General features: G+C 68.9%; 64 protein-coding genes, 2 tRNA genes and 1 pseudogene (1 of these 67 cut by a window edge). 59 read left to right on the forward strand and 8 right to left on the reverse strand.

Going from position 1 to position 54,901, the window contains the following annotated elements:
- The first annotated feature begins 152 nt into the window (after positions 1-152).
- The 19 genes from VMV28_00055 (at position 153) to VMV28_00145 (ending at position 18,594) form a co-directional block, all read left to right on the forward strand.
- A complete protein-coding gene (locus VMV28_00055; protein ID HUZ79008.1) occupies positions 153-314 on the forward strand; it encodes a hypothetical protein in 162 nt (53 codons plus the stop codon).
- Between the two features lie 235 nt (positions 315-549).
- Positions 550-1,302 (forward strand): 2-amino-3,7-dideoxy-D-threo-hept-6-ulosonate synthase, encoded by a 753-nt coding sequence (locus VMV28_00060; protein ID HUZ79009.1) that lies wholly within the window; start codon positions 550-552, stop codon positions 1,300-1,302.
- Positions 1,303-1,307: 5 nt separating this feature from the next.
- Positions 1,308-2,339 (forward strand): 3-dehydroquinate synthase II, encoded by a 1,032-nt coding sequence (locus VMV28_00065; protein HUZ79010.1) that lies wholly within the window; start codon positions 1,308-1,310, stop codon positions 2,337-2,339.
- Positions 2,336-3,850: a type I 3-dehydroquinate dehydratase gene (locus VMV28_00070; protein HUZ79011.1), complete on the forward strand. Its 1,515-nt coding sequence runs from the start codon at positions 2,336-2,338 to the stop codon at positions 3,848-3,850. Before VMV28_00065 ends, VMV28_00070 begins: the two co-directional genes overlap by 4 nt.
- Complete coding sequence (locus tag VMV28_00075) at positions 3,838-4,719, forward strand: shikimate kinase (protein HUZ79012.1); 882 nt, start codon at positions 3,838-3,840, stop codon at positions 4,717-4,719. The genes VMV28_00070 and VMV28_00075 overlap by 13 nt, the downstream gene beginning before the upstream one ends.
- Entirely contained in the window at positions 4,716-5,993 is a 1,278-nt protein-coding gene (gene aroA / locus VMV28_00080; protein HUZ79013.1) for a 3-phosphoshikimate 1-carboxyvinyltransferase, read from the forward strand. Before VMV28_00075 ends, aroA begins: the two co-directional genes overlap by 4 nt.
- Positions 5,990-7,075 (forward strand): chorismate synthase, encoded by a 1,086-nt coding sequence (gene aroC / locus VMV28_00085; protein HUZ79014.1) that lies wholly within the window; start codon positions 5,990-5,992, stop codon positions 7,073-7,075. Before aroA ends, aroC begins: the two co-directional genes overlap by 4 nt.
- On the forward strand, positions 7,072-8,157 hold the full coding sequence (asd, locus tag VMV28_00090) for an aspartate-semialdehyde dehydrogenase (protein ID HUZ79015.1): 1,086 nt from the start codon (positions 7,072-7,074) through the stop codon (positions 8,155-8,157). Before aroC ends, asd begins: the two co-directional genes overlap by 4 nt.
- Positions 8,154-9,476 (forward strand): aspartate kinase, encoded by a 1,323-nt coding sequence (locus VMV28_00095; GenBank protein ID HUZ79016.1) that lies wholly within the window; start codon positions 8,154-8,156, stop codon positions 9,474-9,476. The genes asd and VMV28_00095 overlap by 4 nt, the downstream gene beginning before the upstream one ends.
- A complete protein-coding gene (locus VMV28_00100) occupies positions 9,473-10,675 on the forward strand; it encodes a chorismate-binding protein (GenBank protein HUZ79017.1) in 1,203 nt (400 codons plus the stop codon). Before VMV28_00095 ends, VMV28_00100 begins: the two co-directional genes overlap by 4 nt.
- Positions 10,672-11,253, forward strand: a complete 582-nt coding sequence (locus VMV28_00105) for an aminodeoxychorismate/anthranilate synthase component II (protein HUZ79018.1) — start codon at positions 10,672-10,674, stop codon at positions 11,251-11,253. The genes VMV28_00100 and VMV28_00105 overlap by 4 nt, the downstream gene beginning before the upstream one ends.
- A complete protein-coding gene (gene trpD / locus VMV28_00110) occupies positions 11,250-12,296 on the forward strand; it encodes an anthranilate phosphoribosyltransferase (protein ID HUZ79019.1) in 1,047 nt (348 codons plus the stop codon). The genes VMV28_00105 and trpD overlap by 4 nt, the downstream gene beginning before the upstream one ends.
- Positions 12,297-12,298: 2 nt before the next feature.
- On the forward strand, positions 12,299-13,105 hold the full coding sequence (locus VMV28_00115) for a hypothetical protein (protein HUZ79020.1): 807 nt from the start codon (positions 12,299-12,301) through the stop codon (positions 13,103-13,105).
- Complete coding sequence (locus VMV28_00120) at positions 13,102-13,749, forward strand: phosphoribosylanthranilate isomerase (GenBank protein ID HUZ79021.1); 648 nt, start codon at positions 13,102-13,104, stop codon at positions 13,747-13,749. The genes VMV28_00115 and VMV28_00120 overlap by 4 nt, the downstream gene beginning before the upstream one ends.
- Positions 13,742-14,905 (forward strand): tryptophan synthase subunit beta, encoded by a 1,164-nt coding sequence (gene trpB / locus VMV28_00125; protein HUZ79022.1) that lies wholly within the window; start codon positions 13,742-13,744, stop codon positions 14,903-14,905. The genes VMV28_00120 and trpB overlap by 8 nt, the downstream gene beginning before the upstream one ends.
- A complete protein-coding gene (gene trpA, locus VMV28_00130) occupies positions 14,889-15,686 on the forward strand; it encodes a tryptophan synthase subunit alpha (protein ID HUZ79023.1) in 798 nt (265 codons plus the stop codon). The genes trpB and trpA overlap by 17 nt, the downstream gene beginning before the upstream one ends.
- Positions 15,687-15,734: 48 nt before the next feature.
- Positions 15,735-16,934, forward strand: a complete 1,200-nt coding sequence (locus tag VMV28_00135; protein HUZ79024.1) for a M20 family metallopeptidase — start codon at positions 15,735-15,737, stop codon at positions 16,932-16,934.
- Positions 16,931-18,211, forward strand: a complete 1,281-nt coding sequence (locus VMV28_00140; GenBank protein ID HUZ79025.1) for a cysteine desulfurase — start codon at positions 16,931-16,933, stop codon at positions 18,209-18,211. The genes VMV28_00135 and VMV28_00140 overlap by 4 nt, the downstream gene beginning before the upstream one ends.
- Entirely contained in the window at positions 18,208-18,594 is a 387-nt protein-coding gene (locus tag VMV28_00145; GenBank protein ID HUZ79026.1) for a VOC family protein, read from the forward strand. Before VMV28_00140 ends, VMV28_00145 begins: the two co-directional genes overlap by 4 nt.
- 11 nt (positions 18,595-18,605) lie before the next feature.
- Here the strand turns inward: VMV28_00145 and VMV28_00150 are convergent, their stop codons facing one another.
- Both VMV28_00150 and VMV28_00155 read right to left on the reverse strand, forming a co-directional pair.
- Positions 18,606-18,965, reverse strand: a complete 360-nt coding sequence (locus VMV28_00150) for a hypothetical protein (protein ID HUZ79027.1) — start codon at positions 18,963-18,965, stop codon at positions 18,606-18,608.
- A gap of 134 nt (positions 18,966-19,099) precedes the next feature.
- Positions 19,100-20,323 carry an amidase gene (locus VMV28_00155; GenBank protein ID HUZ79028.1) on the reverse strand — a complete coding sequence of 408 codons (1,224 nt, stop codon included), beginning with the start codon at positions 20,321-20,323 and terminating at the stop codon, positions 19,100-19,102.
- Between the two features lie 248 nt (positions 20,324-20,571).
- Between VMV28_00155 and VMV28_00160 the strand changes: the two genes are divergently transcribed.
- From VMV28_00160 to VMV28_00195, 8 genes are all read left to right on the forward strand, one after another.
- Positions 20,572-23,178, forward strand: coding sequence for an MMPL family transporter (locus VMV28_00160; protein ID HUZ79029.1), 2,607 nt, complete (start codon positions 20,572-20,574; stop codon positions 23,176-23,178).
- Positions 23,179-23,242: 64 nt separating this feature from the next.
- Positions 23,243-23,345 (forward strand) — tRNA-Ala (locus VMV28_00165).
- 96 nt (positions 23,346-23,441) lie between these two features.
- The gene (locus VMV28_00170; GenBank protein ID HUZ79030.1) at positions 23,442-24,119 is read left to right on the forward strand and encodes a transcriptional regulator; all 678 of its coding nucleotides are present in this window, start codon (positions 23,442-23,444) and stop codon (positions 24,117-24,119) included.
- A gap of 19 nt (positions 24,120-24,138) precedes the next feature.
- On the forward strand, positions 24,139-25,191 hold the full coding sequence (locus tag VMV28_00175) for a hydroxymethylglutaryl-CoA synthase (protein HUZ79031.1): 1,053 nt from the start codon (positions 24,139-24,141) through the stop codon (positions 25,189-25,191).
- A 2-nt stretch (positions 25,192-25,193) separates the two neighbouring features.
- Positions 25,194-26,363: a thiolase domain-containing protein gene (locus tag VMV28_00180; protein ID HUZ79032.1), complete on the forward strand. Its 1,170-nt coding sequence runs from the start codon at positions 25,194-25,196 to the stop codon at positions 26,361-26,363.
- Between the two features lie 9 nt (positions 26,364-26,372).
- Positions 26,373-26,864: a Zn-ribbon domain-containing OB-fold protein gene (locus tag VMV28_00185; protein HUZ79033.1), complete on the forward strand. Its 492-nt coding sequence runs from the start codon at positions 26,373-26,375 to the stop codon at positions 26,862-26,864.
- Positions 26,861-27,619 (forward strand): hypothetical protein, encoded by a 759-nt coding sequence (locus VMV28_00190; GenBank protein ID HUZ79034.1) that lies wholly within the window; start codon positions 26,861-26,863, stop codon positions 27,617-27,619. Before VMV28_00185 ends, VMV28_00190 begins: the two co-directional genes overlap by 4 nt.
- A 19-nt stretch (positions 27,620-27,638) precedes the next feature.
- Positions 27,639-28,859, forward strand: coding sequence for a glycosyltransferase (locus VMV28_00195; GenBank protein ID HUZ79035.1), 1,221 nt, complete (start codon positions 27,639-27,641; stop codon positions 28,857-28,859).
- A 25-nt stretch (positions 28,860-28,884) separates the two neighbouring features.
- On the opposite strand, the gene VMV28_00200 is transcribed toward VMV28_00195, so the two are convergent.
- Positions 28,885-28,992 (reverse strand) — tRNA-Arg (locus tag VMV28_00200).
- 26 nt (positions 28,993-29,018) lie between these two features.
- The gene (locus tag VMV28_00205; protein HUZ79036.1) at positions 29,019-29,591 is read right to left on the reverse strand and encodes a DUF99 family protein; all 573 of its coding nucleotides are present in this window, start codon (positions 29,589-29,591) and stop codon (positions 29,019-29,021) included.
- 48 nt (positions 29,592-29,639) lie between these two features.
- On the opposite strand from VMV28_00205, the gene VMV28_00210 reads away from it, so the two are divergent.
- Complete coding sequence (locus tag VMV28_00210; GenBank protein HUZ79037.1) at positions 29,640-30,554, forward strand: carboxypeptidase regulatory-like domain-containing protein; 915 nt, start codon at positions 29,640-29,642, stop codon at positions 30,552-30,554.
- Here the strand turns inward: VMV28_00210 and VMV28_00215 are convergent.
- Together VMV28_00215 and ilvA are read right to left on the reverse strand one after the other, a co-directional pair.
- The gene (locus VMV28_00215) at positions 30,551-31,033 is read right to left on the reverse strand and encodes a DUF2203 domain-containing protein (GenBank protein ID HUZ79038.1); all 483 of its coding nucleotides are present in this window, start codon (positions 31,031-31,033) and stop codon (positions 30,551-30,553) included. The two genes, VMV28_00210 and VMV28_00215, sit on opposite strands and share 4 nt — an antisense overlap.
- Before the next feature lie 115 nt (positions 31,034-31,148).
- Positions 31,149-32,399, reverse strand: coding sequence for a threonine ammonia-lyase (gene ilvA, locus VMV28_00220; protein ID HUZ79039.1), 1,251 nt, complete (start codon positions 32,397-32,399; stop codon positions 31,149-31,151).
- Positions 32,400-32,574: 175 nt separating this feature from the next.
- Here ilvA and VMV28_00225 point away from each other — a divergent pair, with 175 nt between their 5' ends.
- The 29 genes and pseudogenes from VMV28_00225 to VMV28_00365 all read left to right on the forward strand — a co-directional run bounded on the left by VMV28_00225 (position 32,575) and on the right by VMV28_00365 (position 52,687).
- Entirely contained in the window at positions 32,575-32,952 is a 378-nt protein-coding gene (locus tag VMV28_00225) for a DUF1801 domain-containing protein (GenBank protein HUZ79040.1), read from the forward strand.
- A 163-nt stretch (positions 32,953-33,115) separates the two neighbouring features.
- Positions 33,116-34,120, forward strand: a complete 1,005-nt coding sequence (locus VMV28_00230; GenBank protein ID HUZ79041.1) for a 50S ribosomal protein L3 — start codon at positions 33,116-33,118, stop codon at positions 34,118-34,120.
- A complete protein-coding gene (gene rpl4p / locus VMV28_00235) occupies positions 34,117-34,956 on the forward strand; it encodes a 50S ribosomal protein L4 (protein ID HUZ79042.1) in 840 nt (279 codons plus the stop codon). Before VMV28_00230 ends, rpl4p begins: the two co-directional genes overlap by 4 nt.
- Positions 34,953-35,216, forward strand: coding sequence for a 50S ribosomal protein L23 (locus VMV28_00240; GenBank protein HUZ79043.1), 264 nt, complete (start codon positions 34,953-34,955; stop codon positions 35,214-35,216). The genes rpl4p and VMV28_00240 overlap by 4 nt, the downstream gene beginning before the upstream one ends.
- Complete coding sequence (locus VMV28_00245; protein HUZ79044.1) at positions 35,216-35,950, forward strand: 50S ribosomal protein L2; 735 nt, start codon at positions 35,216-35,218, stop codon at positions 35,948-35,950. Before VMV28_00240 ends, VMV28_00245 begins: the two co-directional genes overlap by 1 nt.
- 6 nt (positions 35,951-35,956) lie before the next feature.
- A complete protein-coding gene (locus tag VMV28_00250) occupies positions 35,957-36,382 on the forward strand; it encodes a 30S ribosomal protein S19 (GenBank protein ID HUZ79045.1) in 426 nt (141 codons plus the stop codon).
- 16 nt (positions 36,383-36,398) lie between these two features.
- Positions 36,399-36,854, forward strand: a complete 456-nt coding sequence (locus VMV28_00255; protein HUZ79046.1) for a 50S ribosomal protein L22 — start codon at positions 36,399-36,401, stop codon at positions 36,852-36,854.
- Between the two features lies 1 nt (position 36,855).
- Positions 36,856-37,566, forward strand: coding sequence for a 30S ribosomal protein S3 (locus VMV28_00260; protein HUZ79047.1), 711 nt, complete (start codon positions 36,856-36,858; stop codon positions 37,564-37,566).
- Entirely contained in the window at positions 37,563-37,796 is a 234-nt protein-coding gene (gene rpmC, locus VMV28_00265; GenBank protein HUZ79048.1) for a 50S ribosomal protein L29, read from the forward strand. The genes VMV28_00260 and rpmC overlap by 4 nt, the downstream gene beginning before the upstream one ends.
- A gap of 6 nt (positions 37,797-37,802) precedes the next feature.
- Positions 37,803-38,126 (forward strand): ribonuclease P protein subunit, encoded by a 324-nt coding sequence (locus VMV28_00270; protein ID HUZ79049.1) that lies wholly within the window; start codon positions 37,803-37,805, stop codon positions 38,124-38,126.
- On the forward strand, positions 38,123-38,548 hold the full coding sequence (locus VMV28_00275) for a 30S ribosomal protein S17 (protein HUZ79050.1): 426 nt from the start codon (positions 38,123-38,125) through the stop codon (positions 38,546-38,548). The genes VMV28_00270 and VMV28_00275 overlap by 4 nt, the downstream gene beginning before the upstream one ends.
- On the forward strand, positions 38,545-38,943 hold the full coding sequence (locus VMV28_00280; protein HUZ79051.1) for a 50S ribosomal protein L14: 399 nt from the start codon (positions 38,545-38,547) through the stop codon (positions 38,941-38,943). The genes VMV28_00275 and VMV28_00280 overlap by 4 nt, the downstream gene beginning before the upstream one ends.
- Positions 38,944-38,952: 9 nt before the next feature.
- The gene (gene rplX, locus VMV28_00285; GenBank protein HUZ79052.1) at positions 38,953-39,783 is read left to right on the forward strand and encodes a 50S ribosomal protein L24; all 831 of its coding nucleotides are present in this window, start codon (positions 38,953-38,955) and stop codon (positions 39,781-39,783) included.
- Positions 39,780-40,496 carry a 30S ribosomal protein S4e gene (locus VMV28_00290; protein ID HUZ79053.1) on the forward strand — a complete coding sequence of 239 codons (717 nt, stop codon included), beginning with the start codon at positions 39,780-39,782 and terminating at the stop codon, positions 40,494-40,496. Before rplX ends, VMV28_00290 begins: the two co-directional genes overlap by 4 nt.
- Positions 40,493-41,038, forward strand: coding sequence for a 50S ribosomal protein L5 (locus VMV28_00295; protein ID HUZ79054.1), 546 nt, complete (start codon positions 40,493-40,495; stop codon positions 41,036-41,038). The genes VMV28_00290 and VMV28_00295 overlap by 4 nt, the downstream gene beginning before the upstream one ends.
- A 5-nt stretch (positions 41,039-41,043) precedes the next feature.
- A complete protein-coding gene (locus VMV28_00300) occupies positions 41,044-41,193 on the forward strand; it encodes a 30S ribosomal protein S14 (protein HUZ79055.1) in 150 nt (49 codons plus the stop codon).
- 11 nt (positions 41,194-41,204) lie between these two features.
- Positions 41,205-41,594: a 30S ribosomal protein S8 gene (locus VMV28_00305; GenBank protein HUZ79056.1), complete on the forward strand. Its 390-nt coding sequence runs from the start codon at positions 41,205-41,207 to the stop codon at positions 41,592-41,594.
- Positions 41,584-42,141: a 50S ribosomal protein L6 gene (gene rplF / locus VMV28_00310; GenBank protein HUZ79057.1), complete on the forward strand. Its 558-nt coding sequence runs from the start codon at positions 41,584-41,586 to the stop codon at positions 42,139-42,141. The genes VMV28_00305 and rplF overlap by 11 nt, the downstream gene beginning before the upstream one ends.
- Complete coding sequence (locus VMV28_00315; GenBank protein ID HUZ79058.1) at positions 42,141-42,725, forward strand: 50S ribosomal protein L32e; 585 nt, start codon at positions 42,141-42,143, stop codon at positions 42,723-42,725. The genes rplF and VMV28_00315 overlap by 1 nt, the downstream gene beginning before the upstream one ends.
- Positions 42,726-42,729: 4 nt before the next feature.
- The gene (locus VMV28_00320; protein HUZ79059.1) at positions 42,730-43,194 is read left to right on the forward strand and encodes a 50S ribosomal protein L19e; all 465 of its coding nucleotides are present in this window, start codon (positions 42,730-42,732) and stop codon (positions 43,192-43,194) included.
- Complete coding sequence (locus tag VMV28_00325; GenBank protein ID HUZ79060.1) at positions 43,191-43,718, forward strand: 50S ribosomal protein L18; 528 nt, start codon at positions 43,191-43,193, stop codon at positions 43,716-43,718. Before VMV28_00320 ends, VMV28_00325 begins: the two co-directional genes overlap by 4 nt.
- Before the next feature lie 92 nt (positions 43,719-43,810).
- Positions 43,811-44,407 (forward strand): annotated as a pseudogene (locus tag VMV28_00330) (30S ribosomal protein S5).
- A 203-nt stretch (positions 44,408-44,610) separates the two neighbouring features.
- On the forward strand, positions 44,611-45,075 hold the full coding sequence (locus tag VMV28_00335; protein ID HUZ79061.1) for a 50S ribosomal protein L30: 465 nt from the start codon (positions 44,611-44,613) through the stop codon (positions 45,073-45,075).
- A 5-nt stretch (positions 45,076-45,080) separates the two neighbouring features.
- Complete coding sequence (locus VMV28_00340; GenBank protein HUZ79062.1) at positions 45,081-45,506, forward strand: uL15 family ribosomal protein; 426 nt, start codon at positions 45,081-45,083, stop codon at positions 45,504-45,506.
- A 51-nt stretch (positions 45,507-45,557) separates the two neighbouring features.
- Positions 45,558-47,324: a preprotein translocase subunit SecY gene (gene secY / locus VMV28_00345; protein ID HUZ79063.1), complete on the forward strand. Its 1,767-nt coding sequence runs from the start codon at positions 45,558-45,560 to the stop codon at positions 47,322-47,324.
- Positions 47,324-48,112 carry an EMC3/TMCO1 family protein gene (locus tag VMV28_00350; protein HUZ79064.1) on the forward strand — a complete coding sequence of 263 codons (789 nt, stop codon included), beginning with the start codon at positions 47,324-47,326 and terminating at the stop codon, positions 48,110-48,112. The genes secY and VMV28_00350 overlap by 1 nt, the downstream gene beginning before the upstream one ends.
- A 16-nt stretch (positions 48,113-48,128) precedes the next feature.
- Positions 48,129-48,671, forward strand: coding sequence for a cytidylate kinase family protein (locus tag VMV28_00355; GenBank protein HUZ79065.1), 543 nt, complete (start codon positions 48,129-48,131; stop codon positions 48,669-48,671).
- The gene (locus VMV28_00360; protein HUZ79066.1) at positions 48,668-49,645 is read left to right on the forward strand and encodes an RNA-guided pseudouridylation complex pseudouridine synthase subunit Cbf5; all 978 of its coding nucleotides are present in this window, start codon (positions 48,668-48,670) and stop codon (positions 49,643-49,645) included. The genes VMV28_00355 and VMV28_00360 overlap by 4 nt, the downstream gene beginning before the upstream one ends.
- A 21-nt stretch (positions 49,646-49,666) precedes the next feature.
- A complete protein-coding gene (locus VMV28_00365) occupies positions 49,667-52,687 on the forward strand; it encodes an MMPL family transporter (protein ID HUZ79067.1) in 3,021 nt (1,006 codons plus the stop codon).
- Here VMV28_00365 and VMV28_00370 read toward each other — a convergent pair.
- Positions 52,684-53,118, reverse strand: coding sequence for a peroxiredoxin (locus VMV28_00370; protein ID HUZ79068.1), 435 nt, complete (start codon positions 53,116-53,118; stop codon positions 52,684-52,686). The two genes, VMV28_00365 and VMV28_00370, sit on opposite strands and share 4 nt — an antisense overlap.
- Positions 53,119-53,172: 54 nt before the next feature.
- On the reverse strand, positions 53,173-53,508 hold the full coding sequence (locus VMV28_00375; protein HUZ79069.1) for an Lrp/AsnC ligand binding domain-containing protein: 336 nt from the start codon (positions 53,506-53,508) through the stop codon (positions 53,173-53,175).
- Between the two features lie 16 nt (positions 53,509-53,524).
- Here VMV28_00375 and VMV28_00380 point away from each other — a divergent pair, with 16 nt between their 5' ends.
- Together VMV28_00380 and VMV28_00385 are read left to right on the forward strand one after the other, a co-directional pair.
- Positions 53,525-54,751, forward strand: a complete 1,227-nt coding sequence (locus VMV28_00380; protein ID HUZ79070.1) for a class I tRNA ligase family protein — start codon at positions 53,525-53,527, stop codon at positions 54,749-54,751.
- Positions 54,748-54,901 carry the start of a VOC family protein gene (locus VMV28_00385; GenBank protein HUZ79071.1) on the forward strand. It continues 242 nt past the right edge of the window, so only the first 154 of its 396 coding nucleotides appear in the window; it begins with the start codon at positions 54,748-54,750; the stop codon falls past the right edge of the window. Before VMV28_00380 ends, VMV28_00385 begins: the two co-directional genes overlap by 4 nt.

A 54,901-nucleotide genomic window follows, 5' to 3' on the forward strand; every position in this document is an offset into this window, starting at 1 on the left:
GGGCGAGGGAGCTCGGGGTGGGGGAGGAGGTAGAGGGAGGTGCTGGCGGTAACGCAGGGCCTGGGCGCGGGCTCGGGCCCACTGGAGCTGGTCGGGAGTCGGGGCGAGGAGGGGGGTCGGAACTAATTTCCGTACTCCAGAAGCTTCAACGGTTGGTTGCCTTGTGCGTCTCGAACGCACTCGGGATCGGCTCGCTGTTCGGGTACGGTGCGCGCATCGCTCCAGCCACGCACGGGAACCGCTGGGCGTGGGCCGTTGCTCCTGCCGCCGTCGGGATCGGCCTGTTGACCCTTTCCTACCTCACGCACGGGTGAGGGCGTCTCGGCGAAAGCGGCCTCGCGCAATGCTAAATACCGGGGTCCCCGTGGGGGGACTTGATGACCGGCCGGCGGAGCGGCGGAGAGCAAGCCGAGGTCCCGACGGGGACGGTCAGTACCTGGCTCTGGTGACCGGGGAGCGCCCGGACGGCGCGTCCCACTTTTGTTGAACCCGAGAGTGGTTCGGCCTCCGGAGCTTCCCTCACCACATGAAACGTAGGAGGAGGAAAAAATGTACGGAAAAACGATCCGGCTGCGCAGGATATTCCCGAACGAACGTCGGCGCTTGTTCTCGGTTCCGCTCGACCATTCGGTCTCGATGGGGCCCATCGATGGGCTGGAGGACGCCCCGACGCTCGTGCGGGAGCTCCAGGACTCGGGTGTCGACATGGTCGTCGTCACCAAGGGAGCCGTAGGACCGCTCGTCCCGGTGCTCGCGCCCACCACCCTTCTCGGCATCCACGTCTCGGCGTCGACGAGCCTCGCGCCGAACTCGAACCTCAAGGTGCTTGTCGGGACCGCCGAAGAGGCGGTAGCGCTCGGGGCGGACCTCCTCTCGATCCAGGTCAATTTCGGGATCGCGGAGGAAGGTGAGATGTTGCGTTCCCTCGGGATCGCCGCCGATCAATGCCGCACGATCGGGCTGCCGTTGATGTGCATGACCTACGTCAAGAAGCCGAACGGAGGCACGCCGGAGGAGATCCGGCACGCCTGCCGTGCCGCGGCCGACACCGGCGCCGATATCGTCAAGACGGGGTACCCAGGCTCGCTCGAAGAGTACCGGCGCCTCGTCCGTACGACCCCGGTCCCGCTGCTCCTCGGGGGAGGGGCCCGACTCGACGAGGACTCGGAGTTCTTGCGCCTCGTCCACGAGACCGTGAGCGCCGGCGCCGCGGGGATCTGCATCGGACGTAACCTCTTCCAGCGGAAGCCGGTCTCCGCGATCGCGCGACCGATCGCCGACATCCTTCACGGTGCGGCCTAGATCCCATGACGATGGACCGGCTCGTCCTCTGCCCGACGGCGACCGAGGTCGCGGAGATCCGCGCATTCCTCGCGCGGGCCGAGCGACGCGGATTCCATCGCTTCCTCGTTCCGGCGACGAGCGTCGCGGAGGAGTCGACCGCCGGTCGGCAACTGTACTCGCGAGTCGGTGATCGGATCGTTGGGCCCGCCCCCAGCCGGGAGGAGATCCCCGTCGTCTCGGTCTCGGCCCCCGCGGATATGGACACCGTGATCGACCGCCTGCGTCTCGGGCACCGTGTCGCGGTGCGCTGGAGCCAGGAGCGCGTCATTCCTCTAGAGAACCTCGTGGCCGCTCGTTCCCGACCGGGCACCTTGTGGGTCGTGACCCAGAGGACCGAAGAGATTCCCGGATTCCTAGGTGCGCTCGAACATGGGGCGGACACCATCGTCATCGAGCTTGGCTCGCCCGATGCCATCGATGCGCTCGAGGCGGTGCTCGAGAGCCAGGCGATCCCGCTGACTCTCGAGCGCGTCCCCATCCGTAGGATCGTTCCCGTGGGAGGAGGCGATCGTGTGATCGTCGATACGACCTCGCTCCTCCGGCCCGAGGAAGGGCTCTTGGTGGGGAGCGCAGCCGCCTTCCTACTCCACGTCGCCAGCGAGGCGATCGGGTCCCGTTACACCCGCCCGCGGCCCTTCCGTGTCAACGCCGGCGCGGCCCATTCCTACACTTTGCTCGCCAACGGCGAGACCCGGTACCTCAGCGAGCTCGTCGCAGGGGATGCGGTGCTCGTCGCAAGCTCGGACGGCTCGTCGCGCTCGGCCCGCGTCGGCCGCATCAAGATCGAGCGCCGCCCGCTCGTGCTCATCGAGGTCGAGCGCGGCGGCCGCCTGTTCACGGTCTTCCTCCAAGAGGCAGAGACCGTCCGACTGACCACGCCCGATGGACGGATCGCAACGACCGACCTTCACGCGGGAAACGAGGTATTGGGGGTCTCGCTCGTCGCGGGCCGTCATCTCGGCATGGCCGTCGCGGAAACGATCGAGGAACGATGACAGAGCACCTTCCGCTCGTGATCGTGACGATCCCCTCCCGCACGCCGGTGGCGACGCGAGCGGAGGTGGCCGAGCTCCTCCCGCAGGGCGCGGATGCGGTGGAAATCCGCTTCGATCGCTGGGCCCGCGAGGACCTTCCCCGCGCGGCCGAGCTGTTCCCGAGCCCTCTCCCGATGCTCGCCACGTACCGCTCCACCGCGGAGGGAGGCGCAGGGCTCGATGATCTTCGCGATCGGACGGACATCCTGACCGCGCTCGCCGATCTGCCGTTCACCTACCTCGATCTCGAGCTACGACGCGACCGCGCCTTGATCGCGAGCGTTGGGACCCGGGCGCACTGCCCGACCCTGATCCTCTCCTGCCATCTCCGGGCGAATGACACCGCGGAGAAGATCTCCGAGCTCCTCTCGGGCCACCAGCCTCGCGGTGCGATCGCCAAAGTAGTGCTGCCCTGCGGCGTCGGCCGATTCTACCGAGAGGTGCGTCCACTGCTCCACCCCGGAGGGAGCCCGCACCCGGAGATCGTCCTTACGACCGGCGCTTCGGGATCTCTCGTGCGAGCCCTCGCCCCTCGCTTCGGGCTCGCCGCTGTGTTCGCGGCGCCTCCGGCTCGGGGGCTCAGGGCCAGGGGAGAGGCCGCGGTGGAACCGTCCCAACTCCCCGTGGACCGACTTCGACGGTTCTACGATGCCGGCGAGTTCGGCCGGCTCTTCGCAGTGACCGGTCACCCGATCGACCACTCGCTGTCGCCCGATGTCCACACCTTGTGGATGGCGGAGGAAGGGAAACCCGGCCTCTATCTCGCGCTCGACATCGAATCGGAGGAGGAGCTTGCGCGTGTGCTCCGTCCGCTGGGCGAGGACGGGCTTCGGGGGATGAACGTCACCCATCCGTGGAAGGACGCTGCGCTGCGTCTCGCCGACCGATGCGGGCGTGCCGCCGAGCAGGCCGGCTGCGCGAACGCTCTCGTTCGCACCGGTCGGGTCTGGCGTGCGGAGAACTTCGATGTGAGCGCCATGCTCCGTCGCCTCAGGGAACTTCGGGAATCCGGCGCCTGGACCGACGACCGTCTCCTCGTGCTCGGGACGGGAGGTGCGGCCCGTGCCACCCTCGTCGCCGCCTCCGAGCTCCATGCCAGCGCCGAGATTCTCGGGCGATCGGCCGGCCATGTCGCCCGCATCGCACGGGAGTTCGGGACGGAGGTATCCCGACCGTCGTCGGCTCCTGCGTCGCTCATCGTCCATGCGACGCCTGCCGGCCGCTCGGACGTTCCTGCGCTCGACATCCCCTGGGCGGGGCGATGCGGACCGGGCACGTACGTCCTCGATTTTGTCTACCGGCCGGATCGGCCCTTCCTGAGGGACATGACGATCCAGGGCGGAGGTACGTACGAGGACGGCGGCCGGCTCCTCGTCTATCAGGCGGCCGAGAGCTTCGGAGCCTTCTGGGACGCGCGCCCCTCGCTCGCGCTCGAGCAGAAGGCCCTTCAGGAGGTTCTGTGCGCGGCGTAGCGGCGGCGTCGGGAGCGATCACGTTCGTCAACGCCCTGGCCGCCGGCATCGGCGCCGCCGCGGCCGTCACGCTGGACGTCAAGGTGGAGGTCGACCTCGATCTCGAGCCGCGCCACGGACCCGGCGCCACCACGATCGCGCCCCCCAGCGACACTCCGCTCGTGCGCGCCGCCGTCGAGGCCGGGCTGGAGCGGTTCGCGCCCGGTGGCGCCCCGTCGGTCCAGGTCCGAATCCGCTCTTCGATCCCGTCCGCGTGCGGGTTGAAGAGTTCCTCCGCCGTGAGCGGTGCGGTCCTCGCGGCCGTGGCTCGAGCCGTCGGCGTGGCCGCCGATGCCACGACCCTCGCACGGATATCGGCGGACCTCTCTCAGAGGATCGGCCTGAGCGCGACGGGAGCGTTCGATGACGCGTTCGCGGCGCTCGCCGGAGGCGCGGTCATCACGGACAACGCGGCGCGCGCCGTGCTCTGGTCCGGGGAGGCTCCCGCGGGGCTCGCCGTTCTCCTCTGGATACCTTCCGCGCACCATCGCCCGTCCACCGAATGGCACGATAGGTTCCGTGCGCGTGCTGCGGAGGCTCGGCCGGCGATCGACGCGGCGCTCGGGGGAGATCTGTTGGGAGCGATGGAACGCAACACCGAGCTCGTCGAATCTATCCTCGGCTACGACTACGGCGAACTTCGTCGGCAACTCGCCGAGCGCGGCGCCACGGCAAGCGGAGTGAGCGGACTTGGTCCCGCCCTTGCAGTCCTGGCACCTCCCGAGCGCGCGGATGCGGTGCGGAGCACCCTCGCTTCCCGGGGTGGGGAGGTACGTGCGGTCGACTTCCGACCACGCGCCCGCATCGAGCCGATCGAGGAGGCCTCATGATCCGCACGGTGAATCCCGGCGTTGCGCGAGGGCGGCTCACCCCGCCGCCCTCCAAGAGCTACACTCACCGTGCCTTGGTCGCGGCCCACCTCTCCGGTCGCCGGGCCACCGTCCTTCGGCCGCTGGATTCGAACGACACGCGCGCCACCGCCCGTGGCCTCGCTGCGCTCGGCTCGCGCGTGCGATTCGCCGCGGACCGGTGGCAGATCCAGCCCGCGCCGGTGGCGACCGACCGCCTTCGGACGATCGATTGCGGCGAGTCGGGAACGACGCTGAGGTTCCTGACGGCACTCGCGGCACTCTCCGACCGACCGATCCGGATCACGGGACGAGGACGCCTCCCCGCTCGACCGATGTTGGATCTGTACGACGCATTGCGCACGCTCGGAGCACGAATCTCTCCCGAACACGAGGACCGGGCCCTTCCGTGCACGATCCGCGGACCGATCTCCGCGGGCCGCATCGACGTGCGGTCCGACGAGACCTCGCAGTATCTCTCCGCCCTATTGATGGCCCTGCCGCGCGTCGAGGGTCGATCGGAGATCCGACTGCAAGGGCCTTTGGTCTCACGAACGTACGTCCAGGCGACCTGCGCGGTCCTGAATGCCTATGGGGTCCGGATCGTTGTGCGGCCGCGAGCCTACCGCGTCGACGGGCCGCAGACGTTCCGGGCCACTCCCTTCACCGTACCCAGCGACGCCTCGTCGGCCGCGTACTTTTGGGCGGCCGCTGCCCTCACAGGCGGGGATGTGACCGTGACGGGGCTCGACCGGCGATGGCCGCAGGCCGATCTTGCGCTGCTCGATATCCTGCGCCGGATGGGCGCGTCCGTTCGCTGCGGTCGATTCGCGACCGAAGTGACCGGCTCGGTCCGTCGAGGGATCTCGGTCGATCTAACGAACTCGCCGGACCTGTACCCGCTCGTGGGAGTCCTCGCCGCAGGAGTCCCGGGCCGCCGGAGCCGTCTTCGAGGGGCGGCGCACGTGCGGCTGAAGGAGTCCGATCGGTTCGCCGAGACCGCGCGCATCGTGCGCGCGATGGGTGCACGCGTCGAGACCGCGGGAGGAGAGCTGAGCATCCTAGGCACCGGCGTTCCCCGGTCGCTCTCGCTCCGGGATCTCGACGATCATCGCCTCGTCATGAGCGCGGCGGTGGGCGCTCTCGCCGCGCGTTCGCCATCCCACCTGGGGGACGGGCGGGCGGTTCGAAAATCGTTCCCCGGATTCTGGGATGCCCTGTCCCGCGTGGTGCACGAGCGAGGGACCGCATCATGATGGAGTTCGGCGAGCGCTATCGGGTCGCGCTGTTCGGGACCAGCCATGGCCCCGAGGTCGGGGTCGAGATCCACGGGATCCCGCCCGGACACGATATCGACGTGGGAGCGATCCAGCGTGAGCTCGACCGTCGCAGGCCGGTCGGCCGACGCCTCGCCACGAAGCGCCAGGAAGAGGATCGGATGGTCATCGACCGAGGCGTGGTGGACGGCCGGACCGACGGGGGATCGTTTCGGGCCCACGTCGCGAACGAGGACGTCCAGCGCGCGGCGTACGACCGGATGCGGGATCTGCCTCGCCCCGGTCATGCGGACTACCCGGCGCGGGTCCGGTACGGGCCCGAGGCGGACCTCTCCGGCGGGGGCATCTTCTCCGGCCGCATGACGGTCGGGCTCGTGATCGCCGGAGCGCTGGCCCGGCAGCTTCTCGCCCCAATCGGCGTGGATCTGGTCGGATTCACGCGGAGCATCGGCGCGGTCGACGCCTTGATCGATCCGTCCCTGACGCTTGGGGAGACCCGTGGACGGGCGAGCGCCAACGAGGTGGCCTGCCCCGATCCCACCGCAGCCCTGCGGATGGAGGAGGAGATCGCCACCGCCCGACGATCCGGGGACAGCGTCGGGGGCGTCGTCGAGGTGCACATCCATGGTGTGCCGGTCGGCCTCGGCGAGCCATTCTTCGACTCGATCGAGGGTGAGATCGCGCACGCGGTCTTCGCCATCCCCGCGGTCAAAGCGATCGAGTTCGGTGCGGGGTTCCGGGCGGCGCGCATGCGGGGGAGCGAGCACAACGACCCGTTCTGCTACGAGGACGGCCGGATCCGAACGACCTCGAACCACGCCGGCGGGATCCTGGGAGGCCTCGCCGACGGGATGCCGATTGTCTACCGCGTGGCCGTCAAGCCGACGTCCTCCATCGCACGACCGCAGCAGACCGTCAACCTCGCCACCCACGCGCCCGCCGAGCTCGTCGTCACCGGGCGCCACGATCCCTGCATCGTTCCGCGTGCCGTCGTCGTGGTCGAGAACGTGGGTGCGATGGTCCTCGCCGATCTCGCCTATCGCGGAGGGTTCCTGTCGTGAGCGAAGACTCCCGGCAGATCCCGAGCGCCATCCTGGGCGCGAGCGGGTACATCGGCCAGCATTTCGCCCGCCTGCTCGGCGATCACCCGTTCTTCGCTCCCCCGATCCTCGTGGGGTCGGACCGCTCCGCGGGCCGGCCGCTCGAGGAGCTCTGGCAGCTCCCCGAAGATGTCCCCGGCGCGCTCGCCCGGCAACGGCTGCACCCCTTCACCCCTCGCGAGCTGCGCGCGCGCGGAGTGCGGGTGGTGTTCGGGGCCCTTCCCTCCGGCACCGCCGGGGTACTGGAATCCGAGTGCCGCCGGCGCGGCCTCCACGTCTTCAGCAATTCCTCCGACCACCGCATGGACCCCGATGTTCCCCTCCTCGTCCCGGAGGTGAATGCGGCTCATCTTCGGATGCTCACCGCGCGACGGCGCCCCGGCGGGATCCTCGTGACGAACCCGAACTGTACGGCGGCCGGCCTGGTGCTCGGACTCGCCCCGATCTGGAAGCTTCTCGCTCCCCGCGAGGTCCACCTCGCGAGCTACCAAGCTCTGTCGGGGGCCGGGTTCCCGGGCGTCGCCTCGCTGTCGATCACCGACAACGTCGTGCCGTTCATCCGAGAGGAGGAGGAGAAGGTCGCCGAGGAGACCCGGCGCATGCTGGGGACCGCTCGCAACGGTCGGATCCATCCGCGGGCCGAACCGGTGCTCGCCCAGTGCGCCCGCGTGGGGGTTCGGGACGGTCACCTCGAAGCGATCACCGTCATCGCCCGTCGGCGTCCGAGCCGTGCCGAGATCCTGGATGCGTGGCGCCGCTTCGACCCGCTCGCGGGTGCACCTCTTCCCACGCTCCCCCACCCGCCGATCGTGCTGCGGAGCGAGCCCGACCGGCCCCAGCCCGTTCGCGACCGCTGGGCCGGGAACCCTCATCGCGCTCGAGGGATGGCGGTCTCCATCGGCCGGGTGCGCTGGGAAGCGCCGTACCTCCGGTTCTACTTGCTCGTCCACAATGCGGTCCGCGGAGGAGCGGGCGGTTCGGTCTCGAATGCGGAGCTCGCGCACTCCTACGGACTCCTTGCCCCCTCCGGGAGGTCCCCGTGAGCGCACGCCCGCGCCGGCCGCTCGTCGTCAAGTTCGGAGGCGCATCGCTCGCCCGGCCCGACGTGGTCGTGACTCGGATCCGGGTGCTTCGGGAGTCCCGCACGCCGGTCGTCCTCATCGTCTCGGCCCGGGAGGGTGTGACCGACGAGCTTCGGGGCCTGATCGAGCGGCCGCGCGCGACCCGGGCCCATCGGGAAGCTCTCGTCCGCATCGAAGAGCAACATCCCGACCCCTCGGCGATCGGCCGCGCGCACCTGGCCCGCCTGCGCCGCCTCGTCCATCGGATCGAGCGGCGCGGCCGGTGCGACCCGCCGACCGCGGATCTCATCCTGAGCATCGGGGAGCGCTTGGCGGTCGATTGGCTCTCTGGCGAGCTGCGGAACGCCGGCCTTCCGGCCGTCGGCATCGAGGCCGACCGCCTCGGGCTCGTTACGGACGATCGGCACGGATCCGCGAACATCCTCATCGACCGCTCGGCCGCGAATGTTCGCGCCGGGCTCGGAGCCCACCTGCGGAGCGGCCGGATCCCGGTGGTCACGGGATTCTTCGGCCGGAGCCTCCACGGGCGCGTCGTCACCCTCGGTCGTGGCGGTTCCGACTATTCGGCGACCGCGATCGGGGCGATCCTCGGTGCGAGCCGCGTCGAGCTCATCAAACGCGGCGTTTCGGTACTGACGGCCGACCCGCGACTCGTGCCCCGGGCCCGCACGATCCGACGCCTCTCCTACGAAGAGGCCGAGGAGCTCGCTCAGTTCGGCGCGAAGGTCCTCCATCCGTTGACGGTGGAGCCGGCGCGCACGGCGAACCTGGAGATCGCGGTCCGCTCGCTCGACGACCCGCATGAGGTGACCATCATCGGCCCTCCCCGGGGCCCGAACGGGATGCGGGCGCTCACCCTGCTCGAACCCCTCGGGCTGGTCCGGATTCGCGTGCCGGGAGGTCGCCAGCGACCGGGGGTCGTCGCGGAGGCATCCCACCGGCTCGCGGACGCGCGCGTGAACATCGTGACCCTCTTCACGTCCTCCTCGCTGCTGAGCGTCGTGGTGGAGCGCACGAAGGCCCGGGCAGCCGCCCGCGCGCTCGCGGGCCTCTCCCGAGGAGGGGGCGCCAGCATCGAAGGTCCGTTCCCCGTCGGCCTGCTCACGGCGATCGGAGATGGCGTGCTCGACGATCTCGGCCGCATCCCGCCGGCGATCCTCGCCGAGGGGGAGGGATTGAGCGCCACGCCCCGATCGCTCTCCTTCGCCGTGCCGATCCCAAAGGCTCGCGCCGCGCTCCGCGCGCTTCACCGCGCGCTCGTCGAGGAGGTGGGCCGATGAGCGATCCGTGGGAGGAGTTCGTCCACCGCTCCCGGGACGCCGCCTGCGCGGGCTACATCGAGCGCGGCGACGCGCCGGGGATTCCCGGGCGATGGGCAACGTCCTTCGTAGACCCACGAGCGCGCTTCGCGATCGGGCCGAGCGACACCACCGCCTCGCTGGAGGAGCGGACGGTGAGCGCGTTGCGCGGCCGTCGGGACCGGGCGTTGCTCGGCTACGTCGGATTCGACGCGGTCTCGGCGTTCGAGCCGCTGTTGAGGAAGTTCCCTCCGGGCGCGCCCTTCCCCCTCGGAGAGTTCGCGGTCATCGAGCGTCTGCGTCTCGAGCGCGTGCCACACCTGCCAGTGCGCCCGCCGGCCTCCCGAGAGATCCGTAGCCCCGGCCGACCGCTGCGGGAGACGCTCCCCCAGCGAGCGTTCGAACGGGCCGTCCGGCGCGCACGCGCTGCGGTCGGGGATGGCGAGGTATTCCAGGTCGTGGTCGCCACCCGGCGGAGCTGGCCCCGGCCGGCGAACCTGGTCGAACGCGCCGGCTGGCTGCGTGCGGTCGAGCGATTCGCCTACTTCTACTATCTAAAGTTCGACGATCGAGAGATCGTCGGTGCGAGCCCGGAGTCCGTCCTCGAGGTCCGGAGGGGCCGCGCCTACGTCAGCCCGATCGCGGGGACCCTTCCGCACGGACGGGCCCGACGGGGGCGTCGCGCGCTCCAGGAGGATCCCAAGGAGCTCGCGGAGCACCGGATGCTCGTCGATCTCGCCCGGAACGATCTCGGGCGCATCTCCCAGGCTGGGACCGTCCGCGTCCTCTCGAAGGAGCGCCGCGAGCGCTTCGCGCGCCTCGAGCATCTCATCAGCCGGGTGGGTGGCCGCCTGCGTGCCGGGGTCGGCCCTTGGGAGGCTCTCGCCGCCGCATTCCCGGCGGGAACCGTGAGCGGCGCGCCCAAGATCCGCGCGACCCAGGTCCTGCGCCAGCAGGAGCGAACGTGGAGGGGCCCGTATGGGGGAGCGGTCGGCCTCCTGCGCGGGAACGGCGATGCCGCGTGGGCGCTCTCCATCCGGACGGCGTTCGCGGCTGGACGAGCGCTGCACACGGCCGCGGGCGCCGGGATCGTCTGGCAGTCCCAACCTCGGCGTGAGTACCGCGAGGTGCTCGCGAAGCTGGCGCAGGTAGAGTCGACGCTGGTCGGAGGTGCGCGATGAAGGTCCTCCTCATCGACCACGAGGACTCCTTCGTCTACAACGTGGATCAGGCGCTCCGCACGGCGGGCGCCGACGTACGTACGATCCGCTACACGGCTCCCTGGTCGGAGGTCACCGAGTACGACCCTGACGGCTTCGTGTTCTCTCCGGGTCCGGGCCATCCCCGGGACCGGCGCGTGACGGGCCTCGCACGCCGGGTACTGACCGAGTTTAGCCGCGAGCGCCCCGTGCTCGGGGTCTGCCTCGGCCACCAGCTGATCGGCGAATACTTCGGGGGCCGAGTCGTCCACGCTTCCTCGCCCGTGCACGGAGCTACGGCGGCGGTCCGACATGGCGCCGACCCGCTCTTCCGGGGAGTGCCCTCTCCGTTCGACGCGGCCCGGTACCACTCGCTCGTACTCGACGCACGCCACGTCCCCCGCGTCTTGGAAGTGACCGCCTCCACCGCGCGCGGGACCGTCATGGCGGTGCGGCACCGACACCGCCCCGTCACGGGGGTCCAGTTCCATCCGGAGTCCTACCTCACGACGCGGGGGCCCACGATCCTCAGGAACTTCCTCGGGGAGGTCCACCGATGATCGGTTCGCTGCTGGAGAGGGCGGCTGACGGCCGGCCGCTGCGCCCCGTGGAGGTCCGCTCCGCGGTCGATCTCTTGGTTCGTGATTCGACCTCCGACGTCGAACGCGCGGCGCTCCTCGCCGCGCTCGCGACGCGCGGCGAGACGTCCGCCGAGATCGCGGCCTTCGCGCGCGAGCTCCAGCGCCGTTCGATCCCGTTCCCCGGCCCGCGCGCAAATCGGGCGATCGATCTCTGTGGATCGGGCGGAGCGCGACGCCCCGCGTTCAACGTGGGCACCGTATCTTCTTTCGTGGTCCGCGCGGCGGGCGTGCCCGTGGCGAAGCATGGAAACCGGAGCTTGCGCGGAGCCCGCCTCGGCTACGCCGGATCGAGCGATCTGATCGAGGCGCTCGGCCTTCCCTACCTCACGTCGCGGGCGTTCGCCCGGGAGAGCTACCGTCGCGAGGGGATCACGTTCCTGCACGCGCCGCTCTTCCATCCCGCGATCGACGCGGTGGGACCCGTGCGCCGCGCCCTCGGGATCCGCACCCTGTTCAACCAGCTCGGTCCGCTCACGAACCCGGCACGAGTCTCCTACCAGGTCGTCGGGACTCCCGATCGCGCCACGGCCCGGTCCGTGGCATCGATCCTTCCCCGGCTCGGCGTCCACGACGGGGCCACGATCGTTGCCTCGGACGCGACGGATGAGTTCTCCCCCACGAGGCCCTCCGAACTGTTCCTGTGGAGCGGTACCCGCCGGCATCGGCTCCGAGTGGACCCCCACCGCTACCTCGATCCGGACGACCGCCGGGGCTCGAACGGTCCGCTTCCGGCCCGGGAGTCGGCCGCCGAGACCGAGCGGATCCTCGCGGGAGGGGGCGGTGCCCGCCGGGGGAGCATCCTCCTCACGAGCGCCCTCGGGCTGTGGGTGCGGGGCGCCGCTCCGACGCTGCGAGCCGGCGTCGCCCGCGCTACCGACGCGCTCGATTCCGGCAACGCCGAAGCGCTGCTCGGCCGGCTCCGTGAGCTCGGCGCTTCGCGCATCTGGGCGGGGGAGGAGTAGCGATGGCCTTTCTGGACGACCTGCTTCCCGAGATCCGGCGCATGATCGCCTCCCCCGCGTACGCAATCGGCTTGCCGTCCTCTGCGCGACGATCTCCTCCGAGCCTCCGTGCATCGATCGACTCCGCGGCCCACGGTTGGGGGGTGCTGCTCGAGCACAAGCACCGGTCCCCAGGATCCCGCGAGCCGACGCTGCCGCGCACCGGGATCGATTCGTTCGTGCGCGTCGCCGAAGCCGGAGGGGCGGCCGGCCTCTCCTGCCTCGCGACGACCCCGGAGTTCGCGGGGGCGCCGGAGGAGGTCGCGGCCGTCGCCGCACGCAGCCGCCTCCCGGTACTGTTCAAGGACTTCGTGATCGACCCGATCCAGGTCGATGCCGCCCGGAGGGCGGGCGCCGCGGCGATCCTCCTCCTCGCCCGGCTCGAAACCGAACGCCGTCTCTCGCACTCGCTCGCCCAGCTCGCCGAGCGGGCCCACGAAGGCGGGCTCGAGGTTCTCCTCGAGTTCCACGGCCCCGACGAGCTCGAGGTGGCGGACCACGTGCCCGCCGACGTCTACGGCATCAACCTGCGGGACCTGGACACCCTGAGGTTCCGCCCCGAGATCGCGGCGCAGACGTTTGTCCATGCGCAGGGACTCCGACCGCTGATCGGGATGAGCGGCATCGAAGGCCCCGAGGACGCCGCGCGCCTCCGCACCTGGGGAGCGGATGGAATCCTCGTCGGTTCGGCGCTCGCTCGCGCGCGAGACCCCGAGGGGTTCGTGGCCGGCCTCTGCCGGGTGGGAAGCATGCGCCGAGGTGGATCGTGACGACCTTCGTGAAGTTCTGCGGATTGAGCGATGCCGCGACGATCGCGCTCGTGCCCGAAGGCGGGGCCGCGGGGTTCGTGATTGACGTGCCCGGCTCCCCGCGCGCGATCCCTCTGGAGCGGGCGGCGAAGCTCGCCGAGGTCGTGCCGAGCGACCGCGAGATCTGGGCGGTGACGGTCGATCCGAGCGTCGAACTGATCCTACGGATCTTCGAAGAGATGGGAACGGACCGGGTGCAAGTGCACGGTCGGATCCCCGACGGGCTCGATACGGTCCTTCGGCGTCACATCGTCCCGTCACTGGCGATTCCCCGGCCGGGGAGCGGCGATCCCACTCCCGAGCTTCCTGGGACCGATCTCGCCTCCCTCGTCCACTTGGACGCCGCGGGCGGCGCCCTGCCGGGAGGAGGCGGCGTAGTTCCGGACTGGGAGATCTGCGCCCGGATCATCGCGAGCGCCCCCGGCCGAAAGATCGTGCTCGGTGGGGGACTCACCCCCGAGAACGTGGAGAGCGCGCTCTCGACCGTAGCCCCGTGGGGAGTGGACGTCTCGAGTGGGATCGAATCCGCTCCCGGGAGGAAAGATCCGACGCGCATGCTCGCGTTCTTGGGGGCCGTGCGACGCTGGGAGGCCCATCATGCCTAGGCGGTTCGGCCCCTACGGGGGAGCCTTTGTCCCCGAGACCCTGGTCCCGGCGCTGTCCGAGCTCGAACACGAGTGGCGCGCCGCGCGGCGAGATCCGAGGTTCCGCGCCGAGCTTCGCCGCCTCTCCCGCACGCTCGCCGGCCGACCCACACCTCTGTACTTCGCCCGCCGGCTCACCGAGCGGGCCCGAGGCGCGGAGATCTGGCTCAAGCGGGAGGATCTCGTGCACGGCGGCGCGCACAAGTTCAACAACGCGCTCGGCCAGGGCCTGCTCGCGAAGCGGATGGGCAAGCCGCGCCTGATCGCCGAGACCGGTGCGGGGCAGCACGGGGTAGCGACCGCGATGATCGGAGCCGCGCTCGGGCTCGAGACCGAGGTGTACATGGGCGAGGTCGACATGGAGCGCCAACGGCCCAACGTCCTCCGGATGGAGCTGCTCGGCGCGAAGGTCCGGCCCGTAACGACGGGCCAGCGGACCCTCAAGGACGCGATCAACGCCGCGCTCCGGGACTGGATCTCGAGCGTTCGGACGACCCACTACCTACTGGGTTCCGCCGTAGGGCCGCATCCGTTCCCATCGATCGTCGCGGAGTTCCAGAGCGTGATCGGACGGGAGATCGCGGTGCAATCCCGCGCGGCGTTCGGCCGGCTCCCCGACCTCGCGGTCGCGTGCGTCGGCGGCGGATCCAACGCGATCGGCACGTTCCATCCGTTGCGACGCACGGACGTCGAGTTCCTGGGCGTAGAGGCCGGAGGATCTCGCCACCACGGGGCCGGCGCGGCGTCCCTCGCCCACGGACGGCCCGGGATCTTGCACGGGGCCTACTCCTACGTCCTGCAAGACCGGGAGGGACAGATCTCCGAGACGGAGAGCATCAGCGCCGGGCTCGACTACGCCGGCGTCGGCCCCGAGCACGCATGGCTGAAGGACAGCGGGCGGGCCCGGTACATCGCGGTCCACGACGACGAAGCCCTGCGCGCATTCCATTGGCTCGCCGAGGACGAAGGGATCCTGCCCGCCCTGGAACCCTCGCATGCCCTGTTCGCCGCGGTCGCGGAGGCGCGACGGCGTCCCGCCCGGCAGAAGATCGTCGTCACGCTCTCCGGCCGCGGCGACAAGGACCTGGAGGTGGTCGGGCGTGCCGCGAGTCGCTGACGCGCTCTCCCTCGCTCGTTCGCAGGGACGCGCGGCCCTGGTCCCGTACGTCATGGTCGACCGGGCCCGCACGCGTCGGCTCCGCTCGGTCGTCGAGGCCGCGCTCGAGGCGGGGGCTTCGACGCTCGAGCTGGGATTCCCGTTCTCCGATCCGATCGCGGATGGGCCGATCCTGCAGGCGACCGCGGACCGGGCCCTCTCGAATGGCACCGACTGGAGCGATCTCGTCGAGTCGCTCGAGATCGCGAGCGCGCTCCTCCCGACCGCGGTCATGAGCTACGCGAACCCATTTTGGCGGCACGGGCTCGACCACTCGCTCCCGAGCATCGCGCGCGCGGGTGCGTCGGGCCTCATCGTTCCGGACCTGTCGCTGGAAGAAGCGCCGCCCTGGATCGACGCGGCCGGCCGCCATTCGATCGATCTCGTCCTCCTGGCGGCGCCGGGGGTCTCGGAGAGGCGCACGGTCCGTCTCGCGCGAGCGACCCGCGGATTCCTGTACCTCGTGGCGCGCTACGGGACCACGGGGACGGCACGCTCGGCCGAGCGGATCGACCTGACCCCGATCGTTCGGACGGCCCACCGGGCCGCGCCGAGGACCCCGGTCCTGATCGGGTTCGGGATCAAGGATCCCGCGACGACCGCGCAGGCGCTCGCGTACGGGGCCGACGGGGTCATCGTCGCGAGCGCGCTCGAGGAGCGCTTCGTCCGATCCTTCGGAGCGGCGACGGTCCGGCGCGTGCTCGGGCCGATCGCACGTACGCTTCGCGCGCACGGCGCGTGAGCCCGCCGCCGCGGCCCCTCTTATATCGCACGCGCCGCTAGCGGCCCAATGGCTCCGGTCGCCGGCCGGTGGACGCGCTCCACCCGACGCGTGCTACCCCAGATGCGGGCGTGGCGGATCGCCTTTCACGAGGACCCCGAACTCTCCGACCAAGAGACCCACACGCGCGATCGGGTCGTCTCAGCGCTCCGGGCCTTGAGCCTCGATCCGATCACGTACGGCGACGGTTTCAACGGGGTCCTCGCGATGATCGTCGGGGATCGACCGGGTTCCGTGGTGGCCCTGCGGGCGGACATGGACGCCCTGCCGGTGAGCGAAGAGACCGGCCTTGCCTTCCGTTCGCGCAACCCCGGCCGGATGCATGCGTGCGGGCACGATGTTCACATGTCGGCGCTGCTCGGAGCCGCTGCCGTCCTCGCGAGGCACCGCTCGGAGCTCCGGGGTGCCGTGAAGCTGCTGTTCCAACCGGCCGAGGAGGAGGGAGAGAAGGGGGGCGCACTGCCGTTCCTCGAACGAGGCTGCTTCGAGCGGCCGAAGGTCGATTACGTCGTGGGCCAGCACGTCGACCCCGCCGTGCCGCTCGGGTCGATCGGCACCCGCGTAGGGCCGGCGATGGCCGCGGCCGACCGCTTCCGGATTCGGATCCGGGGCCATGGGGGCCACGCGGCCGCGCCGCACCTCGGGCCCGACGCCGTGCTCGTCGCCTCGGAGATCGTGGTCGGACTCCAGGCGCTCGTGAGCCGGGTACGCAGCCCGGTCGACCCGGTGGTCGTGAGCGTCGGGCAGATCCACGGCGGCACCCGGCACAACATTCTTCCGGACGAGGTCGTCCTCGACGGCACCGTGCGGACGTTTCGGCCCGCGACCCGCGAACGGATGGAGGTCGCGCTCCGCCGTCGCGTGCGCTCGATCGCCGCCAGCCTGGAGGCCAAGGTGCGGATCGAGTACTACCGAGGGTACCCGGCCCTGTGGAACCCCGCCGGGCCGACGCGGGTGATCACGGGGGCTCTGCGCTCGGAGTTCGGCGTCGGCCGCGTCATCGAGCTCGAGGAGCCGGTGATGGGCGCCGAGGACTTCGCCCGGTACCTAGAGCGTGTGCCCGGGACGTTCTTCCAGCTCGGCGTGGGGGTCGCGGGCCGTTCGGCGGGACTGCACAGCGCCCAGTTCGCTCCGCCCGAGGCCGCTCTCGTTTACGGCGCCGCCGCCCTCTTGGCCGCGACCGAGGCCCTGCAGAGGAACCCCCCGTGAACGTCGCACGCGCGCGCACCGACTTCCCCGCCCTGCGCCCACACCCGGGGCGATCTCGCGTTGCGTACCTCGACTCCGCGTGCATGTCGCTCGTACCCGATCCGGTCCTGCGCGCGATGGAGGAGTACTACTCCGACTACCCCGGCTGCGCCGGGCGCAGCCTGCACCGCTTTTCCGAGGAGGTCTCACGGCGCTACGACGCCGCGCGGGACGCCTTCGCCGAGTTCGTCGGCACGAGCGCGTCGGAACATGTCGTCTTCCTGCGGAACGCGACCGAGGCGATCAACCTGGTCGCGAGCGGCCTCGACTGGAAGAAGGGCGACCGGGTGCTCGTCTCCGATCAGGAGCACAACTCGAACCTCGTCGTCTGGCAGCGGCTCCAGCGCGAGCGCGGGATCCGGCTCGATATCCTCCCGCTGAGCGCGGACGGGTCGTGGGATGCGGAGGTGCTCGAGCGCGCCCTCTCCCGGAGGATCCGGCTCGTCAGCCTCTTCCACACCTCCAATCTCGACGGTCGCTCGCTTCCGATCCGCGAGATCGCGGAGCGCGCGCACGATCGGGGAGCTCAGACGCTGTTCGACGGCTGCCAGGCGGCCCCGCACCGCGCGGTGAACTTCGATCGCCTCGGCACGGACTTCTACGCCCTCTCGGCCCACAAGATGCTCGGACCCACCGGAACGGGAATCCTCGTGGGCACCCCGCAGGCGCTCTCGGGATTGCGTCCGCTCGTGATCGGGGGGGAGACGGTGCAGTGGACCACGCTCACGGACCACGAACTGCGTCCCCCTCCCTACCGGTTCGAGGCGGGGCTGCAGAACTACGCTGGCATCATCGGAGCCCACGCCGGACTTCGGTACCTCGAGCGGATCGGCCTCGAGGCCATCGAGAGCGCTCAGCGCGAGCTCAACCGCGAGGTGACCGAAGCGCTCTCCGGGCTCGCACGGGTCCACGTCCTCGGACCGGAGAACGTTCGGGACCGCCCCAGCATCTTCGGCTTCACGATCGATGGGATCGATCCCCACGACGCGGCGTTGTTCCTAGACGAGGGCTGGGGAGTGCTCGTCCGCTCCGGCATGCACTGCGTGCACTCCTGGTACGAGCGCCGGGGCCTTACGGGGAGCATTCGCGCATCGTTCTATCTCTACAACAACCGAGGCGACATCGCCGCGCTCGTCCACGGCGTCCGGGAACTGCTCGAGCGCCTGCCCTCGCGGCCGGACGGGGCGCGACCGACGCCGCCACGCGGCCGACGGGCGCCGAAGGCACGTGTCGCATGAAGGGGATGTACATCGACTACACAGGAATCCGAGTCACCGATCTCGAGCGCGCGCACCGGTTCTTCACGGGCGCACTCGGACTGCGGGAGGTCCGCCGTGGAACCATGCACCATGGAGGCATCTGGGTCCTTCTGCGCGATCCGCGATCGAAGCAGCACCTCGAGCTGAACTGGTACCCGCCGGGCTCGGAGTTCGCGACCCGCTTCGTCGCGGGTGAGGGTCTCGACCACATCGGTGTTCGGGTCCGGGCCCTGCCCGACGCCGCCCGCCGATTGCGCCGCTACGGAGGGCGGCTCCAGACCCAGTTCCGGGAGGGTCGGCGCGTCGTGGTGGCGTACTATCGCGGGCCGGACGATATCTGGATCGAGCTCATCCAGCAGTAGCCGTCTACGGATCAGAGCGACTGCTCGACGATGCCGCCGAGCTCGCGGGTCAGGAGCTTGGCGATGTCCTCGCGCAGCTTCCTTCGCACCGACTCGGGGAGGGTCGACAGGCCGAGCCGGGCGGTACACGTCCCGACCTGGAGCAGGGCGGCGTACTCGAGCGCGCGCGCTTCGAGCAACTGGCGGACCGATTCTCGCAGATCCCGGGCCAGTTCCGGATCCGCCTTGAGTGATTTTTCGATGTGGCGGCGGATCTCGTCCTTGATGATGTCGCGGGTCGCATCGCGAACGATCTCCTCAGGCCGCAACAGGTCCCGGGTGCCCGCCAAGAGGACATCGATCGGCTCGCCGGACGAGGAGCCTTCTGCCATCGAATGGATGAACGGGGGTCGGCCCATAAGCGTTGTTGTGGACCGTGGCCGCGTGCCCCGGTGCGGCTCGACCTCGACCCAGGCCCGGTGGGGGTCCCCAAGCGAGCATGGAGGGGGAGGGAGGCCCCGGGGCATCAGCGGAGCGTTCGCGGGGAGACCGTGGCTTCGGGGAGGAGCTGGGCGATGCGATCGGAGGCGGCCAATGCGAGCAGGCTCTCGTCGCGATGGGCGCCGGCGATCACCCCGATCCCGATCGGGCATCCTCCGACCTCCGCGAGAGGGAGCGCCACCTCGGGCAGCCCGGAGTGACCCGCGACCGAGTTGAGCGCGAGGGCGCGAGGATAGAAGGACGCCCGTTCGGCGAGCGAGCGCCGGCGCGACAGTGCGATGCACGGGCTGGCCGGGAGCACCAGGGCCCGCCCGTTCCGGACGAGCGCCCGGACCCGACGCGCCACCCGGCGACGGAATCGCGCCTGCTTCGTAACCTCGGCTCGGGTGATCCGGCGGGCGGCCGCGAGCCGCTCGGCCGTTCGGGGCCCGAAGCGGGGGTGGGCCCGGCGGATCCAGTCGGCGTGCTCCGACCAGATCTGGGCGCCTTGGAGCACGCGGTAGGCTTCGTACCATGCCGCGGGGAGGTCATCGTAGATCCGAACCTCGTCGGTGATCCCCAGCTTCTCGGCCGCCGCCCGAAGGGTTCGCGCGGATCGCCGTTCCACGAGATCCCACGCATCCGACACGAGCACGTACTGACGGGGAGGTTCCCCCCTCCCGATGGACAGCGCGCGGCCGAATCGCTGGAGGGTGGGGCCGTCGCCCGCGAACCAGCCGACCGTGTCGTAACTCGGGGCGAGCGGAGTCATGCCTCGGACGGGAACCCGTCCGTGGGTGGGACGGAAGCCGAAGATACCGCAGAAGCTCGCGGGGTTCCGGACCGAGCCGCCCGTATCGGAACCGAGCGCTCCGTCCACCAGGCCTGCCGCGACGGCGGCCGCGGATCCGCTCGACGACCCTCCAGGCAGCCGATTCGGGCAGCGAGAATTGATGGGCGTTCCATAGTGGACGTTCGCTCCCTCCAGGCTGAACGCAAGTTCGTCGCAGATCGTCTTGCCCACCATGCGGGCTCCCTGCTCCAGCCATCGCTCGACGGCCGGCGCAGTGGAGCGCGCGGGAGCGTGCGTGGTCCGCCAATCCGGGTTCCCGCTACCGGTCCGCTCACCGCGAATGTCCAGCACGTCCTTGACGGCGAACGTCCGTCCGTTCAGCACTCCGCGTCCCGTCGGGGCACGGAGGACGCGCGGTCCCGGAACAAAGGCCCCGATCGGATCCACGCGGCGGTCGGGGCGGTTCGGATAGCGCATGGACCGGGGAAGGTCTGACGGAGGAATTAACCCTCCTTCCGGAGCGCACAACTCCGAGACCGCGGACCCTAGGGCCCGCGGGCTCCTCCCCCCGGCAGGTGGACCCGCTCGACGGAGACGGGGAGGCGAAAGGTCATTATTCCAGGGCCCCCCCCCGTGTGCGCAAGATGGGAGCCGAAGACCCTGCAGGCAACGGTCACGGCTTGTCTCGCCTCCTCTTCAAGAACCGTCGACGTCGGCTCGTTCTGGTGGTGTGGATCATCATCCTGCTCGCCATCGTTCCGATGGCGGCGTTCTCCTCTCAGTACATCAACTACTCCTCCTCGGGCAACGGCGTCTCGGGGAGCCAGTCGCAGCAGGCGCAGAACCTCCTCGCTCAGGGCCACCCCCAGAACTCGACGCTGTTCGCCGTGGTCGCGAACTCGAGCGCGCAGTACCCGACCCCCCAGGCGTTCTGTTCGCAGGCCCAATCGTTCGCCGCGGCGCTCGCCCAGAAGAACTACTCCCACTACGACTATACGGGCTCGATCTGCTACTCGGAAGCGACGCTCCTCAATGAGATCTACGGATCCCATCGGAGCACGATCGTCGCGGCGCACTCCTCGTTTGTGAACTACTCCGCGGAAGTGTACGCGTTCCCCCAGAAGTTCTACGCCGAGTGGGGGAACCAGAGCTACACCTACGCCGGAATCAACACCGCGTACACGAAGGTGGGCGGGCCGTACTCGAACTACACTGCGGCATTCAAGGCCAACCTCCTTCAGAACTACTCGACCTCGGTCGCCCCGCTCTCCCAGGTCAATACGGCAATCTTCTGGTCGGCACCGCCGAGCATCCCTTCCAGCGGCGAGGTGAGCATCATCGTCCTGGTCTCCAACCTGCAGAACTACACGAGCGCCTACGATCTCGAGACCTCGATCGGGCTCGTGCTGAACCCGGCGGGACCCATCGTGATCGCGCCGAGCGTGGTCGCCTCCTTCCTCCTCCCCGGGAACGGAGGCTGGAACTACGTCCTCGACAACGGCTGGACGGACATTCCGTTCCCCTTCGAGGACCTCTTCACCGCCCTGCGCACCCAGTACGTCAGCCCCGACGGGACCACCCAGATCCTGCTCGTCATCTTCAACGTCCCGGATTCCTACCGCAGTTCCGACAACACCTACCCGGCGCAGATCGCGACCCCGGGCGTCCGCAACCTCGCGACCGAGTACTTCGGCCCCAGCGCGGGGGTCACGGGGAGCGGAGCGATCAGCTACGATACCCAGGCGCTGACCGCCTCCTCCGACTTCCTCTTCGCGCTGACGTTCGTCTTCCTCGCGATCGCCGTTCTCATCACGCTGAGATCCTGGGTCGCGCCGCTCCTCACAATCCTGTTCGTGCTAATCGGCACGCTCTTCGGCGATGTGGCGATCTTCACGACGGGCCTCCTCTTCGGCCCGGTCGACTATCTTGTGACGTACACCCTCGAGGCGGTGACCCTCGGGATCGTCACCGACTATCTGGTGTTCCTCCTGTACCGCTACCGTGAGGAGGTGCACCAGGGCGTCGACCCGCAGCTCGCGATCGAGCGGGCGACGGACACGGCGGGATTCGCCGTGCTCACGAGCGCCATCATCGTCGCGGTCGGCCTCGGCGTCCTCAGTTTCATTCCCGGTCTGCCGAGCTGGGGCCCGGTGCTGTTCATCGCCGTCATGCTGATCGGCATCTGCGAAGCGACCTTGCTCCCCGTCCTGACGAGCTACATCGGGCCCCGGATCTTCCTGAAGAAGGCCCGGATCCCCGGCCCGATGAAGCCCATCGAAACCACCGGGTTCTACCGTGCCTCCAACTTCTCCGTCCGCCGACGCTACCTCGTGATCGCGCTCGTGGCCGTCCTCGCGATCCCCGCCATCGCGGTGGCGCTCACGGTCCCGACGACGTACGACGTGACCCAAGGCTTACCGTCCAGCCTGCCGAGCGTGCAGGCCCAGCAGCAGCTCGACTCCGCGTTCGGGTCGAACCAGCTCTACCCGACGTACGTGCTCGTGCAGGATCCCTCCGGGTACCTCCTCCCCGACGGCCGGATCTCTCCCGCGGGCGCTGCGCAGTTAAACGCGACCGCGACGCACATCCTCAGCTTCTCGGGGGTCAAGTCGGCGATCGGCCCGTACGTCTCCGGGAATCGAACGACCTCCGCCACGAAGTCGGCCGCCACGACGTTCATCTTCGACAATGGCACCTGGGCGTACTGGGCCGTCTTCACGAACTACAATCCGTTCACCAACCAGGCGATGGACCTCGTCGGCCAGATGCGATCGAACTCGAGCTGGGTCGTGGGAGGGATCAGCGCGGCGTCGCTCGACCAGAAGAACCAGAACAACATCGTCTACCCCGAAATCGAGATCCTGATTGTCCTGCTGATCGGGGTCGTTCTTGGCTTCGCCTTCCGCTCGCTGTCCTACCCCATCATCTCCCTCACCGGGGTCTACATCAGCATCTCGGTGACGATCGTGCTCCTGTACTGGATCAGTACGTACCTCCTCGGTCAATCGCTGATCTACCTCATCCCGCTGATCCTGTTCGTGATCCTCCTGTCGCTCGGGAACGATTACACCGTGTTCATCCTCAGCCGGGTCGTGGAGGAGCGAAAGCTGGCGGAGAAGAAGATCGCGATCCCGCGGGCCATCGCCCACTCCGGGGTCGTCGTCACGTCCCTCGGATTGATCCTCGCCGTCTCGCTCGGCTCGCTCGGACTTCAGCCCATCAGCTTCCTCGAGCAACTCGGGATCGCGTTCGCAATCTCGCTCGTCATCGACACGTTCATCATCCGCCTGTTCTACTTCCCGGCGATGCTGGCGGTCTTCGGCCGCAAGTGAGCCCGCGCGCGCCCGGCGCGAGCGGGAAAGGGCTTATGGCGCGCTCCGCTTCGGCGGGGCCCGTGGGCCGGTAGATCAGCGGAAGATCGCTACCTTGGCAAGGTAGAGGCCGCGAGTTCAAAGGGAGCGGGAAGGAGCGCCCGTTCCGGAAACTCTCGCCCGGTCCACTTCCCCGACCGGCTCCTCAGCACGTTCGACATATGACGATAGCATGGACGACAGCAGAGCTACCGATTTATACCCCGCCCGAGGTGGACCGGGGAATGGACGCCGAGATCCGCGAGAAGATCGCTGGCGAGGTCGTCCTCTCCGCCCACCCCGGCCGCACCTTGCGCAAATGGCGGGAGGATTTCGAGATCAGCCAGCGGGACCTCGCACGCCATCTCGAAACCGTGCCCTCGGTGATCAGCGACTACGAGTCCGAACGCCGGGCGAGCCCCGGGGCGGGGTTCATCCGGCGGTACGTCCAGGGGCTGGTCGATCTGGACACCCTGCACGGCAGCCGGGTCGGCCAACGCCTCGGAGCCCGGCCCCATTCGGAAGGCATCCTCGGGATGCGGGAGTTCTCCGTCGCCGTGCCGCTGAAAGCCTTCGCCGAACGGCTGGACGCGAAGGCCGTGGGACGGGTCGGCCTCTCGCGCGACATCCATGGCTACACCCTGCTCGACGCGCCCCGCGCGATCCTCTCGATCGACGCGGCGCATTACGTCGAGGTCTACGGCTGGACGACCCAGCGCGCCCTCATCTTCGCGAACGTCCGCTATGGGCGATCGCCGATGGTCGCCATCCGGGCCCACCCGCTCAAACCGGCCGCGGTCGTGTTCGCCAACCCGGGCCGCATCGACCCGCTCGCGATCCGCCTGAGCGAGGTCGAGAACATCCCTCTCCTCACCACCGCGCTCCCGGCGTCCACGATCCTGGAGCGGCTCGAGGAGCTGTAACGCACGGAGATCGAACCACATGGAAGCAGGCATAGTGAGCTATGGGGTGTATGTGCCCCGGTACCGGATCACGCCGACCGAGATCGGGAAGGTATGGGGGGTCGACGGCGCGAGCATGGGCCAGGGGCTCAACGTCCACCGCAAGAGCGTACCGGCGCCGGACGAGGACACGATCACGATCTCGACGGAGGCCCTGCGCACGGCGCTGATCCGCGGGGCGATCGATCCCCAGGAGATCGGGGCCCTCTACGTGGGATCGGAATCCCACCCGTACGCGGTCAAGCCGACCGCCACGGTCGTCGCGCAAGCGGTCGGGGCCACTCCGAACCTCACCGCGGCCGACTTCGAGTTCGCGTGCAAGGCCGGGACCGCGGCGATCCAGACCTGCCTCGGCCTCGTCGAGTCGCGGATGGTCCGATACGGCGTCGCGATCGGCTCGGACACCTCGCAGGGGGCCCCCGGCGACGCGCTCGAGTACAGCGCGAGCGCGGGCGGCGCCGCGTTCGTGATCGGGCGCGAACGGGTCATCTGCTCCTTGCGCAAGACGCTCTCCTACACGACCGATACTCCGGACTTCTGGCGCCGAGAGGGCGAGCGGTACCCGAGCCACGGGGGCCGATTCACCGGCGAGCCCGCCTACTTCCGCCACGTCACCGAGTGCGGGCGTCGCCTGATGGAGGAGGTCGGGAGCACGCCGCGGGACTACGCGCACGTCGTCTTCCACCAGCCCAACGGGAAGTTCCCGCAGCGGGTCGGCAAACAGATGGGGTTCACCGAGGAGCAGATGCGCCACGGGCTCGTCACGCCCTACATCGGCAACACGTACTCCGGCGCGGCCCTGATCGGGCTCGCCAACGTCCTCGATTATGCCCAGCCCCACGAGCGGATCCTCATGGTCGGGTACGGTTCCGGCGCGGGAAGCGACGCCTTCGATCTCGAGACGACGGAGGAGATCGCCCGCTTCGACCGGGGCTACGGCCGTCCCGTCCAGGACTACCTCGATCACGGGATCGAGATTCCGTACGCGGTCTACGCGAAGTTCCGCGGAAAGATCCACATGGGAGGCGAGTAACGATGCGCGAGGTCGCCGTTCTCGGCGCCGGACAGACGAAGTTCGGCGAGCTGTGGGACCGGTCCTTCCGGGAGATCGGCATCGAGGCCGGCCTCCAGGCGCTGGTGGATGCGAAGCTCGAGTCGGCCCAGCTCCAAGGCCTCTTCCTCGGCAACATGGCCGCCGGCCGCCTGATCGATCAGGAACAGATCGCGCCCCTGATCCTCGACTACGCCGGGCTCGGGAATCGCAACCTCCCCGCCGTTCGGGTCGAAGGCGGAGGAGCCTCGGGCGCGCTCGCGCTGCACGCGGGATACCTCGCGGTGGCGAGCGGGCAGTACGACTTCGTGGTCGTCGGAGGGGCCGAGAAGCTGACGGACGTGCCGGACATCACCGGCAACCAGATCACCGATTCGGCCGCCGATCACGAGTGGGAGGTTGTCTTCGGCGCCACCCTTCCCGGCCTCTGGGCGCTCATCGCCCGACGCCACATGCACGAGTACGGGACCAAGCGCGAGGAGTTCGCGGCGGTCCCCGTCCAGGACCACGAGATGGCGGCCAAGAACCCCAACGCGCACTACCGCAACAAGATCACGCTGGAGCAGGTCCTCGGGGCCACGCCGGTCGCGCAGCCCCTCGGCATGCTCGACTGCGCCCCGCTTTCGGACGGAGCCGCCGCGGTTGTGCTCGGCCCGATGGAGGTCGCGCGCAAGTACACGGACACTCCGATCCACATCTCGGCGAGCCAGGTCGCCTGCGACACGATGTCGGTCCACCACCGACGCGACATTACGACGCTCGATTCGACCGCCGTCGCCGCGCGGCGCGCCTTTCAGCAAGCCCGGCGGACGCCGAAGGACGTGCAGATCGCCGAGATCTTCGATGGTTATTCGATCGGAGCGCTCGTGGCGCTCGAGGACATCGGGTTTGTGGCGAAGGGCGCTGCGGGCGCCGCCTTCGCGGCCGGCGAGTTCGGCCGCGGCGGCCGCGTGGTGGTGAATTCCTCGGGAGGGCTGAAGGCCCAGGGGCGCCCGTTTGGAGCGGTGGGGGTCGCGCAGGTCGTCGAGCTGGTCCGCCAGCTCCGCGGCGACGCGAAGGACCGGCAGGTCGCCGGAGCGAACCTTGGACTCGCGCACGATGTGGGTGGGACGGGAGCTACGAGCGTGGTCCACCTGCTGGAGAGGACCAACTAGGTGGGTACGATGTCGATCGCACGATTCTGGCGCGAAACGCCTCGCCGGTACAACCTCGGCGGATCGAAGTGCTCGATCTGCAGCACCGTGTACTTCCCGCCCCGCTCCGTATGCCCCACCTGTACTCACCACCGCCACTCGATCGGCAAGATGCAGCCGCTCCAGCTCTGCGGGGACGGCGAGATCTTCTCGTTCTCCATCGTCCATGACGCGGCCGAGGGGTTCGAGATGCAGGTGCCCTACGTGCTCGCGCTCGTGAAGACGGTGGAGGGGCCGATGCTCACCGGGCAGATCGTCGACGTCGACCCGGTGGAGGTCGAGATCGGAATGCCCGTCCACGCGATGTTCCGCAAGCTCCGCGAGGAGGGACGCGCGGGCGTCATTCACTACGGCTACAAGTTCGCCCCGTCGACCGCCGAGGACCGCCGGCCTCACCGCGGCGGCTCCAACGAGCCGTCCCCGGTGGCGGAGCCCCCCGGGCGGAGCCGGGCCTCGGCGTGACGGATCGGACGACCTCCGTGGACGCGCGCGAGAACGACGAGCCGCCGGCGGACGAGGAACGGGCCCGGACGTATGCCGAGGGGTTCGGTGCGGGGATCCGCACCGCGCTCAAGGACATCCTCCAGCACGTCTCCCAAGGCTACACCGCCTCCGAGCTTCGCCTCCTCGTGCAGGGCCGGCTCGCGCGACTCGGAGACGAGGTCGAGCTCAAACGACGGAGCATGCTCGGACCCCTCCGAACGCGCGCGGACGTCCTCTTCGCGAACGGGCCGCCGCCCCCGCGTCGCTGGTCGCCCGGTGGAGGGGCCATCCGCGTCGTCCCTCGCCAGAGCTACCTCGTCAACGAACCGCAGCCCTCCCGCGCCCTCGCGCTGGTCGCGGCGGCCATGGCGGACTTCCCCCGGACGATCCTGCTCTCCTTGCACCCTCCCGCGCTGCCCGGACTCCCCGCCGCGCGTCGCGTCGAACTCAACCTGACCTCGGTGGGCGCGCCGGGCGAGGCCGCCCGCCCGATCCCGCTGGGCCAGATCGGCGGCCGGCTGCGCGAGGCGATGGCGGGAGGAGCCCTCGTCTATACCGACGCGCTCGACTTCCTGCTCGCCGAAGAGCCCACCGACACGATGGTGCAGTTCGCGGCCTGGCTCGCCGACGAGGCGCGCAGCACCGACTCCGCGGTCGTCGTGTCGATCGACGCCGCGGCGCTCGACCTCAAGCAGTTCACCCGCATCCAGCGAACGTTCTCGACGCAGGCGTGAGCCGGAGGAGATCGCACCGATGGACATCGCCTTCTTCACCGATTCCTACCTCCCGACGCGCGACGGCGTCGCCGTGACCGTCGACGGGCTCGCGCGATCGCTCACCCGGCAGGGCCACCAGGTCCACGTCTACGCGCCGCACGCGGTCCGTGGAGAGCCGACCCGGGAGTCGGTGGAGGGCGGGGTCCGGGTCGTGCGTTTCCGTTCGGTACCGGTGCCGCTGTACACCCAGTACTCCCAGCCCCTGTTCTCCTCCGTCCTTCCGCTCTGGGCGCGCTCGGCCGAGCGGGTGCTATCGCAAGCCGATGTCGTCCACGTTCACTCCCCGGGGTTCATCGGCAGCATCGGCTTCCTGCTCGCCCGCCATCTCCGCGCCCCGCTTGTCGGGACGTTTCATACCAACCTCGGCGCGATGCAGGACAGCGTTCCTTCGAAGTGGCTGATCCCCACGTTCTTCCGCCTCGCGTGGTGGTACAACGTCGGCCTGTACTGGCGATGCAACATCACGACCGCGCCGACCGAAGCGGCGCGCTCGGCGCTGCTCGCGCATGCCTCCAAGCCGTTCCGCCGGCCCGTCGAGGTCATCCCGAACGGCATCGACCTCGACAACTTTCACCCCGGCCTGAACGTACCCGACTGGAGGACGCGGTGCGGCCTTCCGCCCCACCCCCTCGTCACCTACCTCGGTCGGTTGACGGTGGACAAGGGCGTCCACCGCTTCCTGGACGCGATCGCGAACGCCGCCGATCTCACGGACATGGTGGCGATCGTCGGCGGGACCGGGCCCGAAGAGGCGGCGGTGCGCGAGCGGATCGCACGCGATAACCGTCTCTCCGGCCGCGTACGCTACGTCGGGCCGGTCGTGGAAGCCGAGAAAGGGGCGCTGCTCGCCCAATCGTCGATCTTCGTGCTTCCGTCGACGAGCGATACCGCCAGCATCGGGATGCTCGAGGCCATGGCATGTGGAACCCCCTGCATCGGCCCGGATGTCGGCGGACCGGCGGAGATCGTCCAGGACGGGGTCACGGGCCGGCGGGTCGCCGTTCAGGACCCCGCGGCGCTCGCGCGCGCGATCGTCGCCTTGGTCGATCGTCCCCAGGAGCGGCGTCGCATGGGAGAGAACGCCCGCACGTTCGTTCGAACGACGGCCTCGATCGACGCGATGGCATCGCGCATATCCGAGCTCTACCGGCGACTGATCGACCAAGGAGCCTCGCCGGGGCGATCCGGGTCCGGTTAGCCCGCGGACGAGGCTCGGGGTGGGGCGGGCCTGTCGGGAGCTTCCGTCCCGGGCGGCCGTCGCCACGGGACCTTTGAACCCGAGTTTGCTGGCTTAGAAGGCCAGTGCTTCATCCAAGCTAAGCTACAGGCCCGGACGGTCGGTACGAGCCCTCGCCCCTTAATCCTTGGCTCGCGCTCGGCCGCTTCCGGCCGAGGCGATCAGGTGGGCGAGGCGCAACGGTTCCGGCCAAAAGCCCCGTACCGTGGTTCGCCGGATCAACGCGAGCGCGTCGACCCGGCGGCAGCCCACGACGCTCGCGAAGATCGGTCGCCCGGAGGTGGGCACCCGGAACAGGCGATGGGCCGTGAGGAGCGCGTAGCGACGTCGCGCGTCCCGCGGGAACCACTTCACGAGGGCGGCCCGTATCCGCGCGAGGTCCGGGGCCCGGCGCGTCAGGCTAACGACCGGTAGACGGAGCTCGCTCGCGAGCCGGTCGAGATCGACCACGTTGAATCCTCCGAGCACGATCCCGTCCACTAGCACCGCCCGGAGATCGGCGAGGTGTCCGGTCCGGCGCACGAGCTCGACCGCGCGCTCGGTCGCGTCGCGGCCGTCGACCTCGACCGAGCCCACCTCGACCGCCTCGACATACTCCGGCGCGGAGACCGTGACCGCGGCGATGGGAGCTCGACGATCCATGCGCCGGAAGGCACCGTCATCGATGCCGACGACCCGGACATGCGGTTTCACGAGCGCCCGACGCAACGATATGACCCTGCGCGGGGTCGTTGCCGCCGGATGTCGTCGGACGTGCTCGCGGTCCGGTGTCCGCACTGCGGCACGACTTTCGGCGTCCTCCCCGGCTCGGGTCCCGCGACGCAGTGGCTTCCGTGCCCCCAATGCCGTACCCCGGTGCCGGTCGTGCTTCCGCGCGACCATCCGCCCCTCTTCAGCTGGGAGATCTATCCCGGCCTATATCCCAGCTACATTCCCCCGCGGCCGCCTCGGGTGCGTCGCCGGCCGGCCACGATCTACGTCCTCCTCGCGTCGCTCGTGATCTGCGCGGGGCTCGTCGGCGCGTTCGGCTACATCGCGGTCCTCGCCCAGCAGCCGTCGACCTACACGGTGAACGGAACGGTCATCGCTCCGAACGGCTCGCCGCTCGCGGGGGCTCAGGTCGAACTGACGACGGAGGCGAACCAGTCCTCGAGCGTCATCACGGGGCTCGGGGGGACGTTCTCCTTTGCGAACGTGCCCCTCGGCGGGGTCCTGGTCAATACGACGAAGACCGGCTACGCCTACACCGCGGTCTACCTCTTCCTCTCGACGGTGTATGTATCGGGGGGATCGTCGACCGGGATCTCCCTGACCCTGAATCCATCTCCGGCGAACAACACGACGCTCTACGTCACTCCGTTCCCGACGCTCGAGTCGTTCGTGACGGACCTGGGGGCGGCCGCCGGATTGCTCGCCCTCGTCGCGGTCGTCGATGGGTTCGCGATACTCCGCACGCGTCGATCCTCGCGCCCGATCTTCGGTGTCGCGGCCGGGTTCGGATCCCTCCTCGCCCCTCTACCCATCGCGCTCCTCAGCATCGAGGTGGCCGCGCCGATCCCGTCCCTGATGACGATCCCGGTGGCTGTGCTCGGCGGCTTCGCGGCAGGGATCGGGCTGGTCGAGATGGCCCTCGCCGGACAGCCTTCGGAGGCTTAGTGCGAACCCCGGGGATCCAGCGTCGCGCGCCGCTCGTTCTTCTCGATCGGGCGTCGGGTCCGATAGCCCCCCGAGAGCGGGTGGTAGTACGCCACCCGGTCCTCCCCGCGCTGCCAACATAGGAACACGAGCTCCCCGTCGACCGTACCGTAGAAGTCGATCAGACCGCTGTCGAGGTCCTTGATCTCGATCCCTTCCTCGCGCAAGGCCCCGACCCGGTCTTCGATGCGCTGCGTGAGCCGACGCCATTCCTGATCCAAGCGGTCCTTGTGCTCGCGATCGGGTAGATCCGGCGAATCGATCTCCGGCCCCCAGAACGACGCGAGCCGGTGGACCTCCTCGTGCACCGCGCGCAGGCGGTCGACCATGACCCGGAGCTGAGGCAGCACCTCGTCGAGCTGGGGCAGGCGAGCGTTGGCTTCCTCGACCGTCCACCGCCGAGCGATGGCCGGACGCGGCTCGGGAGTTTCGCGCGCCATGGTTCCCCTCACCCAACGATGCGACTACCGGTATTTACGCATGTCAATTGCACACGCTTCCGATGGTAACCTCGGGAGGGAACGGACCCGAGTGCCCTGCCGGACGTGGGGTCGTTCAGGCGGCGTGGATCGGGAGCCGCTCGACCGGCCAGTGGGCGTCCCGGTACGCGCGCTCAACCTCGAGGCCGTGCGGTCCGTCCCGGACCTCGAGTTCAATCTCGACGGTCACCCGGCCCGGCGGAAGGTCGGGCGACTCCCGCTCGTGGTTAAGATGGCGGACGTTGGCGCCGGAGTCGGCGGCGACCTTCAAGAACGCTGCGAGCTGGCCGGGAACGTCGCGCATGGCGGAGCGCAGCCGAAGCAGCCGGCCCTCCGCCGCGAGCCCGATGAAGAGCACGTGATCGAGCACGAACGGGTCGAGGTTGCCCCCGCTGACGACGACGACCACGGGACCATCGCGCGCGAGCTCGGGGTGCTCGAGAAGGCCGGCGAGCGCGGCCGCCCCGGCGCCTTCGGCGAGCACCTTCGCGAGCTCGAGGAGCAGGAAGGAAGCTCGCGCGATCGCGCGGTCGTCGACCACGAAGGCTCGGGCGTGCACCGCGCGGAGGATCTCGAGCGGCAACCGACCGATGTGGCGCGTCGCGAGACCATCGGCGAAGGTGTTCGGAGTCGCTCCCTCGATGACCTTGCCCGCGGCGAGCGACGCCCGCAGCGTGTCCGCGCCGGACGGCTGGATCCCGATCACCTCGGCGGAACTGCCCTGCGAATGGAGGCCGGCCGCGATTCCCGACAGAAGGCCCCCACCCCCCACCCCCGCGATCACCCGGCGTACCATCGGTAGGTCCTCGAGGATCTCGAGGCCGACGGTGCCTTGGCCGGAGATGACGTCGGGATCGTCGTAGGGATGCACGTATGTCAGCCGCTCTCGGGCGGCGAGCTGGAGGGCGTACTCGTGCGCTTCATCGTAGTTCGCGCCGTGTAGCAGGACCCGCGCCCCCAGCGACCGGGTCCGGGTGATCTTGAGCGGGGACGCGGTCTCGGGCATCACGATCGTCGCGGGAATCCCCCGCTCGCGGGCCGCCCAGGCCACGCCTTGCGCATGGTTACCCGCCGAAGCAGCGGCGACGCCCCGACGAGCATCGTCCTCCGGGATCTGCGCGATCCGGTTGATAGCCCCTCGGATCTTGAAGGCGCCGGTCGTCTGGAAGTTCTCGAGTTTGAGATACACCGCGGCGTCGCCGAGTCCGGGAAACGGAGGAGCTCGTATGAGCGGGGTGCGGACGATGTGCCCGCGCAGCCGGGCGGCCGCGGCGAGGACATCGACGGGGCGTCCCGCGTCTCCAAACACGATCGGGGAGTTCCCCACGTCGCACCGATTCGGCCGCGGACCATAATGGTTGAGGCTCCCCCCGCTTCGAATCCGGCGCCGCTCGGGGGTCGGAATCCGGTCCGGGGCGGTGGAAAGTCTCCGTTGGTCGCGTGAGGTGACCCGCCACGTTTGCGTCGAAACTCTTAACGACCCTCGCACCGATTCCAGGGGAGTGGCGCCGGCTCGAACGCCCGCATCGCCGCAAGTGGACGAATACCTTGCGCAGCTCCCTCCCAAGTTCCGGGCCGCGCTCCAAAATTTGCGCCGAACGATCCGATCCGCGGCTCCGGACGCTGAGGAGGTCATCAGCTACCGAATCCCGGCCTTCCGTCGGAACGGAATGCCGGTCTATTTCGCGGCGTTCAAGGACCACTGTAGCTTCTTTGTGGGGAGCGTTCGCGTCCGACGCCGGTTCTCGGCCGCGTTGAAGCCATTCGAGAGCGGGAAAGGTACCCTTCGCTTCACTCCGGAGCACCCCCTGCCCACGGATCTAGTCACGCGCATCGTGAAGGCACGCGTGGCCGAGAACCTAGCCCGAAGGACTCGGTGATTCCGCGCCGCACGCTCGGGCGGGCAACGCTCCGGCGCTATGGTTCGGTCCATCCCAGCAAAAATTCGATTTTCTCTCGTAAGAAATCGCGATTTCGGATAAGGCGTTATATAGGGTACCTTTCTCCCCCGTCCCCACCGGAGGCAGGACCCCCTATCGACCTATGGCCCGACGTCATAAACCACGCCGAGGGTCTCTTGGCTTTTCACCCCGCAAGCGCTCCGCCCGGGCGCTCCCCCGGGTCCGCTCCTGGGCCCTCGCTCCCACGAAGGCTCCGGCGATCGAAGGGTTTGCCGGATTCAAAGTCGGGATGACCCATGCATTCCTCGTAGACTATCGAAAGCGATCCACCACTGCCGGCCAGGAACTGTCCGTCCCGGTCACGGTCGTAGAGGTACCCCCCATGCGAGCGGTCGGGGCCCGCATCTACGCTCGGAACCCCTACGGTAAGCGGGTCGTCGCCGAGGTATGGGGAGAGAACCCGGTTCAGGAGATCGGCCGGCGGATCTCCCCGCACCCGCCGAGCTCGCCCGAGGCCCGCCTCGCGTTCGGGCACGCTGCGGGTGAGGACGTCCGCCTGATCGTCCACACGCAACCCCACCTCATCACGGGAGTTTCATCGAAGACCCCGGAGATCTTCGAGGTCCGCGTCGCGGGAGACCAGTTCGAGGACCGTCGCGCCTTCGCGCTCACCGCCGTGGGGACCGAGGTCTCCGTCGATCAGCTGACGGCCGAGGGCCAGTTCTTGGATGTCATCGGTGTCACCAAAGGCTTCGGTTTCCAGGGCCATATCCAGCGCTGGGGGGTCAAGCTCCAGCCGCGCAAGAATTCCAAGCACCGCCGCATGATCGGGACCCTTGGCCCCCACAATCCGAGCTTCGTCACCTATCGGGTCCCTCAAGCCGGGCAAACCGGGTACCATCGGCGTACCCAGCTCAACATGCGGGTCCTCAAGGTCGTCCGCGATCCACGGACGGACCCGATCACTCCCGCCGGCGGCTTTCCGCACTACGGCGAGGTCCGTAGCGCGTGCATCGTTCTTCACGGGTCGCTACCGGGCCCGGCGAAGCGCCTCCTGCGCTTCCGCACCCCGATGCGGGCCCGCGTGAGCACCGTCGAGAAGGTCGACCTACGCTACTTCAGTACCCGGTCGAAGCAGGGCGCATGACGGCTCCCGAGCCGCCGGTGCGCTCCCCGGCTCCCTCCGCGCCTCATGTTCCCCAGCATCGGGTCCACCTGCTCGGACTGGACGGCACTCCGAAGGAGAAGGCGACGGTCCACCTCCCGCTCGCCTTCTCGGTCCCGGTTCGGGTCGACCTGATCCGCCGCGCCGTGCTCGCGGCCCGCTCCCACCGGCGCCAGCCGTACGGGACGGGACTCACCTCGGGCCGGCGACACTCGGTGCGTTGGTCGGGTAAAGGCAAGGGGGTTTCGCGCTCCCCTCGACTCATGGATTCGATGACCGGGGCGCAGGCGCCGAACACCGTCGGGGGCGGCCGCGCTCACCCACCCAAGGTCGAACGGATCTGGGCCCAGAAGATCAACGTCAAGGAGCGCAAGCTCGCGTTCGCGTCCGCGCTCGCCGCCACCCGGGTCGTCCCGCTCGCAGAAGCCAGGGGCCACACCGTCCCGAAGGACACCCACCTCCCGTTCGTCCTCGAGGACCCGGTCGAGGAGATCATGACCGCAGCCGCCGCACGCGACGTGTTGGAGAAGCTGCATCTGTGGGACGACATTGAGCGCGCACGGGATCACTCCCATCTTCGCGCGGGGCGCGGCAAGCTCCGCGGACGCGTCCGCCGGACCCCCCGCAGCGTCCTTGTGGTCACAAGCGGCCCGGACCAGGCCCGCGGCTTCCGCAACCTCGCGGGCGTCGAGGTCGTCTCGGTCCACCAGCTCGCGACGGAGGACCTCGCTCCGGGCGGTGATCCGGGCCGGATGACGCTCTTCTCTCACGCGGCGCTCGAGGGGCTCCGCACTCGACTCGGGGAGGTGGCCGCATGAGCGATCTGCGCCACCGCATCCTACTGCACGCCTACGTGACCGAAAAATCGATGGACGAGATGGAACGCCAGAACAAGCTCGAGTTCAAGGTCGACCAGCGCGCCACGCGCGCCGAGGTCAAGCGCGCGGTCGAGCAGATCTACCAGTGCAAGGTGGACAAGGTCAACGTCAAGATCGTGAAGGCCGGCAAGATCGCCACCGTCCGGTTCAAGAAGGAGTACTCGGCGGAGGACATCGGCAGCCGAGCGGGAGTGTTCTGATGGGGAAGCGGATCATCTCCCGACGCCGCGGCGCCGGCACGCCCACGTACCGATCCCCGAGCCATCGGCACCACGGGCCGATCTACCATCCCTCCCCCTCCGTCGTGGGTGAGGGAACGGTCGTAGGGATCGTTCACGCTCCCGGCCGCACCGCTCCCGTCGCCGAGATCTCCACGCCGAGCGGGGACGTCATCCGCACGATCGCGAGCGCGGGGATCGCCACGGGCGACGCGATCTCTCTCCATCGCGGTCCGGTGACCCACGGAGCGCTGCTCTCCCTCGGGGAAATCCCCGACGGCACGCTCGTGTGCAACCTCGAGGTCAAACCGTTCGACGGAGGCCGGCTTGTACGGGCCGCCGGGACGAGCGCCCTCGTCACGGCCCATGCCGGCAAGCTCGTGACCGTGCAGCTCCCGTCGGGAGCGTTCAAGCAGTTCCTCATCACCTGCCGCGCCCAGGTCGGAGCCGTGGCCGGAGGCGGTCGACTCGAGCGCCCCATTATCAAGGCCGGTAAGAAGTTCCACGCGACGCGCTCGCTCGCACGCGCACCCCTGAAGGTCCGTGGGGTCGCGATGAACCCGGTCAACCACCCGTTCGGAGGCGGCGCCCACCAGCACGTCGGGCGGCCGAGCACGGTATCGAGCGGCACATGGCCCGGCGCGAAGGTCGGTCGGTTCAGCCGCTCCCAGCGCAAGAAGCGCCGGGTGCGCGGACGCGATACAGGGACGGTGTAATGCATCATGGCACGATCGAAGAAGATCAAGAAGGTGGAGACGCGCCGCAAGCGCGAGTTCACGTACCGTGGGTACACCCTGCCGCGCCTGAAGGAGATGAACCTCGAGGAGCTCGCGAAGGTCCTCCCGGCCCGCGCGCGCCGGTCGATTCGCCGCGGGTTCAACGTGGAGACGACACGCTTCTTCGGCCGGATGCGCGAAACGCCCCCCGACAAGGTGCTCAAGACCCATTGCCGGGACGCCCTCGTGCTCCCCGAGCACATCGGCCGACGGGTCGCGATCTACAACGGCAAAGAGTTCAAGGAAGTCGAACTGCGCCCGGAGATGATCGGGCACTACTTCGGGGAGTTCTCTCTGACCCGCCGGTTCGAGAAGCACTCCGGACCCGGAGTCGGCGCGACGCGTTCGTCGAAGTTCATGCCGCTGAAGTGAAGGAGGGAACGGAACGATGCGAGGATACACCTATCGCGACGAGGCCGGCACGAGCGTCGCTCGTGCCCGCGGCGTCGAGCTCCCGATCTCTCCGAAGAAGACCTACGAGGTCCTCAACGCGATCCGCGGGCTCCCGCTCGAGCGCGCGCGCACCGTCCTCGAGGATGCCGTCGAGCTCCGCCGCGCGATCCCGTTCCGGCGCTACAATCAGGAGACGTCCCACAAGCGCGGCGTGGGACCGGGCCGGTTCCCGAAGAAGGTCGCGAAGAACGTGCTGCAGATCCTGCGCAACGCGGAATCGAACGCGGAGTACGAGAGCCTCGACACCGACCGGCTCTACGTCAAGGTCGCCGCCTCGAGCCGGGGCCGAATTCTGAAGGCGTCGATGCCCCGCGCCCACGGTCGCGCGACGCCGTGGAACGAGCAGACCACCCACATCGAGATCGTCCTCGCCGAGCGGAAGGAGGCCTAGAGTGAGCGCCGAACGCAAGGTCATCGAGGAGGCGACACGGCGGGTCCTGCTCAAGGACTATCTCGTCGGCGAGAGCGCGCGGGCCGGCTTCGGCGGGCTCGACATCCAACGCACCCCGATGGGCACACGCGTCACGCTGATCTGCGAACGCCCCGGGATTCTGATCGGTCGGCGCGGCGAGCTCATCAAGCGGCTGACGGAGGACATCCAGGCCCGGTTCAAGCTCGACAACCCTCAGATCGAGGTCCAGGAGGAACGCAACCCGTCCCTCAACGCCCAGCTCATGGCCGAGAAGCTCGCCTCGACCCTCGAACGCGGCTGGCACTTCCGTCGCGCGGGGCACTCGACCGTCCGCCGCATCATGGAATCCGGCGCGCGCGGCTGCCAGGTCATCCTCTCGGGGAAGCTGACCGGCGAGCGGCACCGCACCGAACGGTTCAAGGCGGGGACGATCAAGTACTGCGGCGAAGCCGTGCACCTGTGGATGGGCAAGGGATTCTACCAGGCCCGTCTCAAGCCCGGGGTCATCGGCGTCAACGTCTGGATCATGCGCCCGAACGCGAAGCTCCCCGACGAGATCAAGGTCAAGGGCGTGGAGGCCCGACCGGCCCCCGCGCCGATCGATCTCCCGCCCGTCGAAGGCGCCGAGCTACCGCCCGGACCCGGCCCCGCGATCGCGGCGGCCGTGGCCGGGCCGGAGGCCCCCGCGTGACGCTGCTGAGAATGAAGGACCTGCGGGCGCTCAGCGACGACGAGCTGCGCCGCCGCATCTCCGACGCCGAAGGCGATCTCTTGCGCGAGCGCGGCATCGCCGCCATGGGAGGCGCGCCCCCGAGCCCCGGGAAGATGCGCGCGCTGCGCACCAACGTTGCCCGGGCCCTGACCGTGCTCCAGGAGCGCCACCTCGCTCCCACTTCCGCCGAACCGAACGCGAGCGCCTAGAGTGGAATGACGATGGTCGGCAAGGGAGAGCTCACGGGTGCCGACCGCGCCGCGCTCGCCGGCGAGATCCTCGGGGCCGCCATCTCGGTCGACCGCGCTCCGGGGATCCGGACGCTGCCTCTGCGCGGCACGATCGTCGATGAGTCCATGAACATCTTCACGGTCCGACTGGCCGACCATGGCCGCGTCGTGCGCGTGCCCAAGTCCGGGATGCTCGGGACGCTTCTCCTCGGCGAACGCGAGTTACCGTTAATAGGCGAAAGTCTTCGCGTTCGACCCCAGGACCGCACCAAGCGCATCCTCGCCGGCGGTTCCCGGAGGATCCGATGAGTCCCGCTCCAGTATCTCGCACCCGACGCGCCCGGGACATAGGTCTCGACGTTCGCGCGCCGAAGCAGAACTGCGACGATCAGCACTGCCCCTTCCACGGGCGCCTGTCCATCCGCGGCCAGGTGCTCGAAGGGACGGTCGTCTCCACCGCGATGCAGCGTACCGCGGTCGTCGAGCGCACGCTACTCACGCGGGTGCCGAAGTACGAGCGGTATGAGAAGCGCCGCCGCCGCTACCTTGCTCACTCCCCGCCCTGCCTCGGGGTCATGGTCGGACACAAGGTCCGCATCGCCGAGACTCGACCGCTGTCGAAGCTCGTCAGCTTCTGCATTGTCGAGGACCTGGGCGAGGCCGCCCAGCAGGTGAAGGGCGAGGAAGCCATTGCGCCCGAGCCGAGCCCTCCGGTCAAGGAGGAAGCATGAAGGGCGTCGCCGGTCGTCGAGGACGCGGCCTCCCGAAGGGTGCCCGTCTGGACTGCGCCGACAACACCGGCGCGAAGATCGTAGAGATCATCGCCGTGCACAACTGGCACGGCACTCACCGCCGCTACCCGCGGGCGGGGATCGCCGACCTCGTGATCGTCTCCGTCAAGAAGGGAACGCCCGAGATGCGGCGCCAAGTACTGTACGCCGTCATCGTGCGCTCGCGCTCCCCGATCCGGCGGGCCGACGGGACCCGAGTGCAGTTCGAGGACAACGCCGCCGTGATCACGACCGAGACCGGCGAGCTGAAGGGATCCCAGATCAAGGGACCGGTGGCAAAGGAGGCCGCCGAGCGGTGGTCGCGCGTGGCCGCGGCCTCGTCGATCATCGTGTAGGAGGGGTTCATGGCACGTCAATCTTCCAGCGCACCCCGCCGACAGCGCAAGGCGCTGTACAACGCAGACTCCTTTCACCGGCGCCGACGGATGTCGGTCCCGCTCTCCCGCGAGTTGCGCGCGCGCTTCCACTGCCGCTCGGTCCCGGTCCGCAAGGGCGACACCGTGCGCATCCTATCGGGAAGCTACGTCGGGAGCGAGGAGCGTGTGGCCCGGGTCGATCGCCGCAGCTACTCCGTCATCCTCAACAACATCACGCTGAAGACCGGGGAGCAGAAGCAGAAGCCGCTCCCGATCCGGACCGGCCAGCTCCTGTTGACCAAGCTCAACCTCTCGGATGCCTGGCGACGCCGCATCCTGAGCGTTCGCGAGGAGGAGTTGACCCCCGAAGAGCTCGGTACTGCCCCCGAAGCACCGACCGCGGCGGCGACGGAGACCCCCGCGGCGTCGCCCGATGCGGCCGCCGTACTCCCTGGACCCGAAGGGGATATGCACCTCACCGAGGCGGAGCGCGAGTTCCTCGAGGATGCTGGGACCGAGGAAGAGGCGCCGATGGGGAAGGCCCCCAAGAAGGGAGCACCCGAAGAGGCGGGATCGAAGGCCCCCAGCGGCGAGATGAAGCTCACACCGAAGGAGACCGCATTCTTCGAGTCGGCCGAGAAGGAGGAGTACGGACCCGACGCTAAAGCGGTCCGCACGCACAAGAACGCCCCTCATACCGCCGAAGAGGAGGAGATCGCCGGCGAGGCGGAAGAAACACCGGAGCCCGCGGTAGCGAAGCCGCATCCCTCCGCGAAGCCCCGAGGTAAGTCCCGCCCACCGAAGGAGGGCGACGCATGACGCGCCGGATGAAGCGTCGGGCCGCCCCGAGGACCTGGCCGGTTCCCCGCAAAGGAACGAAGTGGATCCGGCGGCCGGCTCCCGGGCCTCATGCTCAGGACCAATCGATCCCCCTCGTGATCGTGCTGCGCGACCTGCGCCACCTCGTCCGGAACGAGCGCGAAGCTCGGCTGCTCGTGAACTCGGGCACGGTCAAGGTCGACGGGAAGGTCGTTCGCGATCTCTCGCGCGGTCTGGGTCTCATGGACGTACTCTCCCTCGCGGCGCCGCTCGATGCGCACGCCCGCGTCGTGAAGGACCGCCGGGGCAAGCTCACCCTCGTGACCATCCCTCCCACCGAGGCGTCCGTCAAGCTCGGGCGCATACGGTTCAAGCACGCGATCCGCACGGGCAAGGTCGGCATGACCCTGCACGATGGCCGCACCCTCGTGGTCCCCGCCAACTCCCCCTACCGCGTCGGCGACTCGCTCCAGATCGAGGTGCCGAGCCAGACGATCGTCCGCCACCTCCCCCTCGCCCCCGGCCAGCTCGCGTTCCTCGCGGGCGGCAGCCACGTCGGCGAAACCGCACGCGTTGAGCGGGTCGAGGTCCGCAACTCCTCCCAGCCGAACCTCGTGCACTTCAAGGAGGGATTCTCGACCATCAAGGAGTACGTGTTCATCGTGGGCGAGACCTCGCCCCAGGTGACGATCGCGGAGGGTCTCGACCGATGAACGCATCCTCCCCCGCCCAGGCCCCGACGACGGAGAACGTCAACCGGGCCGTGCGGATCATCAAGGTCGTGGTCAACGCGGGTGTCGGTCAATCCGGCGAACCGCGCCAGAAGGCCGAGCGCGTCCTCCAGATGATCACCCACCAGAAACCGATCGCGACCCGCTCGCACTCGACGAACCGCGATTTCGGCATCCGGGCCGGCCAGGAGATCGGAGCGAAGGTGACGCTCCGGGGTCCCTCGGCCGTCGACTTCCTGAACCGAGCCTTCGAGGCTCGCGACCGTCAGCTCGATCCGGACTCGATCGACCGCAACGGCAACTTCTCCTTCGGGATCGGGGACTACACCGATTTCACGGGAATGAAGTACGATCCCGAGATCGGCATCCACGGCATGGACATCGCGGTCGAGCTCGGCCGCTCCGGCTATGGGGTGCGCGAACGGCAGGTCTCCGCCCGCCCGATCCCCAAGCGCCTGCGATCGACCAAGGCCGATACCCGCGCGTACCTCGCGGCGACCTTCCAAGTGACGTTCGTGGAGTGAGAGCGATGTCGAAACCCAAGAAGGAATTCGGGCGGAAGGAAGGCTGCCTGCGGTGCGACCGCAAGCGCGGCATCGTCCGGCGCTACGGACTGCACGTCTGCCGGCAGTGCTTCCGCGAGGTCGCGGTCGACCTGGGGTTCCGGAAGTACCAGTGAGGTAAGGGAACATGCGTCACGATCTACTCAACGATGCGCTCCTCACCCTGCGCCACGCGGACCAGCATGGCCAGGGCGAGGTCGCGCTCGCGCCGGCGTCCCACCTCATCGGCGAGGTGCTGCGGATCCTGCGCGAACACCACTACGTGGAGGAGTTCACGTTCGTCCCCACCGGTCGCGGAGGGAAGTACGATGTCAAGCTCTCCCGGCGCATCAACTCCTGCGGCGTCATCAAGCCGCGGATCGCGGTCCCGCATCGCGAGCTCGAGCGCTACGAATCCCGATTCCTCCCGGCCCAGGACTTCGGGCTCCTCGTTCTCTCCACGAACCGCGGAGTGATCACCCACCAACAGGCCCGGGAGCTCAAGCTCGGGGGGAGGCTCATCGCGTATGTCTACTGAGACAACGGAGGCCGTGATCGCAGTGCCCGCCGGGGTCCGGCTCGAGGTGCACCCCGGTCTCATCCAGGCGAAGGGCCCGCTCGGTCAGATCGTACGGCCGTTCCCGAGCGACGCGCTCGATCTCGTGGTCGCCGACGGCAAGGCCACCCTCACGCTCAAGCTGCCTCCCGGACGCAAGCAATCCCGCTCGCTCCTCGCAACGTGGGCGGCGCACCTGAAGAACCTCGTCGGTGGACTCACGCTCGGGGTCGAGGCGAAGATGAAGGTCGTCGCCGCGCACTTCCCGATGAAGGTCGCGGTGAAGGGTGAGGAACTCATCATCGAGAACTTCCTCGGCGAGAAGTACCCTCGGACCGCTCCGCTGCGCCCCGGAACCAAGGCGGCGGTCGAGGGGGACATCGTGGTCCTTTCCGGCTACGACGTCGAGCAGGTCGGGCAAAGCGCGGCCAACATCGAGCGCGCAACGCACATCCGCAACTATGATCCCCGCGTCTTCCAGGACGGCATCTACCTCACCGAGCACGCCCACCTCAAGGGAGCCGACTGATGTCGCCGGATCCCGTGACCGCGCCCGAGCCGGAAGAGACGCCGGCACCGAAGCCCGCCCGGCGCCGCGTCCGCGCCGCGCCGCCGGCCGAGGAGAAGAAGGAGATCGTGCCCGCGGACGCGACGGTCGTCACGACCGAAGAACCCGCGACGCCGCGCGCTCCGAAGCGGGCATCGCTCGACCCGGAGTCGGCGAAGCTGTTGCGCCTGCGACGCGAGCTCGATCGGCACCGACCGCTCTTCGTTCGCCAGGCCGCGCATCGCTACTACCGGATCGGCCGCGACGAGAGCTGGCGCCGGCCCCGGGGCCTACAGTCCAAGCAGCGACGGCACTACGGCTACCGCTCCGTCATCGTCCGGGTCGGCTACCGGTCCCCCGCCAAGGTCCGCGACCTCGTTCCCAGCGGCTTCCGCCCGATCATCATCCGGACGACCGGCGAGCTCGAGAAGCTCGACGCGACGAAGGAGGCCGCGATCATCGCGCGCACCGTCGGCACCCGCCGGCGCCTGACCCTCGAGGAGACGGCCCGCCGCCTCGGAATCCATGTGCTCAATCCGATTGCCACCCCCGAAGGGGAGGAGTAGAGACGTGCCCGATCTTTCGAACCAGCGCCGACTCGCCTCCATCCTGCTCAAGTGCGGCAGCGGGCGCGTGTGGATCGACCCGGCGCGTGAGCAAGAGGTCTCCGACTCGGTCACGCGCCAGGATATCCGTACCGCGATCAAGTCCGGGGCGATCCGTCGCAAGGCGATCCAGGGCACGTCCCGGGCCCGGGCGCGCCGCTACGCGGCCGAGGTCGCGAAGGGACGCCACCAGGGCCCCGGCTCGCGCCGCGGCAGCCCGCTCTCCCGGTCGAGCAAGAAGGAGCGCTGGATGCGCCGGATCCGGCCCCAACGCGAGCTTCTTGCCACCCTCCGGACGGAGAAACGCATCACCCCGGCGATCTACCGCAGGTACTACCGGCAGGCGAAGGGCGGTATGTACCGTAGCCGCGCCCATCTCCTGTTGAACCTGCAGCTCGCCGGCCACCTCGCCGCGGAGGCAAAGTCATGAGTACGGGTCCCCGCTACCGGGTCCGCTTCCGGCGCCGCCGGGAGGGCCGCACCGACTATCGCACGCGGCTCAAGCTCTTGCGCTCGGGCCGCCCGCGGGCGGTCGTACGCATTACGGCCCAGCGCGTCTACGTCACGATCACCACCTACGACCCGACAGGCGATCGCGTGGTCGCCTCGGCCGATAGCCGGGAGCTCGGCGGGGTCGGATTCCCCGGTGGCAGCCTCGCGTCGACCCCCGCCGCGTATCTGACGGGCTATCTCGCCGGCCTTCGATCGAAGGCGGCGGGGACGGACGGGGCGATCCTCGATGCGGGACTTCGGCACCCGACGGCCGGGGGACGAGTGCTCGCGGCGCTCAAGGGCCTGCTCGACGCAGGCGTTCAGGTGCCCCATGGAGAGACGGTCTTCCCCGGGAACGACCGGCTCAACGGCTCGCACCTGCCGAAGCCGCTCCCGGAACCCCTCGAGTCCTACAAGGGCAAGTTGCCGACAATCACCGAGCGCAAGGAGGCGACCGCATGAGCGGAGCGTCCACCTTCCCGCCCTCCGGCGGCTCCTCCCAGGGCTCTCGGTACGGAGGAGGCGGACCGTCCGGTCCCGCCCCACCGCCCCCCTGGGTACCGAAGACCGAGCTCGGTCGCAAGGTCCACTCCGGGGAGATCACGACGATGAGCGACGCGCTGCGAAGCGGGCTCCCGCTGCGCGAGCCGCAGATCGTGGACAAGTTGCTTCCGGGTCTCCACGACGAGGTCCTCGACGTGAACATGGTCCAGCGCATGACCGATTCCGGTCGGCGCCTGAAGTTCGCCGTCACCGTCGTCGTGGGGAACGGCGACGGGTTCGTCGGTCTCGGACGCTCCAAGGGCCGGGAGGTCGGACCCACGATCCGGCGCGCGATCGACCGCGCGAAGCTCAAGCTCATCGAGATCCAGCGCGGCTGTGGTAGCTGGGAATGCGGCTGCGGGCGCTCCCACACGGTTCCCTTCCAGGTCCGAGGCCGCTCGGGCTCGGTCGTCGTCACGTTCAAGCCGGCACCGCGGGGCGTCGGGCTCGCAGTGGGCGATGTCGCGAAGCCGATCCTTCGGTTCGCGGGACTCACCGACACCTGGGGATACACCGACGGTCACACGAAGACGACCGTCAATTACGCTCAGGCCGCGTTCATCGCGCTCGCGGCGCTGTCGAGCCTGAAGATCCGTCCGGAGGATGCCGCTCGCCTGAAGATCGTGCGCGGACCGATCGGCACGTCCATCCTCCCCCCGAAGGAGGAGGGCGCCCGCCCGATGGGCGGCCGTGGCGGTCGGCGCCGCGGCGGACCGCCGCCCCGGGGCGGAGGCGGACGGCCTCCGGGACCCGGCGGCGCCGGGGGTCCCGGCCGGCGGCCCGGCGGACCGCCTCGGGGAGGTCGCTGAACATGGCGTGGATGATCATCCGCGTCCGTGGCACGATCCACGCGCGGCACGATATCGTCGAGACGCTCAAGTTCCTGCATCTCAACCGGCCGCAGCACGTGACCGTGGTGCCCGAGAAGCCTGAGTTCCGCGGAATGCTCACGAAGATCCAAGGGTACGTCACCTGGGGCGAGGCCGAGCCGGAGACCGTGGGTCTGCTGCTCAAGTCCCGCGGGGAGACAGCCGGGGGAGAACGCCTGACGGACGCGAACGTCGCCGAATCGACCCGCACGAAGGACCTCGCCGAGCTCACGCAGCGCGTGGTCGTCGAAGGATTGCCGAGCGTCCCGGGGGTCCGCCCGCTCTTCCGACTCGGAGCTCCGAGCGGAGGGTGGAAGTCCACGAAGAAGCCGTACGCGCTCGGAGGCGCGCTCGGCTACCGGGGCCGCGCGATCAACGAGCTCGCCCGCCGCATGATCCGGGAGTGAATAAGATGCCGAGTCGAACGAAGAAGTTCCGAGGATCGCGCACCCACGGTCGAGGGATCAAGGCCGGCCGCGGGGCCGGTAAGCAGGGGGGACGCGGCAACGCGGGGCTGCACAAGTACAAGTTCAAGTCGATGCTCATCTACGCGCCGGACCACTTCGGACGGCACGGCTTCAAGCGCCCCGCCCAGATCGTCGCGCAGCCGACCTCGATCAACGTGGGAGAGCTGGAGAGCTTCGTGCCCTTGCTCCGGATCGCGCAAGCGTTCCGCCAGGACGGAGAGACGTGCATCGCCAATCTATCGAAGGCCGGGATCGACCGCCTGCTCGGCGGTGGCCGCACCGCCCGGACCTGGAAGGTCTACGTCGAACATGCGACGAAGCACGCCCAGGAGAAGGTCACGCTCCTGAAAGAACCCCCTCAAGGAGCATAGGATTGCGCCCCCTAGATTATATAGCGAGAACACCCGCTCTGAGCGTTTCGAATGGCCGATGAGGAGATCCCGCGCGACCCGCGCTGGGCCCTCCCCCTCGCGGCGATCGGCGTCGCCATCGTAGCGATCTTTTGGTACTGGGATTCCCCGACGCTCCTCGCGGTCGGCATGCTCTCGGCGGGCATGTTCGGCATCTTCGGACTGATGTACCTCGGCCTTTCCTACACGGGGCCGAAGTCGCGCCTCTACGGCCTCAAGCCGCTCACGACCCGGCTCCCGGCGATCTCCCAGCCGAAGGGCCACGTCCACTTCCGAACGAAGATGTTCTGGACGATCATCATCGTCCTGCTCTACTTCCTGATGACGAACATCTACCTCTTTGGGGTAGATCAGGCGACCGTCATCGATCTGTTCGCGAGCTACCGCGCGATCCTCGCCGGCGCCCAGGGGACCCTGATGCACCTCGGCATCGGGCCCATCGTCACCGCGTCGATCATCATGCAGTTGTTTGTCGGGGCGAAGATCATCAACCTCGACCTCACGGACGACGAGGACAAGGGGACCTACCAGGGCTCGCAAAAGGTGCTGGTCCTCGTCATGATCTTCGTCGAGGCGATCCCCCAGGTCTTCGGGTACCTGACCCCGTCCGCCTCGCTCGTCACGAGTCTCGGTCAATTCTCTCCCGGCAACGGCATGCTGCTCGCCGACACGATCATCGTGGCCCAGCTCGTCTTCGGCTGCTACCTCGTGTTCCTGATGGACGAGGTCGTCTCGAAGTGGGGGATCGGGAGCGGGATCTCCCTGTTCATCGCGGCCGGCGTGAGCCAGCAGATCGTCCAGGGGACCCTGAACTGGTTACCGTCGGCCGCGGGGCCGATCAACGCCGGGAACCCCCCGAGCGGAACGATCCCGAAGACGATCTGGTTCCTGACGCACCTCAACGCCTCCCAGATGGCCTCGGGGGGTTGGGAGCAAGTGCTCCTGCACGCGCCGAATCCCGTCATCGCGCTGGTCGGGACGGCCGTCATCTTCTTCATCGTGGCCTGGACCGAATCGACCCGCATCGAACTGCCGCTCTCCCACGCGGAGGCGCGAGGGGCGCGGGGTCGCTACCCGCTCCGCCTGATCTACGCATCGAACATCCCGGTGATCCTGATGTCGGCGCTGCTCGCCAACATCTCGGTCGTCACGATCCTGTTATGGACGAATCCCACGCTCGCGCACTTTCCGCTGATCGGCCATCAGTGGTGGATCGGATCGTATCCCGCGAGCTCGGCCGCCGCGCAGCTGTTAGGGGTGGGCGCTACGACCCCATTAACGGGAGGCGCGTGGTACCTCGCCACACCGAACGGGCTCGAGTCCTGGTTCCTACCGCTGCTCAACTCGCAGACGTATGGGGCATTCCTCTTGGGCCATGCGTGGTGGCAATCGCTCGTCCACGTCGCGCTGTACTTCGGGGTCCTAGTCGGAGGCTCGATCCTGTTCGCGAAGTTCTGGATCCAGACGACGAACATGGGCCCCGAGGCCGTCGCGCGACAGATTGAAGCGTCCGGCATGCAGATCCCCGGATTCCGTCGAGAGCCGCGGGTACTGCGCCGCGTGCTGGAACGTTACATCCCCGTCATCACCGTCATTAGCGGCGCTACGGTCGGGGCCCTGGCCGCCGGAGCGGACCTCATTGGTACCGTCGGGAACGCGAGCGGTACGGGCGTGCTGCTGATGGTGGGCATCATCATTAATCTGTACGAGGCCATGGGCCGCGAACAGCTCATGGAGATGAACCCGCTATTGCGTCGGTTCATCGCGGGAGAGGAGTGATGGCCGCAGGGTCCGACGCTCCCCTCGCGAGCAGCACGGCGATCGATTCCGCCCCGGCGCCACCCACAGCCCCACCGGCGACGGCCCCGCCTCCGCCCCGGCGCGGCGGAGGGTTCCGGCTCTCGACGTTCATCCTCGTCTTCCTGGGCCTTCTCGGTCTGTGGATGGTCATCGACACCGCCTTCCGCAACTCGCTCGCGGGTGCCATGGGGACCGGGCCGAGCAGCCCGGGATTCCTCTACACGGCCATCGGGTTCAACAGCCAGTACCTCCTCCTCACGATGGCCATCGCCGGCGCGCTCGAGATGGCGATCACGGCGATCGCCTACAACTTCGTCACCGACTGGATCAAGGCCGCCAAGGTCCAGAAGTGGTCGAGCGCGTTCCGCAAGGTCCAGATGGCGGCGATGCGCTCCGGCAAGAAGGACCGGATCGACTCGCTCAAGCCCTACCAGCAGAAGCTCACGCGACTGTCCTCCGAGGTCTCGATAGCGCAACTGAAGGGGATGGCGGTCACCTGGTTCCTCCTGATCCTCATCTACACATGGGTCGGGCTCGTCATTCAGACCGCGTACAACGCGAACCCCCTCAATGCGAACGTGAACCTCGGCGGGTCGGTGATCGGGCTGCTCAACCCGGTGGTCGGGCCGATCCCGTACTGGTTCCTGATCTTCAGCCTGTACACGGTCCCGCTGTCGTTCATCTTCCGGCGGCTGCTCAAGGACGTCTGGCTCGCCCGCTACGAGCGGAACCACAATGTCCCCCCTCTCCCGACCCCGGCGAGCTAAGCCCGGGGGTCGGGCCGTGATCGACGTCGTGGTCTGCATCGGAGGTCCGCCCGGGAGCGGCAAATCCACGGCCGGCCGCAAGATCGCTGAGCGTTTCGGCCTCGAGTACCGATCCGCCGGCGAGATCTTCCGGACCGAGGCGTCGCAGCACGGGCTCGATCTGGAAGCGTTCGGGAGATACGCAGAGACCCACCCCGAGGTCGATCGGGCCCTTGACCGCGCGATGCAGGCGCTCGCGAAGCCGGGTCGGGTACTGGATGGGCGAATCCAAGGCCCGCTATGCCGACGCCACGGGATCGCCGCCGTCTCGATCGTGATCACCGCCCGCCCGGAGGTGCGCGCGGGGCGCGTCGCCGGACGCGACGCTGAGTCGCTCGACCGCGCGACACGGGAGATCGCGGAACGCGAGGCGAGCGAGCATCGCCGCTACCGCACGCTCTACGAGATCGATCTCGATGCGGAGCCCGCCGACCTCACGATCGACTCGTCCGAACGGTCTCCGAACGAGGTGGTGGAGGAGATCGTGCGGTTCCTCGAGCGGCGGGGGAAGGACTCGTGAGCGGCGACCCCGTGCCCTCGGCGCTCTCCCCCCGCCTCGCCACGGGCGCCTTCCTGCTCGTGGACAAGCCTCGCGGCCCGTCCTCGCACCAGGTCACCGCGTGGGTCCGGGACCTCCTCGGCATCGAGCGGGCGGGCCACGCCGGGACCCTCGATCCCAACGTCTCGGGCCTTCTATGGATCGGCGTGGGCCCGGCCCTCAAGCTCATCCCGCTCGTCCTCGAGTTCCCGAAGCGGTACGTCGGAGCCATGGTCCTCCACGGCGCTCCACCTCCGAAGGAGCTCGCTCGAGTGCTCGCGGAGTTCGAGAGCCCGATCTACCAGACCCCTCCGGTCCGGTCCGCCGTGAAGAGGGAGCGCCGCGTCCGGACGATCCATCACCTTCGGCTGCTCGAAACCGATGGACCCCGGCTGCTCCTGGATGTGACCGCGGACTCGGGCACGTACATTCGCTCGCTCGCGGTCGATATCGGGGAAGCCCTCGGTCTCGGGGGCAACCTGGTGGAGCTTCGGCGCATCGGCACGGGCCCGTTCGACGAGCGCCATTCGATCACCCTCACCACGCTCGCGGACGCCGTCCAGACGGCGCGCGCCGGTGCTCCGGGGGCCCTGGAAGCCGCCCTCCACCCGATGGAGGAGGTCTGGGAGGAATTCCCGCGCCTCGTGCTGAAGGACAGCGCGGCGAGCGCGGTCGCCCACGGCTCCAACCTTGCGGCCGGAGGGATCCTCGGAGCGCCGTCCCGCGCGTTCTTCAAGGACGCCCGGGTGGTGCTCGTCACTCGTTCCGGAGAACTCGTCGCGACCGGAACGGCCCTGTTCGACTCGAGGGAGTTCACGAACGTGCGCCACGGCTGGGTCGTCGACTCCGATCGCGTCTTCGCCGATGCAGAGAAGTTCCCCGTACTTTGGCAGACCCCCCGCTCCCGTCCGAGACCCGCCGATGCGCGCGGCCCCGGCGGCGCTGACGTTATCTGACGCCCCCGCTCGAACCGGCCCGTGGCGGACCCGACGCTCCATGGCCGGGGGCCGAGGATCTTCGCAGCCCTCGGTCGCTGGGTCGTCCGTCATCCGTGGTACCCGATCGCCTTCTGGGTCGTGCTGTTGATCGTGGCGGTGCCGTTCCTCCCACTCCTTGGATCGGTCACCACGAACTCGACCACCTCGCTACCCTCGAGCGCCCCGAGCTCGATGGCCAACCAGGAGCTCGCCCAGCTCTTCCCGAACCAATCCGGAGGCGCCTCCACGTACCTCCTGTTCACCGCCGGGAACATGACCGATACCAACGCCCAGACCTCGATCCTCGCCGTGAGCGAATCGCTCGGGGCGGATCCGAAATTGACGTACGTTTCCGAGATCTCCAACGTCTACAGCGCGTACGCGACCTACCTCGGCGGGCAGGCCCAGATCGCAAGCGGGGTGGTCCAGAGCTCGATCCCGACGCTGCTGCCCGCCGTCAACCTCTCCTCCGCGCTCCTGTGGGGCCCGCCCGCCCTCTTCCTCGGGACGTGGGAGGGGCTGGTCGCGAACCGCACTCCGCCCGCATCGGCCAACCCGATCGCCTACCGCGAGACGAGCGCCGCGCTCGTGAACCAGACCGCCGCTCTCGAGGTTCTCCGCGCGTTCTACGAGGGGTACGGAAGTTCCGTTGCCGGGTTCAACGGAACCGCGAACTGTGCCCGGGATCCGCCGACGGTCGAAGCGTGCACCGACCGGACCGTTCGTTCGAACGTCGCTCCGCTCATCGTTCCGCTCTTCCCCGGTAATCCCGCGGCCCAGAATCTGGCGAACGTCACGCTCGGATCGCTCGGCGTGGAGAACTACACCGCCTACGCGAGCGTGCGAACGACCGCCGCGAACGTCCTCAGTCCCTCGCTCGGACTGCCTCCGAAGTGGGTCGTCATCGTCTGGACGGAGTTCCCTCGGGGGATCTCGTCGCCGGCGGTCGCGACGGCGTGGGCGAACGCGACGGTCGCGAACTCCTCGTACTACGCGGAGCCGCTCCCGATCCCCCATTCGATCTCGGCCGAGTTCGTCAATCCGGCGGGGACCGCGGGCCTGATCGTCGTCTTCTTCTCCGTCGACGACGGCTTCACCGTCGGCGGGGCCAAGCCCGTCTACGACGATATCAACGAGATCAACCGTATCGTGCCCGGGGCCCTCGCCGCGGCCGATCCTTCGCGGGCGATCTCCTTCGAGCAGACGGGCACCTCCGCCCTCGATCTCGCCCAGCAGACCATCCTGAACGAGTCGCTCGGCCTCGTGCTCCCGATCACCGTAATCCTGTTGATGGGGATCACGGCGCTGTACTTTCGCGCCCCGATCACGCCCCTCACGGCGTTCGTGGGGCTCGCGATCGCGCTCGTGCTCAGTCTCGGCAGCACGGTGCTCATCGGCACGTTCATCACGCACGTCGATACCTCGGCCCTGACGCTCGAGGAGGTCTTCGTCCTCGGGGTCGGGACCGATTACTCGATCTTCCTCATCGCCCGGTACCGAGAGGAGCTCGTCGCCGGCCGCGCGTCCAAGGACGCGGTGGTCACGGCGCTGACGTGGGCGGGCCAGAGCGTGGCCACCAGTGGCTCGACCGCGATCATCGCCACGCTCGCCCTCGCCTTCAGCGGGGTCGCCCTCCTGAGCCAGTGGGGTTCCGTGCTCTCGGTCGCGATCCTCATCACGATGATGGCGTCGCTCACGCTGACGCCCGCGCTGCTCGTGCTGGTCGGACCGAGGGTTTTCTGGCCGGCGACGGGGAACCGCTTCCGCACGCAGGCGGCCACGCAGAACGCCCGCATCGCCGGGGAGCGGACGTACTTCTACCGCGCCGCTCGGCTCACCCAACGCCGGCCGTGGACGATCGTGGGGGTCATCCTGCTGCTGTCGATCCCCCTCATCCTGGTCGCGCTGGCCGTGCCGTTGTCGTACGACTACTACGACCAGCTTCCGTCGAGCCAACCGGCCGTGCAGGGGCTCCAGACACTGGGCGCCCACTATGGACCCGGGTTCGCGTTCCCGTCGTACACCCTCGTGTCGTTCTCCGCCCCGCTGATCGTAGGGAACCACACGAACGCCCGAGAATTCTCCGAGATCGCTTCGTTAACGGCCATCGCGCAGTCGACCGGCGGGATCGCTCAAGTGCAATCCCCGGTGGGTCCCTGGGGAGCTCCTCTCTCCACGTGGGAGAACTACTCGACCGCTCCGATTGCTACGCAGCAGAACCTGCACGCCCTGCTCGGCGCGTACGTGGGCGCCGACGGACGGACCGTGCTGCTCACGCTTCAGACCGGCGTGAGCGGCTTGTCGGCGAACGCCATCTCGGCGATCCAGTCGGTCGAGTCGTCGTTCTCGACGTACCAGATCGCCCACTCCGATGTTACAGAGGTCGCCTTTGGCGGAGCGGCCCCCACGACGAGCGATCTCGCCTCCCAGACGGCGCTCGCGACCGAGCGCATGGTCATCGCGGTGGCGATCGGGCTGATCGTTGTGCTGTTCGTCGTGCTGAGGTCCTGGATCATCCCGATCATGGCCGTGGCGACGATCGGTCTGTCGATCATCTGGTCGTGGGCGATCACCTACCTCGTGCTGGGGCGGATCTTCGGCATCGCATTGTTCTTCTTCGTGCCCACGGTCCTGTTCATCCTAATCTTGGGCCTCGGAATCGACTACAACATCTTCCTGTTGACGCGCGTGCGCGAGGAGCGCTTGCGGGGACGTTCTTCGACCAACGCGGCGGTGGAGGGTGTGGCGCGCACGGGCGGGATCATCACGGCCGCCGCCATCATCCTCGCGAGCGCGTTCGCGACCCTGATGTTCGGGAGCTTCGCGCTGCTCGTGGCGATCGGGTTCTCGGTAGCGGTCGCCGTCGTGCTCGACGCGATGGTGATCCGGACCTACCTCGTCCCGGCGGCGCTCCACCTCCTCGGGGACCGCGTTTGGGAGATCCGCCGCCGCGGGCCCGAGCCGGTGGCGGCGTCGAGGACTTCGGACATCGGCCGGGCGACCGAGCCGCCGACGAACTAGAGGTAGCGGGCGCGCGCGCGCTCGACGTGCTGCTCGGCGCCCGAGACGTCCACGACCTCCGCGATCGCACCGTCCGGGTTGATGAAGAACGTCACGCGCTTCGCGGTCCCGATGGGCCGGAGCACCCCGTAGGCTTTCGCCACCCTCTTCCCGTAATCGGCCACCAGCGGGAACGGCAGGCTGTACTTCGTCGCGAACGCCTGCTGATCCGGGCAGTCATCGGTGCTGACGCCCACGATCTGGACCCCCGCCTTCTGGAACTCGGCGTAGTGGTCGCGGAACCCCTTCGCCTCGATCGTGCATCCGGGGGTGTCGGCCTTCGGATAGAAGTAGAGCACCACCGGCTTCCCTCGGAGCGAGGAGAGGCGGAAGGACGAGCCGTCCTGAAGTTTCTCTTGGAAGTCCGGCGCGGGCTGACCTGCTTCGACCATGGTACCGACCCTCGGAGCGCCCACCGGATATTTAGGAGGGAGGGGCCGCGCCGCTCACCCGGCGGATACCGTCACCAGCGTCTCGGTGCCTTTGATGCCCGGGATCCGACGGATCTTCCCGATGACGACGTCCAGCGCCTCGTTGATGTGCTCGGCCTGGACCTTGGCGATCAGGTCGAACGGGCCCGTGACGGCCTGCACTTCCACCACGTGGGGGATCGCCCGGAGCCGCGCGAGGACCTCGTCCAGACGTCCGACCTCGATCTCGATGAGCAGGTAGAGCGTTTCCATGGGGCGGTCGACCGTAGCCGTAGGTTCGATACCGCTCTTCAAGCTAACGAGCCGACCGCTACGGTACGGTCCGTCCCAAAGCGCTATCTTCCCGCTCACGCCGCTCGCCTCGCGCATGGCGTTCGAGTACCTCGACACCCTTACCGAGCGGAGCGTTCGGCTCCGGCCGCACGGGCGGCCGTACGTCGCCGCGTACGTCTGCGGCCCGACCGTCTACGCCCCCGCCCACGTCGGCCACGGCCGTACCTACCTCGCGTTCGACATCGTCCGCCGGTACCTGCGCGACGCCGGGGTCCGGACGCGTCACGTGATGAACGTCACGGACGTGGAAGACAAGATCGACGAGCGCGCCCGCGAGCTCGGGATGACCCCCATGGGACTGGCGCGCCAGGAAGAGCGTCGGTTTTTTCGCGAGCTCGATGCCCTCCACATCCTTCCTCCGACCTTCGCCCCCCGGGCGAGCGCGTGGGTGCCTCGGATGGTCCGTATCGGCCGGCAGCTCGAGCGACGCGGCTACGTCGAGCGTCGCGGCGACAGCTGGTGGTACTCGCCACCGGCGAGCCATACCCGACGCAATTTCAAGCTGGCCGCGGACGTGGCGCGCCACGCGGTCCGGGAGCCAAACGGAGGGGACCGCGGCACGCGCCCCGATCCTAGGGATTTCATGATCTGGAGACGTCAGGAGGCTCCCGTACCGACCTGGTCGAGTCCCTGGGGGCGGGGAGTGCCGGGCTGGCACCTCGAGTGCTACGCGATGGCCCTACACCACCTGGGTGTCCCGGTGGACTACCAAGGCGGCGGGAAGGACCTCGTCTTTCCCCATCACTACGCGCAGAACGAGATCGCCCTCGCGCTCGAGGGCACTCCGTTCGCGCGCGGGTTCATGCACTTCGGTTTCGTGCGCGACGGGGGCTCGAAGATGTCGAAGTCGGTCGGGAACCTCGTCTCCCTCGGGCCTGCGACGCGCGAATACGGCGCGTCCGCGCTCCGATGGTACCTGCTTAGCCGGCCCTATGCCGATCCGCTCGACTGGTCCGATCGCGATGCGGGACGGGCCCGGGCGGCATACCGGGAGATACGCCGCAGGATCGGACGCTCCGTCGCCGGCGGTGCGAGCGGCACCGTATCGGCGGCGCAGGCGTCGCGCTTCGCGAGCGAAGTGGCGCGGTCGATCGAGACGAACCTGGGAGTCGACCGCGCCTTCGAGCGGATCCGCCGATGGACCGATGCCCTCGGCCGAGCGCCTCGGCCGTACGCGCGTGCGGGCGATCGTTCAGCGGTGCGCGCGGCCTACGAGCGGGTGGAGCGCCTGACGGGCCTTGAGCTATTGGGTACCCGATGACGCTACGCTACGTGGGCATTCGGGTGACCGATCTCGATCGCTCGGTAACGTTCTACCGGGAGGGCCTTGGCCTCGTCGAGACGGGCCGCGGATCGATGAACCACGGCGGGCGGTTCGTGCAGCTCGAGGACCCAGAAAGCCGGCAGGCGC

It is taken from the genome of Thermoplasmata archaeon, from assembly GCA_035532555.1.
GTDB lineage: Archaea > Thermoplasmatota > Thermoplasmata > Lutacidiplasmatales > UBA184 > Lutacidiplasma.

Coding starts and splice junctions, on each gene's coding strand:
- VMV28_00065 (HUZ79010.1), top strand. CDS start 1,308: ATGACGATGGACCGGCTCGTCCTCTGCCCGACGGCGACCGAGGTCGCG.
- rplX (HUZ79052.1), top strand. CDS start 38,953: ATGGCACGTCAATCTTCCAGCGCACCCCGCCGACAGCGCAAGGCGCTG.
- VMV28_00255 (HUZ79046.1), top strand. CDS start 36,399: ATGCGAGGATACACCTATCGCGACGAGGCCGGCACGAGCGTCGCTCGT.
- VMV28_00185 (HUZ79033.1), top strand. CDS start 26,373: ATGTCGATCGCACGATTCTGGCGCGAAACGCCTCGCCGGTACAACCTC.
- trpD (HUZ79019.1), top strand. CDS start 11,250: ATGATCGGTTCGCTGCTGGAGAGGGCGGCTGACGGCCGGCCGCTGCGC.
- VMV28_00325 (HUZ79060.1), top strand. CDS start 43,191: ATGAGTACGGGTCCCCGCTACCGGGTCCGCTTCCGGCGCCGCCGGGAG.
- VMV28_00100 (HUZ79017.1), top strand. CDS start 9,473: ATGAGCGATCCGTGGGAGGAGTTCGTCCACCGCTCCCGGGACGCCGCC.
- VMV28_00135 (HUZ79024.1), top strand. CDS start 15,735: ATGGCTCCGGTCGCCGGCCGGTGGACGCGCTCCACCCGACGCGTGCTA.
- VMV28_00280 (HUZ79051.1), top strand. CDS start 38,545: ATGAAGGGCGTCGCCGGTCGTCGAGGACGCGGCCTCCCGAAGGGTGCC.
- VMV28_00115 (HUZ79020.1), top strand. CDS start 12,299: ATGGCCTTTCTGGACGACCTGCTTCCCGAGATCCGGCGCATGATCGCC.
- VMV28_00270 (HUZ79049.1), top strand. CDS start 37,803: ATGACGATGGTCGGCAAGGGAGAGCTCACGGGTGCCGACCGCGCCGCG.
- VMV28_00060 (HUZ79009.1), top strand. CDS start 550: ATGTACGGAAAAACGATCCGGCTGCGCAGGATATTCCCGAACGAACGT.
- VMV28_00250 (HUZ79045.1), top strand. CDS start 35,957: ATGGCACGATCGAAGAAGATCAAGAAGGTGGAGACGCGCCGCAAGCGC.
- VMV28_00350 (HUZ79064.1), top strand. CDS start 47,324: ATGGCCGCAGGGTCCGACGCTCCCCTCGCGAGCAGCACGGCGATCGAT.
- VMV28_00315 (HUZ79058.1), top strand. CDS start 42,141: ATGTCGCCGGATCCCGTGACCGCGCCCGAGCCGGAAGAGACGCCGGCA.
- VMV28_00175 (HUZ79031.1), top strand. CDS start 24,139: ATGGAAGCAGGCATAGTGAGCTATGGGGTGTATGTGCCCCGGTACCGG.
- rplF (HUZ79057.1), top strand. CDS start 41,584: ATGTCTACTGAGACAACGGAGGCCGTGATCGCAGTGCCCGCCGGGGTC.
- trpB (HUZ79022.1), top strand. CDS start 13,742: ATGCCTAGGCGGTTCGGCCCCTACGGGGGAGCCTTTGTCCCCGAGACC.
- VMV28_00245 (HUZ79044.1), top strand. CDS start 35,216: ATGGGGAAGCGGATCATCTCCCGACGCCGCGGCGCCGGCACGCCCACG.
- VMV28_00290 (HUZ79053.1), top strand. CDS start 39,780: ATGACGCGCCGGATGAAGCGTCGGGCCGCCCCGAGGACCTGGCCGGTT.
- VMV28_00340 (HUZ79062.1), top strand. CDS start 45,081: ATGCCGAGTCGAACGAAGAAGTTCCGAGGATCGCGCACCCACGGTCGA.
- VMV28_00195 (HUZ79035.1), top strand. CDS start 27,639: ATGGACATCGCCTTCTTCACCGATTCCTACCTCCCGACGCGCGACGGC.
- VMV28_00215 (HUZ79038.1), bottom strand. CDS start 31,033: ATGGCGCGCGAAACTCCCGAGCCGCGTCCGGCCATCGCTCGGCGGTGG.
- secY (HUZ79063.1), top strand. CDS start 45,558: ATGGCCGATGAGGAGATCCCGCGCGACCCGCGCTGGGCCCTCCCCCTC.
- VMV28_00150 (HUZ79027.1), bottom strand. CDS start 18,965: ATGGCAGAAGGCTCCTCGTCCGGCGAGCCGATCGATGTCCTCTTGGCG.
- VMV28_00305 (HUZ79056.1), top strand. CDS start 41,205: ATGCGTCACGATCTACTCAACGATGCGCTCCTCACCCTGCGCCACGCG.
- VMV28_00070 (HUZ79011.1), top strand. CDS start 2,336: ATGACAGAGCACCTTCCGCTCGTGATCGTGACGATCCCCTCCCGCACG.
- aroA (HUZ79013.1), top strand. CDS start 4,716: ATGATCCGCACGGTGAATCCCGGCGTTGCGCGAGGGCGGCTCACCCCG.
- VMV28_00370 (HUZ79068.1), bottom strand. CDS start 53,118: ATGGTCGAAGCAGGTCAGCCCGCGCCGGACTTCCAAGAGAAACTTCAG.
- aroC (HUZ79014.1), top strand. CDS start 5,990: ATGATGGAGTTCGGCGAGCGCTATCGGGTCGCGCTGTTCGGGACCAGC.
- VMV28_00230 (HUZ79041.1), top strand. CDS start 33,116: ATGGCCCGACGTCATAAACCACGCCGAGGGTCTCTTGGCTTTTCACCC.
- VMV28_00155 (HUZ79028.1), bottom strand. CDS start 20,323: ATGCGCTATCCGAACCGCCCCGACCGCCGCGTGGATCCGATCGGGGCC.
- rpl4p (HUZ79042.1), top strand. CDS start 34,117: ATGACGGCTCCCGAGCCGCCGGTGCGCTCCCCGGCTCCCTCCGCGCCT.
- VMV28_00380 (HUZ79070.1), top strand. CDS start 53,525: ATGGCGTTCGAGTACCTCGACACCCTTACCGAGCGGAGCGTTCGGCTC.
- VMV28_00335 (HUZ79061.1), top strand. CDS start 44,611: ATGGCGTGGATGATCATCCGCGTCCGTGGCACGATCCACGCGCGGCAC.
- VMV28_00170 (HUZ79030.1), top strand. CDS start 23,442: ATGGACGCCGAGATCCGCGAGAAGATCGCTGGCGAGGTCGTCCTCTCC.
- VMV28_00300 (HUZ79055.1), top strand. CDS start 41,044: ATGTCGAAACCCAAGAAGGAATTCGGGCGGAAGGAAGGCTGCCTGCGG.
- VMV28_00210 (HUZ79037.1), top strand. CDS start 29,640: ATGTCGTCGGACGTGCTCGCGGTCCGGTGTCCGCACTGCGGCACGACT.
- VMV28_00240 (HUZ79043.1), top strand. CDS start 34,953: ATGAGCGATCTGCGCCACCGCATCCTACTGCACGCCTACGTGACCGAA.
- VMV28_00295 (HUZ79054.1), top strand. CDS start 40,493: ATGAACGCATCCTCCCCCGCCCAGGCCCCGACGACGGAGAACGTCAAC.
- VMV28_00180 (HUZ79032.1), top strand. CDS start 25,194: ATGCGCGAGGTCGCCGTTCTCGGCGCCGGACAGACGAAGTTCGGCGAG.
- VMV28_00145 (HUZ79026.1), top strand. CDS start 18,208: ATGAAGGGGATGTACATCGACTACACAGGAATCCGAGTCACCGATCTC.
- VMV28_00105 (HUZ79018.1), top strand. CDS start 10,672: ATGAAGGTCCTCCTCATCGACCACGAGGACTCCTTCGTCTACAACGTG.
- VMV28_00275 (HUZ79050.1), top strand. CDS start 38,123: ATGAGTCCCGCTCCAGTATCTCGCACCCGACGCGCCCGGGACATAGGT.